This window comes from Streptomyces sp. NPDC006261, from assembly GCF_040613515.1.
Taxonomy (GTDB): domain Bacteria; phylum Actinomycetota; class Actinomycetes; order Streptomycetales; family Streptomycetaceae; genus Streptomyces.
On record NZ_JBEXSI010000014.1, the window covers coordinates 56007 to 112799 of the forward strand.

The following is a 56793-nucleotide window of genomic DNA, read 5'->3' on the forward strand; positions in this document are numbered from 1 at the left end:
GCGTGGTGAGGCGCTCCTGCACCTGGGGCCTGCGGGCGAAGACGTCCACCAACCGGGCCAGCTTCGACAGGCCGGTGATCTTGCCGGTCTCGGCCGGGATGTAGCCGACGTGGGCGACACCGTGGAAGGGCAGGAGGTGGTGTTCGCACAGGGACATGATCTCGATGTCCTTCACCAGGACCATCTCGTCGTGCCCGAGGTCGAACGTCGTGGTCAGGACGTCCTCCGGCTCCTGGCGGAGGCCCGCCAGTATCTCCTTGTACGCCCGCGCCACCCGCCCCGGTGTCTCCTTCAGGCCCTCGCGGTCCGGGTCCTCTCCGACGGCGATGAGCAGTTCACGCACAGCCGCCTCGGCCCGCTTCTCGTCGAAATCGCCGATCGAACCCTGGCCGTCCAGTGTCACCGGGTCGGTCATCTGTGCCTCGTTCCTCTGTGCTGCCCCGTGCGCGGTTCGCACGGAACATCCGCACGCATACGGAAAAGCCGCGCCCCCACAGGCTAAAACCTGGGGGGCGCGGCATCCATTCCGGGCCTGGTCAGACCCCCGTGACGGAGGTCTCACCGGGTGCGGTGCGGGTCTAGCTCTCGGGACGCTCCTCGGGGATCGCCTCCGTGGAGGGGGCGATGTCCTTCGTGAGGTCCGGCGCCGGGGCGATCTCCGGCGGGGTGGCGGAGCCGTTGGCGGTGGAGGCGCCGTTGGTGAGGGCCAACTCCTTGGGAGAGAGCACCGGAGGCCGCGTCGACGGGGTGCGCCGGGCGGAGCCGGTCCACGCCGGGCGGGCGGGACGCTTGACGATCGGGGCGAAGATCTCCGCGATCTCGTCCTTGCCGAGCGTCTCCTTCTCCAGGAGTTCGAGCACGAGGGCGTCGAGGATGTCGCGGTTCTCGACGAGAATCTCCCACGCGTCGTTGTGGGCGCTCTCGATGAGCTTCTTGACCTCTTCGTCGACGAGCGCCGCGACCTCTTCCGAGTAGTCGCGCTGGTGGCCCATCTCGCGGCCCAGGAAGGGCTCGGTGTTGTCGCCGCCGAACTTGATGGCGCCGAGCCGCTCCGTCATGCCGTACTGCGTGACCATCGCGCGGGCCGTCGCCGTGGCCTTCTCGATGTCGTTCGCAGCGCCGGTGGTCGGGTCGTGGAAGACCAGCTCCTCGGCCGCGCGCCCGCCCAGCATGTATGCCAGCTGGTCGAGCATCTCGTTGCGCGTCGTGGAGTACTTGTCCTCCTCCGGGAGCACCATCGTGTAACCGAGGGCGCGACCGCGGGAGAGAATCGTGATCTTGTGGACCGGGTCCGACTGGGGTGAGGCCGCCGCGACCAGGGCGTGTCCGCCCTCGTGGTACGCAGTGATCTTCTTTTCCTTCTCGGACATGATCCGGGTCCGCTTCTGCGGGCCCGCCACGACGCGGTCGATGGCCTCGTCGAGCATCTCGTTGTCGATGAGCTTCCTGTTGCTGCGCGCCGTCAGGAGCGCGGCCTCGTTCAGCACGTTCGACAGGTCCGCACCGGTGAAACCGGGCGTGCGGCGGGCGACGGCGCCGAGATCGACGTCCTTCGCCACCGGCTTGCCCTTCTGGTGGACCTTGAGGATCTCCAGTCGGCCCAGCATGTCGGGGCGGTCGACCGCGATCTGCCGGTCGAAGCGTCCCGGGCGCAGGAGGGCCGGGTCGAGGATGTCCGGGCGGTTGGTGGCGGCGATCAGGATGACCCCGCCCTTCACGTCGAACCCGTCCATCTCGACGAGCAGCTGGTTGAGCGTCTGCTCGCGCTCGTCGTGCCCGCCGCCCATGCCCGCACCGCGGTGCCGGCCGACGGCGTCGATCTCGTCGACGAAGACGATCGCCGGGGCGTTCGCCTTGGCCTGCTCGAAGAGGTCACGCACCCGGGAGGCACCGACACCGACGAACATCTCGACGAAGTCGGACCCGGAGATCGAGTAGAACGGCACGCCCGCTTCGCCGGCGACGGCGCGAGCGAGCAGCGTCTTGCCCGTACCGGGCGGCCCGTAGAGCAGGACACCCTTGGGGATCTTGGCGCCGACGGCCTGGAACTTCGCCGGCTCCTGCAGGAACTCCTTGATCTCGTGGAGCTCCTCGACCGCCTCGTCGGACCCCGCCACATCGGCGAAGGTCGTCTTCGGGGTGTCCTTGGTGATCAGCTTGGCCTTGGACTTGCCGAACTGCATGACCTTGGAGCCGCCGCCCTGCATCTGGTTCATCAGAAACAGGAAGACGACGACGATCAGGACGAAGGGCAGCAGCGAGAGAAGGATCGAGACGAACGGGGACTGCTTCGACGGCGAGACGGTGTAACCCTTCTCGATGTCACCCGCTTCGAACTTCTGCTGGAGCGTGTCGGCGAGCTGGACGCCCTGGTTGCCGATGTAGCTCGCCTGGAACTTGGTGCCGGACTCGCCGGCAAGCTTCTGGCCGTCCTTAAGTTCGATCTTGAGAATCTGTTCGTCACCGGTGGTCAGCTTGGCCTGCTCCACCTGGTCCTTGCTGATCGCCTGGATCACCTTGGCGGTGTCCACCGTCTTGTGGCCGCCCGACGAGCCGACGACCTGCATCAACACGACCACGGCGAGGACGGCCAGCACGATCCACATGACCGGCCCACGGAAGTATCGCTTCACGTCCATCCATACGGAGCGAAGACGCCCCGTCCCTCCTGCCCGTAGGTAAATGCTGCTGTGTTTGAAAGCTCTGTTGGAAAAGAGTGTTCTTCGGACGGTACCCCAGCGGGGGCGCCCGCGACCGCTGGGTGCGGCGGAGAAACCCGCTTTCGAAGCTTCAACGGCCCGAAGGCGGCGAGGGTTCCCCGGGGGTCAGCCGCCGTAGACGTGCGGGGCGAGCGTGCCGACGAAGGGGAGGTTGCGGTACTTCTCCGCGTAGTCCAGCCCGTAGCCGACGACGAACTCGTTGGGGATGTCGAAGCCGATCCACTTCACGTCGATCGCGACCTTCGCGGCGTCCGGCTTGCGCAGCAGGGTGCAGACCTCGAGCGAGGCCGGCTCCCGGGAGCCCAGGTTGGACAGCAGCCAGGACAGCGTCAGGCCGGAGTCGATGATGTCCTCGACGATCAGGACGTGCTTGCCCTTGATGTCGGTGTCCAGGTCCTTGAGGATCCGGACGACACCGGAGGACTGGGTGCCCGCCCCGTACGAGGAGACGGCCATCCAGTCCATCGTGACGGGGGTGGACAGCGCGCGCGCCAGGTCCGCCATGACCATCACCGCGCCCTTGAGGACGCCGACGAGGAGCAGGTCCTTGCCCGCGTAATCCGCGTCGATCTTCGCGGCCAGCTCGACGAGCTTCGCGTCGATCTCTTCCTTGGTGAGGAGCACCGACTGAAGGTCGGTACCCATGTCCTTCTCGTTCACCCACGTCTCTTTCTCTGCCTGCCGGGGCCCGGGGGTGCGTCCCGGGCCCCGGCCCGGCTGTTCGCCTGCGTTTCAGCCGCTTGCGCGTCAGCTCTGCCGAATGACCAGTCTGCCACCCTGCCGCCGGGCCTCGACGCGGCCGGGCAGGTTGATGGCCCGCTGGCCGCGCCAGCCGGTGATCAGGCGGTCGACTTCTTCGAGGTGGCGGGCGAAGAGGGAGCCGGCCGGCGCCCCGGCCTCGATGACGGCCCGGCGCAGCACGCGGCGGCGTACCGCGGGGGGCAGGACGTAGAGCTTGGCGCACTCCAGCCGGCCGGTCTCGTCGCGTACGGCGAGCTCGGCCTCGGCGGCCCAGGTGTCCAGGGCGTCGGCGTCGTCACGGGAGAGCTGGGCCGTCCGGGCGAGGGCTTCGACGACGCCCTTGCCGAGCGCCTTCTCCAGGGCGGGCAGGCCCTCGTGGCGGAGCCGGGAGCGGGTGTAGGCGGGGTCGATGTTGTGCGGGTCGTCCCAGACGGGGATCGACTGGACCAGGCAGGCCTTGCGGGCGGTCTGCCGGTCCAGCTGGAGGAAGGGGCGGCGGTAGCGGCCGGCCGGCCCGGAGGCGGCGGCCATGCCGGAGAGCGAGCGGATGCCGGAGCCGCGGGCGAGGCCGAGGAGGACGGTCTCGGCCTGGTCGTCCCGGGTGTGGCCGAGCAGCACGGCGGCGGCGCCGTGACGTTCGGCGGCGGCGTCCAGCGCTGCGTAGCGGGCGTCGCGGGCGGCGGCCTCGGGGCCGCCCTCGCGTCCGACGTGCACGGCGACGGCCTCGACGGGGTCGAGGTCCATGGCGGCGAGCCGGGTGACGACCTCGGCGGCGCGGAGGCCGGATCCCGGCTGGAGGTTGTGGTCGACGGTGATGCCGCCGGCCCGGACGTCGAGCTTGCGGGCCTCGAAGGCGAGGGCCGAGGCGAGCGCCATGGAGTCGGCGCCGCCGGAGCAGGCGACGAGGACGAGGGGGGCGGCGGGGCGTTCGGGGAGAGCGGGCCGTTCGGGGAGAGCGGGCCTGCCGGCCGCGCCGGCCTCGGCGTAGCGGGAGGCGGCGGGCGCCGCGCGCCCGGCCTCTTCGGCGGGACGGCCGAGACCGCCGGGGCCGTCGTGACGGTGGAATTCGGTGAGGACGTCGTGGAGTACGCGGCGGACCGCCAGGCGTATCGCCGCGACCGCAGGATGGGGACCCATGTCCGGTGCCCTTCGTGGAGATTCGGGAGGAGCGTCGAGCGCCGGAACGCATGAGTCCCGTCACTCAGAGTGCGTCGATGGTGACAGAGGCAAGCTGTTCATCGAGCATTGCACGCCTTCCCATGCCCTCATGGTCCCTCGGATGGGTGATTGAAGGGCAGTTTCCCGGTGCTGAGCCGGGAAAGGGTCACGATTCGGCCGTGCGGTGCACCCGCGCGACCCACTCGGCGGGTTTGGCGATCTCCGCCTTGGTCGGGAGGGTGTTGGGCGAGGTCCAGACGCGGTTGAAGCCGTCCATGCCGACCTCTTCGACGACCGACCGTACGAACTTCTCGCCGTCCTTGTACTGCCGCAGCTTGGCGTCCAGGCCGAGCAGCTTGCGCAGCGCCTGGTCGAGCCGGCCGGCCCCCTGGGCACGGCGGCGCTGGAACTTCTCCCGGATCTCGGCGACGGAGCCGACGACCTCGGGACCGACGCCGTCCATCACGAAGTCCGCGTGGCCCTCGAGGAGGGACATCACCGCGGTGAGACGGCCGAGGACCTCGCGCTGGGCGGGGGTCTGGACGATGTCGACGAGGCTGCGTCCGCTCTCCTCGCCGCGTTCGCCCTCGGGGCGGCCGGCGCCGGAGAGCGACTGGGCGGCCTCGCGGAGCCGCTCCAGGAAGGTCATCGGGTCGACGTCGGTCTCGTCCAGGAACGTCTGGATCTCGCCCTGGAGGTGGTCGCGGAGCCAGGGGACGCCGGTGAACTGGGTGCGGTGGGTCTCCTCGTGGAGGGCGACCCAGAGCCGGAAGTCATGCGGGTCGACGTCGAGTTCCCGCTCGACGTGGACGATGTTGGGCGCGACCAGGAGCAGCCGTCCCCCGCCGTCGGCGGAGCCGGGGAGCTCGCGGGTGGCGGGGGCGAACGTCTCGTACTGGCCGAGGATCCGGGAGGCCATGAACGAGAGCAGCATGCCCAGCTCGACGCCGGTGACCTTGCCGCCGACGGCGCCGAGCACGGCTCCGCCCGGTCCGCCGGGGCGACGGCTCTCCATCTTGGCGAGCAGGGGGCGCAGCAGTTCACGGAAGCCCGCGACGTTGGCCTTGATCCAGCCGGCCCGGTCGACGACCAGGACGGGGGTGTCCTCCGGCTCGGTCCCCTCCGGGATCATCCGGGTGAAGAGCCGGACGTGTTTCTCGGAGGCCTTGGCGTGCCGCCGGAGCTCCGCGACGACGGCGCGGGCCTCCTCGCGGCTGATCTCCGGCCCGGGCCGCACCAGTCGGGTCGCGGTCGCGACCGCGAGGTTCCAGTCGACCATCTCTGCACCACCGATGCTCGTCATGCGTCAACCGTACGTGAGCGACTCGCCCGGTGGTGGGGTGTTGCGCCGCCCTTCGGGTGGGGGTCCTTGAAGCAGCAGGGCTCAGCCGCCCGGTCCGGCGAGGGCGGCGGCCAGGGCGTCGAGGGCGGATTCTGCCGCGGACGGCGATGTGGAGCCGGAGGCGAGGAAGGCGAAGGCGAGGAGGCGGCCCTGCGGGTCGACGACGGTTCCGGCAAGGGAGTTCACGCCGGTGAGGGTCCCGGTCTTGGCGCGGATCAGGCCGGTCGCGCCGGTGTCGTCCCGGTAGCGGGTGCTGAGGGTGCCGTTGAAGCCGGCGACGGGGAGGCCGGTGAGGACGGGGCGCAGTCCGGGCCGCTCCGGGTCGGCTGCGCGGGCGAGGAGTGTGGTGAGGAGGGCGGGGGTGACCCGGCCCTCGCGGTCGAGTCCGCTGCCGTCGGCGAGGCGGGCTCCGGCGGTGGGCACCTCGAGCTTCTCGAGTTCGGCGGTGACGGCTCGGCGGGCGCCCGCGAAGTCGGCGCTCTCGCCCTTGGCGATGGCGGTCTGCCGGGCGAGGGCCTCGGCGATGTCGTTGTCGCTGTTGGTGAGGGTGCGCTCCACGAGGGCGGAGAGCGGGGCGGAGTGGTGGGTGGCGACGGTACGGGCCTTGTCGGACGCCCGGGCCTCGCGGGGTGCGCCGGTGACCTCGACGCCCGCCTTCTCCAGCTCGGCGGTGAAGGCGCGGGCGGCGTCTCCGGCCGGGTCGTCGGTACGGGTGGCGGGGCCGCGGACGGTGGCGTTGAGGCGGCCCTGGTCGACCATCAGGGCGGTGACGGGGGCGATGTTGGGGTTCTTGCCGATGGGGTGGCGTTCGGGTCCGGTGTAGCGGGAGGTGTCGTAGGTGACCCGTACGGAGTCCTCGCCACCCTCGCGGCCGTCATCACTTTCGCGCAGGGCCGTGGCCGCCTCGGTGGCCAGCGAGCGCAGGGCGGCCTTGCTCAGGGTGGCGTCGCCGCCGCCGACGAGGGTGAGGGTGCGGGCGTCCTCGGAGAGCCGGACGGTGGTGGCGATGCGGTGGTCGGGGCCGAGGACGGAGAGCGCCGCGGTGGTGGTGGCGATCTTGACGGTGGAGGCCGGGGTCATCCGGGTGGCGGCGCCGTGCCCGTACAGCTGCTTGCCGGTGGCGGTGTCGATGACGGAGGCGGCCACCTGGGTGCCCAGCGCGGGGGCGCCGATCAGCGGGGCGAGGGCGCTGCGCAGACTCGCGGGGTCCTGAGGGGCGGAACGGGTGACCGCGGTGTCGAGTGCCCCGAGGACGGCGGGGGCGCTGGGAGCCGGTTCGGGGGCTCCGGGGAGCCTGCGGCCGTGATGTGCGACACCTGTACGGTCCGCGGCGGCTGCGAGCTGCCGCTCGGCCTTACGCTGACCGTTGTCCCAGGGACCGGCGGCGAGGACGGCGCCGGTGGCCACGACCAGGCCGAGCACGGCGGAGCCTGCGACGACCTGCCAGGTGTTGGACCCGTTGCGCTTGCTCTTCAGGTTCTTGATCCGGCCCCAGGGGCCCGACGGGCGGTTCGACGGTTCTTCCACCGGCTCGGCCACCGTTGACCAGCCCCTTTCGCGAGCACTCTTCTGCGTGGGGGACACTTAACCACCAGTCGTATGTGTTGATCATGGAGGAGCCACCCGTGGAGTTCGACGTCACCATCGAGATCCCGAAGGGTTCGCGGAACAAGTACGAGGTGGACCACGAGACCGGTCGGATCCGCCTGGACCGTCGACTCTTCACCTCGACCAGCTACCCGGCCGACTACGGCTTCGTCGAGAACACCCTCGGCGAGGACGGCGACCCGCTGGACGCGCTGGTCATCCTGGACGAGCCGACCTTCCCCGGCTGCCTCATCAAGTGCCGCGCCATCGGCATGTTCCGGATGACGGACGAGGCCGGCGGCGACGACAAGCTGCTGTGTGTCCCGGCGTCGGACCCGCGGGTGGAGCACCTGCGTGACATCCACCACGTGTCGGAGTTCGACCGCCTGGAGATCCAGCACTTCTTCGAGGTCTACAAGGACCTGGAGCCGGGCAAGTCCGTCGAGGGCGCCGACTGGGTCGGCCGTACCGAGGCGGAGGCCGAGATCGAGGCCTCGTACAAGCGTCTTGAGGCGCAGGGCGGCAAGCACTGACGTACCCCCTCCGGTTCCGTTTGTGAGCCGGACAGCGGTACGCGGACGGGCGGCACACCTTCACGGGTGTGCCGCCCGTCCGGCTGTGCGGACGGTTCGTCATGCGGGGCCCATGGCGGTGGCCATACTGGGCACACGTGCGCCCGGAAGGTGTAGCCGAGGAGGAACGAGGTCGAGTGGTGGCGGAATCGGGCGGTCCTGAGGACCAGAAGCCCCAGTCCGACGAGGCACGGAGCGCTTTCGCCCCGCCTGCCGGGACGAGTCAGCCCGCGTCGCCACCCGAGGAGGACCATCCGACGTCGGAATTCGCGATCCCGACCGGAGTGCAACCCGAGACGACCGGTTCGCCGGGGTCCGGCGGTGGCTCCACGGGCGGCCCGAACTCGGACACGCTGAGTTCCGCTTTCACCCCGCCGAGGACGTACAACGCGCAGCAGGCGCCCCCCGCGTTCACCCCGGCGCAGGGCATTCCGATGGTCAGGCTGACCAAGGAGGCGCCCTGGCAGGACCGGATGCGCACGATGCTGCGGATGCCGGTGACCGAGCGCCCGGCCCCGGAGACGATCCAGCGCACCGATGACGAGACCGGTCCCGCCGTACCGCGCGTGCTCGACCTGACCCTGCGTATCGGCGAGCTGCTGCTGGCGGGCGGTGAGGGCGCCGAGGACGTCGAGGCGGCGATGTTCGCGGTGACCCGGTCCTACGGCCTCGACCGCAGCGAGCCGACGGTCACGTTCACCCTGCTGTCCATCTCGCACCAGCCCTCGCTGGTCGACGACCCGGTGACGGCGAGCCGTACCGTACGCCGCCGGGGCACCGACTACACCCGGCTGGCGGCGGTGTTCCGGCTGGTCGACGACATCACCAGCGAGGACGCCGACGTCTCCCTGGAGGAGGCCTACCGGCGGCTCGCGGAGATCCGCAGGAACCGGCACCCGTACCCGGGCTGGGTGCTGACGGCGGCCGCGGGGCTGCTGGCCGGTTCGGCCTCCGTGCTGGTCGGCGGCGGGGTGCTGGTCTTCATCGTGGCGGCGGCGGGCGCGATGCTCGGCGACCGCCTTGCCTGGCTGTGCGCCGGGCGCGGGCTGCCGGAGTTCTACCAGTTCACGGTGGCGGCGATGCCGCCCGCCGCGATGGGGGTGGCGCTGACGCTGACCCACTCGACGGACATCCGCCCGTCCGCGGTGATCACCGGTGGGCTGTTCGCACTGCTGCCGGGGCGGGCGCTGGTGGCGGGGGTGCAGGACGGGCTCACCGGCTACTACATCACCGCCTCCGCCCGGCTGCTGGAGGTCATGTACTTCTTCATCGGGATCGTCGCGGGCGTGCTGATCGTCCTCTACCTGGGCGTCCAGCTGGGGGCGGCGCTCAACCCCGAGGCGCAGTTCGTGCCCAACGACCGTCCGGTGCTCCAGATCCTGGCGTCCATGGCACTGAGCCTGGCCTTCGCGGTGCTGCTCCAGCAGGAGCGCTCCACCGTGCTGGCGGTCACCCTCAACGGCGGTGTGGCCTGGATCATCTTCGGCGCGATGGCCCGGACCGGGGGGATCTCACCGGTCGCGGCGACGGCGGTGGCGGCCGGTCTGGTGGGCCTGTTCGGTCAGCTGTTCTCGCGCTACCGGTTCACCTCCTCGCTGCCGTACATCACGGCCGCGATCGGGCCGCTGCTGCCCGGTTCGGCGACGTACTTCGGTCTGCTGGGCGTGGCGCAGAACGATGTGACCCGGGGACTGACGTCGCTGTCGACGGCGGTCGCGACGGCGCTGGCCATCGCGATCGGGGTGAATCTAGGGAGCGAGATCTCGCGGCTGTTCATGGGGGTGCCGGGCGCGGTCGGCGGGGCGAGCCGACGGGCGGCGAAGCGGACGCGGGGGTTCTGAGGTGCCGGGCCCACCCTTTCCGCCTGTGGGCCCCTCCCTTGTACGGACGCTGGGACGTGACGCCTAGGATGGTCGCCTGCTCCCCTCAACGGCCGAGAGCCGAACCACGGCCGAGAGCCGACAGCCGAAACAGGAGATCATGGCGAAGCCAGCCGGTCACCACGTCTTCAACGCCTTCCGGGGCGCTCTCATCGGTACCGCGGAGGCCGTTCCCGGCGTCAGCGGCGGCACTGTCGCACTGATCACCGGCGTGTACGAGAAGCTGATCGACGGCGCCGGTCACATCACCAGCGCGCTGCGGATGGGCGCGTCCGACCTGCCGCGCGGCCGCGGGACCGCGCGTGCCAGGGCCGAGCTGAGGAACGTCGACTGGACGGTCCTGCTGCCGCTCCTGGCGGGCATGGCGGTGGCCCTGGTACTGGCGGCCAAGCTGATCGCGCCGTTGGTCGAGGAGCACCCCCAGTCCGCCTACGCCTTGTTCTTCGGTCTGGTTCTGGCCTCTCTGTGGGTGCCGTACTCAGGCTCGGGAAAGCGCTGGACCGTCGCGAACTACGCGCTCTGCGTGGTCGTCGCGGTGGGCGCCTTCACCCTGACGGGGCTGCCGCCCGGTGATATGCCGACCCACCCCGTGGTGGTCGCACTGGCCGGCTCGGTCGCGATCTGCGCGCTGGTGCTTCCCGGTGTCTCCGGCTCGTTCCTGCTGCTGACCATGGGCCTGTACGAGCCGACGATCGCAGCCGTCAACGAGCGTGACTTCGGCTATCTCGCGGCCTTCGCGCTGGGTTGCGCGGTGGGGCTCGCGCTCTTCGTCAAGCTGCTGAAGTGGCTGCTGGAGAACTACCACCACATGACGCTGGTCGTGATGACCGGTCTGATGGCTGGTTCACTGCGCGCGCTGTGGCCCTGGCAGGACGATGACCGCGGGCTGCTCGCCCCCAGCGGCTCGGTAGGCCTGACCTGCGCACTGTTCGCGCTCGGCGCCGCCGTGGTGATCGCTGTCCTGGTGGTGGAGCACCGGGCGCAGGGCAAGAAGGCGGAGCCGTCGGCCACCGCACCGAAGCGCGGTCGGCACGCACGCGCCACCTCAGGCTCCGGGCGGAGCTGAGCCCGGCCCGACGAGCCCCCGGGGGGCAGGGCATCCACCGGCGGGCCGCCGGGGCCGCGTAGCCGGCCCCGAGCCACCGACGCCCGGTGGACGCCCTCCCTCCGGTTCCAGTCGCGCACAGCGGGAATGCGCATCCCGCGGAACGGGGCGAGGCTGAGCACAGGAGGTGCCACAACATGGGCATTGAGGATTTCGGCGGCGGACAGACGGCCCAGGCGGACGTGCTGGTCGTCACCACCAATGACGTACCGGGCCACCGGGTGACGCAGGTGATCGGCGAGGTCTTCGGGCTGACCGTACGGTCCCGCCACCTCGGCAGCCAGATCGGCGCCGGGCTGAAGTCGATGATCGGCGGCGAGCTGAAAGGGCTGACCAAGACCCTGGTCGAGACCCGTAACCAGGCGATGGAGCGGCTCGTGGAGCAGGCCCGGGCGCGAGGCGCCAACGCGGTCCTGATGATGCGGTTCGACGTGTCGGAGGCGGCGGATGTGGGGACGGAGGTCTGCGCGTACGGGACGGCGGCGGTGATCAGCAAGGAGTGACCGCGAAGAGGCACGGTTCCGCCGGGGCGCAAGAGGCACGGGTTCCGCTGGGGCGCGGTTCCGCCGGAGCCGAAGAGGCACGGGTTCCACCGAAGACCGAATAGCGGCGTTTTGTCTGTTTCGCCGCCCTAGAGTGTGCCGGTGGCCCCCGAATCCCCCGCGCCGCCCCATCCCCGCCCCCCGGCCACCCCCGCCCGGCGGCTCCTGCCGCTCGTCCTGCCCGCGCTCGTCGTCGGTGTGGTCTGCGCGCTGATCCTGCTAGGGGTCAGCCTCCTGGCGGAGCGACTCCAGGACGTGCTGTGGGAGACCCTGCCCGACGCGCTCGGCGTGGGGCGGTTCTCCTCGCTCTGGATGATCGTCATGCTCACCGCGACCGGCCTCGCGGTGGGCCTCGCCCTGCGGGCCGTGCCCGGTCACGGCGGGCCCGACCCGGCCACCACCGGCCTGGTCGACGCACCGATGCGGCCGGGCATCGTCCCCGGACTCCTCCTGGTGACCGCGCTGGCGCTGGCGGGCGGGGTGAGCCTCGGGCCGGAGAACCCGATCACCGCCGCCAACATCGCGCTCGCCTACTGGCTGGGCCGCCGCGCCGCGCCCGGCTCACCGGCCGAGCTCTGGGTGGCGCTCGCCGCCGCCGGGACGATCGGCGCCCTCTTCGGGACCCCGATCGCCGCCGCGCTGGTCCTCTCCGAGACGCTGGCCTCGCAGCCGGGCTCCGGGGCGTTCCGGGACCGGCTGTTCGCCCCGCTCGCGGCCGGTACGGCGGGGGCGCTGACCATGTCGCTGATCGCGCAGCCCAGCTTCGACCTCTCTCTCCCCCCGTACTCCGGACCGCACTGGGGCGACCTGCTCTCCGCCCTCCTGATCGCCTCGGCGGGCGCGCTCATAGGTCTGCTGGCGGTGTACGCGTTCCCGGTGGCGCACCGGGCGTTCGGCGCGCTGCGGTACCCGCTCCTCGCCCTGACGCTCGGCGGGCTGGTGCTGGGTCTGCTCGGGGCGCTGGGCGGGCATCTGACCCTCTTCAAGGGGCTGGACGAGGTGAAGGAGATCGCCGGGGACCCGGACGACTGGTCGGCCGGGGAGTTCGCGGTGATGGCGGTGGTGAAGATGGCCGCCCTGGTGATCGCGGCGACGTGCGGCTTCCGGGGCGGGCGGATCTTCCCGGCGGTCTTCGCTGGGGTGGCGCTCGGCCTCTGCGCCCACGCCCTGGTCGACGCGGTGCCGCCGGCGCTCGCGGTCTCCTGCGCGGTGCTGGGCGTGCTGCTCGCCGTCACCCGGCAGGGGTGGGTGAGCCTGTTCACGGCGGCGGTGCTGGTCAGCGACGCGTCCGTACTGCCGCTGCTGTGTGCCGCCACCCTGCCCGCCTGGCTGCTGGTGACCGGGCGGGCCCAGATGCAGTTGGACGGCGAGGGCAAGGCGCTGCGGTGAGGCGGGGCCGCAGGCGCACGGGGCAGGGCCCCCAGGGCCGCAGGCGTACGGGGCTGGAGGCAGCAGTCGTACGAGGCGGGACTGCGGGCGTCCGGGCGGGGGTGTCCGGCGCGCCGGGGGCGGAGGATGTCCGTATCGTCGACTTCGCGCCGCTATCAACCGATTCCTTCTGATGCTGTCCCGACGGAGGTCCCCGCATGTCCACGCCCGTCGACGTCGCCGTCATCTACTACTCGTCCACCGGCACGATCACCACCCTCGCCCGGGCCATCGCCGAGGACGCGGAGCGGGCCGGGGCGCAGGTGCGGCTGCGCCGGGCGGCCGAACTCGCCCCGCAGGCGGCCATCGACTCCTCCCCGGCGTGGGCAGCCAACATCGAGGCGACCGCCTCCATCCCGGAGGTCTCGCCGGACGACATGGTGTGGGCGGACGCGGTGATCTTCGGTTCGCCGACCCGGTACGGGAACATCACCGCGCAGCTCAAGCAGTTCATCGACACCCTGGGCGGGCTCTGGCAGTCCGGGCAGCTGGCCGACAAGGTCTACAGCGGCTTCACCGCCAGCTCCACCGCACACGGCGGCCAGGAGTCCACTCTGCTCGCGCTCTACAACACGATCCACCACTTCGGCGGCATCCTCGTCGCCCCCGGGTACACCGACCCGTCGAAATTCGTCGACGGCAACCCGTACGGCACCTCGCACGTGTCCGGGCAGGGCGACCTCCCGGTCGGCGAGGTGACGCTCACCGCCGCCCGGGTGCAGGCCGAGCGCGTCGTGAAGTTCACCCGGGCTCTGAAGGCCGGGCTCGCCGCCGAGAGCTGAGAGACCCGAGAGCCCCGGAAAGTCAGAGCCCAGGAAGAGGACTCCGCCATGCCGCTCCACCGAGGCGCCCACCCGCAGCGGGACGAACACTCCGAGGAGCGGCGCAGGCTCGCCCTCAACCCCTTCTTCGGCGAGGCCGATCCGACGGCGGCGATGAACACCGCGCCGCCCCGGCACAAGCTCCCCGACGGGCCGCTGCCGCCGCTGACGGCGTACCGGCTGGTCCATGACGAGCTGATGCTCGACGGCAACTCCCGGCTCAACCTGGCCACCTTCGTCACCACCTGGATGGAGCCGCAGGCCGGGGTGCTGATGGGTGAGTGCCGGGACAAGAACATGATCGACAAGGACGAGTACCCGCGCACCGCCGAGCTGGAGCGGCGCTGTGTGGCGATGCTCGCCGACCTGTGGAACGCGCCCGATCCGGCGGCCGCCGTGGGGTGTTCGACCACCGGGTCGAGCGAGGCGTGCATGCTGGCCGGGCTGGCCCTGAAGCGCCGCTGGGCCAAGCGGAACGCGGACCGCTATCCGGCGACCGCCCGGCCCAATCTGGTGATGGGCGTCAACGTGCAGGTCTGCTGGGAGAAGTTCTGCAACTTCTGGGAGGTGGAGGCCCGGCAGGTCCCGATGGACGGCGAGCGCTTCCATCTCGACCCGCAGGCCGCCGCCGAGCTCTGCGACGAGAACACGATCGGGGTCGTCGGCATCCTCGGCTCCACGTTCGACGGCTCCTACGAGCCGATCGCCGAGCTGTGCGCGGCCCTGGACGCCCTCCAGGAGCGCACCGGCCTCGACATCCCCGTCCATGTCGACGGCGCGTCCGGCGCGATGGTGGCGCCCTTCCTCGATCCGGAGCTGCAGTGGGACTTCCGGCTGCCGAGGGTGGCCTCGATCAACACCTCGGGCCACAAGTACGGGCTGGTCTACCCGGGGGTCGGCTGGGCGCTGTGGCGGACGGCGGACGAGCTGCCGGAGGAGCTGGTCTTCCGGGTCAACTACCTGGGCGGCGACATGCCGACCTTCGCGCTGAACTTCTCCCGGCCCGGGGCGCAGGTGGTCGCGCAGTACTACACGTTCCTGCGCCTCGGGCACGACGGCTACCGGGCGGTCCAGCAGGCCTCCCGGGACGTGGCCTGCGGGCTGGCCCGGGCGGTGGAGGAGCTCGGGGACTTCCGGCTGCTCACCCGGGGCGACGAACTGCCGGTCTTCACCTTCACGACGAACCCGGACGTCCACGCGTACGACGTGTTCGACGTCTCCCGTCGGCTGCGGGAGCACGGGTGGCTGGTCCCGGCCTACACCTTCCCCGCCAACCGGCAGGACCTGTCGGTGCTGCGAGTGGTGTGCCGCAACGGCTTCTCCTCCGACCTCGCCGCGCTGCTGATCGAGGACCTGAAGCTGCTGCTCCCCGAACTTCGGGCACAGAGACACCCGTTGAGCCACGACCGGCAGGCCGCCACGGCCTTCCACCACTAGGGCCTTTCCTACCGGCTCAGGCGCGCGAACCTGCCCACCGCCAGCGGGAAGAACACCGCGATGATCGCCACCGGCCAGAGGACCGCCAGGAGTTGAGCGTGCTCGGCGGCCCAGGATCCGGTCGCGCCGCCCGGGTTGCCGAACAGCTCCCGTACCGCGGTGGCGGTGGCGGACATCGGGTTCCACTCGACCACCGCGCCCAGCCACCCCGGCATCGACGCCGGGGAAGCGAACACGTTGGACAGGAAGCCGACCGGCCAGACCAGGATCTGGACCGCCTGCACCAGCTCCGGCCGCCCCGCCACCATGGCCAGGTGGATGCCGACCCAGAGCATCGCGAACCGGAGCAGGAGCAGCAGGCCCACCGCGCCGAGCGCCGCGGCCGGACCGTCGTGCCAGCGCCAGCCGACCGCGTAGCCGGCCCCGGCCATCACCGCGAGGGCCACCGTCGACTGGAGCATGTCCGCGGCGCTGCGGCCGACCAGGACCGCGCCCGGGGCCATCGGCAGGCACCGGAACCGGTCGATGACGCCCTTGCCGAGGTCCTGGGTGACCGCGAGCATCGTGCTCTCCAGGCCGAAGGCCATGGTCAGCGCGAGCATCCCGGGGACCAGGTACTCGGCGGGGTCGCCCGCCACGCCCCGGCCGCCGCCGACCAGGTACGTGAACATCAGGAGCAGCATCACCGGGAAGGCCAGGCCCACGAGCGCCTCGACGGGCTGCCGGGCCCAGTGGGCCAGTTCGCGGCGGGTCATCGTCCAGGAGTCGGTCAGGGCCCAGCTGAGCCGGGAGGGGCCGGCGCCGTGCTCCGCGAGTGTGGTCGTGTCCGTGATCATGCCGCCGTCTCCGCCTCGCGTACTGCCTGCCGCCCGGTCAGGGACAGGAACACCTCGTCCAGCGTCGGGCGGCGCACCGCGATGTCCTCCGCCTCGATGCCCGCCTCCTGCAGCGCCCGTACCGCCCCCGTCAGGGCCGCCATCCGGTCGGGGGCGGGGGCGCTGACCAGCCGGCGGTCCTGGTCGACCGTCGGGGTGAGCACCGGGTCCGCCCGGTCCGCCGGGTCCGCCCGGTCCGCCCGGCCCGCCCGGCCCGCCGGGCCCAGCAGCGCGGCCGCCTCCGCCAGCCGGGCCGCGTCGCGCAGGACGACGTCGATCCGGTCGCCGCCGACGAGCGCCTTGAGCTGGTCGGACGAGCCCTCGGCGGCGACCCTGCCCTCGTCGATCAGGGAGATCCGGTCGGCCAGCTGGTCCGCCTCCTCCAGATACTGCGTGGTCAGCAGGACGGTGGTGCCGCCGCCGACCAGGGACCGGACCGCGTCCCAGACCTCGGCCCGGCCGCGCGGGTCCAGGCCGGTCGTGGGCTCGTCCAGGAAGAGCACGGCCGGTTCGGTGATCAGCGAGGCGGCCAGGTCGAGCCGCCTGCGCATCCCGCCGCTGTACTGCTTGACCGCCTTGCGCCCGGTGTCCGCGAGCCCGAACCGCTCCAGGAGTTCGCCGGCCCGGCTGCCCGCCCGGCGTGCGCCCAGGTGGTACAGCCGCCCGAACATCTCCAGGTTCTGCCGGCCGCCGAGCTGCTCGTCCACCGCCGCGTGCTGCCCGAGCAGCCCGATCCTGCGCCGTACGCCGGACGCCTGGTCGCGGACGTCGAGCCCGGCCACGGTGACCCGGCCCGCGTCGGGGCGCAGCAGGGTCGACATGATCCGTACGGCGGTGGTCTTACCCGCCCCGTTGGGGCCGAGCACCGCGTGGACGGTACCGGCTCCGACCGTGAGGTCCAGCCCGTCGAGGGCGCGTTTCTCCCCGTACCTCTTGTGCACGCCGTCCAGGACGATCGCGTCGGTCACGTACCCCGCCACCCTTCCGCGGCTTCACACCGCGACCTATAGTCAAACTTGACTAGTAGCTCGAAGGTAACCCGGACCGACTCATTCGTCAAACTTGATTAGTCGTTGTCGCCCGGGTCGGGGACACCCGTCGCGTACGGGTTCTCCTCGCCGTCGGCGAGCACGCCGACGAACGGGTCACCCTCTCCCGCGAAGGTGTACGCGCCGCTCTCGATCCGCGCGATCAGGCCTCGGGTCCACTCCGCACCCGTGTCGGCCGAATGCACCCACAGGTTCATGATCTCGCCGATGTGACCGAGGGATGCGGGGCCGTCCCCGGGCGTGTAGTACTCGGTGACCGAGTCCCGCCACTCCTTCATGCCCTCCACCCGCTCCTTGAGCAGCGCCACCGCCTCCCCGCGGGGCAGGTCGACGATGAACCCGATCGCCGCCGAGAGGACGTCGAGGCTCTGGTCGTAGGAGCGGATGGCGTCGCGCAGCAGGGTGCGGTACTCGGCGAGCCCTTCCTCCGTGACCTCGTACTCGGTACGCGGCGGGCCGCCGGCCGTGGAGGGGGCCGTCTCATGGGCGAGGAGCAGCCCCTGCTTCGCCATCTGCTTCAGGGCGTGGTAGATCGACCCGGGCTTGGCGTTGGACCACTCGTGCGCGCCCCAGTACTCCAGGTCGTTGCGGACCTGATAGCCGTGCGCCCGGCCGTGCATGCGCACAGCGCCGAGGACCAGCAGCCGGATCGCGGACATGACACCCATCCATCCCTGCCCGGGGCCCTGTGCTCCCGGATTTCCTATTCAACTTTGACTAGGGTAGCCCGTACGGCTACGGCCGGCACCGCCGAACCTGCGGCGGCACTTCCAGGCGGCGCAGAGCGCCTCGCGAGCGCGCACCGTACGACGTTCCGCGGCCCCGGCAACCGAGCTGCCGCTGAGCTCTTGTGACGGCCGATCAGAACGGAAAGACCGAGCGTCCGTGCTGGATCGACATCCACTTCTGCGTCGTGAAGGCTTCCACGACCGCCTCGCCGTTCAGCCGCCCCACGCCGGACGTCTTCTCGCCGCCGAACGCCACCAGCGGGTCGTCCTGGACGGTGGAGTCGTTGACGTGGAACATACCGCTGACGACCCGCTGGGCGAACCGCACCCCGCGCTCCGCGTCGCCCGTGTGCACGGCGCCGCTGAGTCCGTAGGGGCTGTCGTTGACGATCGTCACGGCGTCGTCCTCGCCGTCGAACGTCATCAGCAGGGCCACCGGGCCGAGGATCTCCCGCGCGAGCAGCGGGGAGTCGTCGGGGAGGCCGGTCAGGACGGTCGGCTCCACGACGTTGCCTCGGGTCCGGCCCCGTACGAGCGCTGTCGCGCCGTCCGCGACCGCGCGGTCGACCAGGGCGGTCAGGGCGTCGGCCTGGAAGGCGTTGACGACCGGGCCGATCCGGGTCTCCGGGTCCCTCGGGTCGCCGGACTTCAGGGCGGCCACCTCGGCGGTGAAGCGCTCGGTGAACTCGGCGGCCACCGAACGGTCCACCAGGATGCGGTTGGCCGCCATGCTGACCTGGCCCTGATAGAGGAAGCGGCTGAAGACCGCCGCCCGGACCGCGTAGTCGATGTCGGCGTCCTCCAGCACCACCAGGGCGCTGTTGCCGCTGAGTTCGAGGATCGTCCGCTTGAAGAACCCGGCCGCCGTCGCGGCTATGTGGCGGCCGACCCGGTCGGAGCCGCTGAACGAGATCACCTTGGGCACGGGGTGCTCGATGAACGCGTCACCGATTTCGGCGCTGTCGGTGATCAGGACGTTGAGCAGCCCGGCCGGCAGTCCGGCGTCCTCGAATATCCTCGCGATCAGTCCGCCGCCCACGACAGGGGCGCTCTGGTGGGGCTTCACGACGACCGCGTTACCGAGTGCGAGCGCGGGCGCGACCGACTTCATCCCCACCAGGAAGGGGAAGTTGAAGGCGCTGATCACACCTACGACGCCGACGGGGAGCCGGTACAGGCGGTTCTCCCGGCCGTCGGAGACCGCGGGCAGCAGGCGGCCCGTGGGCCGCAGCGACTGGCGGACCGCCTCGCGCAGGACCTCCGTCGCGCCACGCACCTCGTACTCGGCGCGCAGCCGGGTGCCGCCCAGCTCGTCGGTGATCGCGTCGGCGATCTCCGCGGCGCGCTCCCCGGTGATGCGCAGGGCGCGCTCCAGAACGGCCCGCCGCTCGTACGGGTTGGTGGCGGCCCACTCCTGCTGCGCCCGCTCGGCCGCCCGGTAGGCCTGGTCGACCTCCAGTGCGGTCGCCACGGTGATGGCGGCGAGTTTCTCACCGTTGTAGGGATTGAAATCGATGATGTCCCAGGAGCCGCTCCCCGTGCGCCACTCGCCGTCGATGTACTGGTGGGCCAGTTCATGGAAGAAGGACATGCAATCCCTTACTGCAGGCGTTCGCAGACTCCTGATGTGACGTCATGATAACGACACATCACATGAGTTGGAGGAGTCCTCGCAGGAGATCCCGGCTCTCCTCAGGACCGGGACTGTCCTTGCACAGGCACCCCATGGCCTTTTCGTACTGCGCGACCTCCTCGGCCTTGTCCAGATAGAGCGCACTTGTCAGCTGCTCCAAATAGACAATGTCCGACAGATCGGATTCCGGGAATCGGAGCATCGTGAACGAGCCGCTCTCGCCCGCATGCCCTCCGTAACTGAAGGGCATCACCTGGAGCGTGATGTTCGGCTGCTCCGACATGTCGATCAGGTGCCGCAATTGGGCGCGCATCACCTCGCGTTCGCCGTACGGACGGCGCAGCGCGGCTTCGTCCAGGACGGCGTGGAAGGCCGGGGCCCGTTCGGAGACGAGTACCTTCTGGCGCTCCAGGCGCAGGGCGACCCGGCGTTCGATGTCGGTGGCCGACGCGCCGCGCATTCCGCGGGCGACGACGGCATGGGCATAGGCCTCGGTCTGCAACAGGCCGTGCACGAACTGGACTTCATAGATACGGATGAGGGATGCCGCTCCCTCCAGTCCCACATACGTCTGGAACCAGCCGGGCAGCGCATTGCCGTAACTGTGCCACCAGCCCGCCACATTGGCCTCGCGCGCCAGCCCGAGGAGCGCGTCGCGCTCCGCGGCATCCGCGACACCGTAGAGCGTGAGCAGATCCTCGACATCCCTGGCCTTGAAGCTCACCCGTCCCAACTCCATGCGGCTGATCTTCGATTCGGAGGCCCGGATGGAGTAGCCGGCCGCCTCACGGGTGATACCGCGCGACTCCCGCAGCCTTCTGAGCTGAGAGCCCAGCAGGATGCGCCGCACCACCGATCCACTCGACTCGCCTGCCGACACTGGTCCAGCCCTCCCCATCGCCTACCCGGCACTCGGGGCGCCCCCACAACCCTCGACCCCGGAGCCAGGATTCTGCCACCAAAACGCTTCAGCCCGTACTCATTCGATTACGGAAATGGGAAGACGTCCCGAAAGCTCCAAAACTGCCCGACGGAAGAAATACCCCGGAATCACCACGGTACCGGGCAGGTCCGGCGCGTGCACGTGCATCTGCCCTTGCATCTGCTCTGCGCATTGGGAAGCATGACCCCTGCGCACCTGCGTGCTCGTGTTGTGCCGCTGTACCCCCCGCAGTACCGCTTACAGGCAGTGCCGCTACAGCCGCGAATCCCGGGAGTGCCTCGTATGGGGACGAATGGATCGACGATGCTCGAGCCGTTACGGCAGGGGCTTCCCCCGACCGACCCCTCAGGGGTTGCCGGCTCGGCCTCCTGCGCCCTGCCCGCCCGCTACGAAGCGGTCGGCGGAGCACGGCAGTTCACCAGGTCCACCCTGGAACGGTGGGAGCTGGGCGACCGTTTCGACGATGTCGCCCTGGTGGTGTCCGAGCTCGTCACCAACGCCCTGCGCCACGCCCTGCCGAGCGACCCGCCCCGGGAGTTCCAGGACCCGCCGGTGCGGCTGCATCTGATGCGGTGGAGCTCACGGCTGGTCTGCGCGGTGCGCGATCCCAGCCGGGAGAGCCCGGTGGCGGGCGAGGCGGCGGACTCCGCCGAGTCGGGCCGCGGTCTGTTCCTGGTGGAGTGCGTCAGTGACAGCTGGGGCTGGCACCCCTCCCCCGCGCCGGCCGGTGAGCCGCCGTCAGCTCGGGTGTACGGCAAGGTGGTCTGGGCGCTGTTCCGGCTCTCGGACTGCGCGAAGAACGGACAGTGAGGGGCCGCCACGTCGGCCCCCTGCCAGGAATCACCCGGCCACCTGGCCGCCGGAGTCAGCCTCCGGCCGCCAGGTGGCCTTCGGTCGTCGGGGGACCTCCGGCCGCCCGGTGACCTCCGGCCGCCAGGTGGTCGAACTCGCCGTCCTTGACGCCGAGCAGCAGTGCCTCGATCTCGGCCGGCGTATAGACGAGCGCGGGTCCGTCGGGATGGCGCGAGTTCCGCATCGCCACATCCCCGCCGGGCAGTTTCGCGAACTCCACGCAGGATCCCTGGGAGTTGCTGTGTCTGCTCTTCTGCCAGACGACTCCGCGAAGCTCTGTGGCCGCCATGCCGTTGTACACGTGGTGCACAGGACGCTCCCCGAGTTGCAAAGTGCAAGTGTCAACTAGATCGGATCATAGCTCTGTTCATATGCTGATGCATGAGCAGATGCACGTGCACGCCGGGTGTTGCTTTGATTACAGGCATTCCTTCCTGGAGCAACCCCTGGAGGAGAGACGAACGGCACGCCTATTTCGCTCCCTCTTAACGGAGTTGACGGTACGGACCTTGGTAACGTGACGCGGTCTTTCGACCGAAGAACAGCAAGGGGGAACTCCACGTGACCAGGTTCGTACGCACCGGAGGTGTCGTGGTCGCCGCTCTGGCCGCCTCACTGGCGCTGACCGCATGCGGCAGTGACGACGACGCGGGCAAGGGTTCCGGCCCCGACGCCGGGTCGGGCGCGACGCCCGGCGACGGCCAGGGGCCGGGGGGCGCCGGTGCGGACGCCGCGTCGCTGGAGGGCACCTGGGTGGGGCTGACGGACGGCAGGAGCGTCACCGTCTCCGTCACCGCGGGCAAGGTCGCCCTCGTCGCCGACCGGGCCGTCTGCCAGGGCGATGTGAAGGACATGGGCGAGGTGATGCTCGCGCTGAAGTGCACCGACGGGTCCACCGGCCGCACGATGGGCGCGATCGAGTCCAACGACGGGCGGAAGCTGGTCGTCTCCTGGGACGGCGGGATCAAGGACACCCTCTCCAAGGCCGAGCCGGGCACGGTGCCGGATCTGCCGTCGCTTCCTTCCGACCTGCCGTCCCTGCCCGAGCTGCCGGAGCTTCCCGAGGTGCCGCCGGCTTCCTGAGGCCCGGGCGTCTCAGCCCTTCTCTCAGCTCTCCGCGAGCGTGCTGCTCACCCGGGTGGAGCCGCCACGCTCGTCCAGGGCGCGGGTGAACTCCTCCAGCGCCTCCAGGAGCAGCGCAGCGCCCCGGCGCACCACCGGGTCGCCGACCGGCGTCGTACCGTCCTCGGCCGGCGTCGGCATGTCCCAGTGGGCCACCGCGTCCACCACCGGCTGCCAGTCGGGCAGCCGCCGCTCCCGTACCGCCTTGGCGCCCTTCTCCGTGGCCCGGCGCAACGCCTCGGCCAGCTGGGCGGCGCCCGGCACCGGGTCCGCCGACCGGGCCGGAAGGTGGGCCTCCAGCACCATCGCGGACCGGCCGAGCTGGGCCAGGGCGTGCTGGGCGTCGGTGGCGGCGGCGCGGGAGATGCCCCGGTGGCGTACGGGTTCGTGCTGGGCGGTCGCCAGCGCCTCCTGCCAGGCGACCCTGGCCTCCCGGGTCGCGATCAGGGCGTCCCGCACCTCCTCCAGGTCACGGTGGGCCGGGTCCGCGTACCGGTCGACCACCGTCGCCGCGTACCGCCCGTCCGCCACCAGCCACTCGGCCAGCCGGTTGCGCAGCCGCGGGGTCTCCCAGGCCGGGTAGAGCGCGTACGAGATCATCGCGAGGAGCCCGCCGACCAGCGTGAGCACGATGCGTTCGGTGACGGTCTGGGACCAGTCGTCGCCCGCCATGCCGAGCAGGAAGACCACGTAGGCGGAGACGCAGACCTGGCCGACGGCGTACCCGGTCCGCATCAGCAGGTACATCAGCCCGGCGCAGACCACCGCCAGGAGCGCGGAGAGCCGGGCGTCGGGGTGGGCGGTCTGGACGATGGCGGTGGCGAGCCCGATGCCGACCAGGGTGCCGCAGAAGCGGGCGACGGAGCGGCCGTACGTCTGCGAGAACTCCGGGCGCATCACCATGACGGCGGTCATCGGCGCCCAGTAGCCGTGCCCGAGCGGCAGGGCGGCGCCCACGAAGTACCCCACCACGGCGACCACCGCGACCCGGATCGCGTGGCGCAGGATCGGGGAGCCCGGGTGCAGCTCCCGGCGCATCGCCTTCAGCACGACCGGCACCAGTCGCAGCAGGGTCGGGCGGTGCCGGGTGTCCGGGGCGAGGTTCTCGGGCAGCCCGCTGTCGGTGCCGGTGCCCTCCGCGATCTCCAGGACGTCGTCCAGCAGGGCGGCGAGCCGGTCGGCGGCGCGAAGGGCGGGGCCGACGAGGATCACGTCGTTGTCGGGGGTCTTGAGGACGCCCAGGTCGGTGGCGGAGAGGTGGACGGGCTCCCCGTACCGCACGGCCCGCGCGGCGGCGTCGAGCACGGACCCGGCGGCGCCGAGCAGTTCGTTCACCCAGGCCCGCTCCAGGCCGTCGGCGGGCACGCCCATCGCCGGATCCGCCAGCGAGGCGAGGACGGGGCGCAGCCGCTCCGCGATGCCCCGGGCGCCGTGGAGCTCGGCGGGGCGGCGGCGGGCCTGGCGCGGGGTGACGGCGGCGGCGCTGCGGGCGGTCATCAGGGGCAGCGGGTCGAAGGGGGCGACCGGGTCGTGGCGCAGCCTGCGGGCGTAGTCGGCCTCGGCCGCCAGCGCGTCGGCGAGCGCGTCCCGCTGGGCACCCCATCTCCGGACCGGGAACAGGACGATCAGGGCCGCCTGGACCACCCCGCCGACCAGGATCATCCCGGCGTGGGCGGCGGCGTCCGCGACGGAGCTGGGCAGGGTGATCGTCACGAGCATGATCGCCACGTTGGACGAGGCGATGATGCCGCCCGTCGGGCCCGCCGCCCAGGCCAGACCGGCGAGGAACGTCCAGCCGCCGAGCAGGCAGAGGAACAGCACGGGGTGCGAGGCGGTGACATAGCCGAGGAACGTCGACAGGGCGAGGCTGGCGCCGGAGACGAGGGCGAGCACGGGGCGCGGACGCCAGCTGCGCTGGAAGGTGGCGATGGCGGCCTGGAAAGCGCCGAACGCCGAGCTCGCCGCGATCTCGGGTCCGAAGAGGACGAGGCTCGTACCGACGACGAGGGCGAGCCCGGCCGCGCCGCGGAAGGCGATGAGCGGTTCGAGTCTCTTCCGCTCGATCTCCAGCCCCGAGCGGGCGGTCTCCTTCAGCGCCCGGAGCCAGCTCATGGGCCGAGCCTAGCCCCCCACAGGGACAAGCCGGGCTTACGCCATGATTTCGCCGTCACGTGAACCGTCGCGGGAGTCTTTTCGGGAGCTTCCCATGCGGGCCCGGTCGGCGGCCTCGGTGCCGTGGTTCCAGCCGTCCAGGTCGGTGGCGCCGCGGACCCGGGTGGTGGTGGTCCGGGGGAACATCCGCTCGGCGGCCTCGGTGACGGCGACGTCCCGGGCGGCGAGGACGGGGAGCAGGCCGCGCGGGCCGGCGCCCGTGCCGGCGTCGGTCCCGGTGTCGGCCGCGGTCGCCGTGGCCCGTTCGGCGGTTTCGGTCAGCCGGGAGCCCAGCCGCTGCGCGTACGCCATCAGGAACGACTGCCGGAAGGTTTTGGTCCGCTTACGGCCCGAGGCCCGCTGCCCGGCCTCCGCCCGCGTCATCGCGGCCGTGCCCTGGACGAGCAGCGAGGTGAAGAGCAGCTCGACGGCGTCCAGGTCCGGCTCGAAGCCGACGACCGTGCTGAAGCCGAGGTCGCCGTTCCACACGGCCTGGCAGCGGTTGGCGGAGGCGACGGCGTCGAGCAGGATCGCCTTCGCGCTCTCGTACGGCGGCTCCACCCCGATCCGGCAGGCTCCGGGGGTCTCGGTGCTCTGCGTCCGGGCGGCGATCAGGGCCTCGTCGACACTGTGCCGGGCCATCAGCTCCTGTGCCTTGCTGGTCAGCGCCTCGGCCTCCTCCGGGAAGCCGGTCGCCTCCGCCTTCGCCAGCAGCGCCCGGATCCGGGTGAGCATGCGGGGCTCGTCGGGGGCGGGCGGCCGGTGGAGGTGGTCGGCGGCGGTGCCGGGCGCCGGGCCGACCGGCTCGATCGCCGGGAGCCGCAGCAGCAGCCGGTACAGCTCAAGAAGGTCGGAGGCGTAACCGAAGCGGTCCGGCTTGTTGCGCGGGGCGGCGCCGGGCCCGGGCAGTTCGGCGAGCTGGGCGCGCCAGCGGGGCGGCAGCTCCGTGTACCGGGCGGTCTCGGCGGCGATCAGCGCGGCCGCCAGCACCGCCCGCCGCTCGTCGAGCTCCAGCCGGACGAACCGGACGAGGTCGGCGGGGTGCCAGCCCCTCCCCCAGGCCCGGGTCACGAACTCCTCGCCGCGCCGGTGCAGCGCGTCGTCCGCGTCGGGGGCGGCGGCGAGCAGGGAGGCCCCGGTGTCCAGGGCCGCGTCGCCCTCCGCGTACAGCGCCGCCGCGCATGCCTGGTCGATCACCGGTTCCATCCGACCAGGGTAGGCGGGCCACCGCGGTGCCTGCCCGGGCGCGGGCGGCGGGCCCCGGTTCCGGGGTGGTGTCAGTGGGGGGTGTCAGACTCGCACCATGACCGGACGGTGGGCGGTGGCGGCGGCCGACGGGGGCGGGGCGCTGCTCACGCCGCTCACGGGGGACGGCACACCCGCCGGACCGGTCCTGGCCGAGCCCGATCTCGTCGAGGCCGTCCGCTCCCGGCCCGAGGTGGCCCGCTGGGTGTGGCGGTCCACCGCCGAGCTCTACCCCCGGCTGCTCGCCGCCGGGGTCCGCGTCGAGCGGTGCTACGACATCGAGTGCGCCGAGCTCCTGCTGCTCGGGCACGCGGGGCGGCTCGGTGAGCCCCGGTCCGCGGCCGCCGCGCTGGCCCGGCTGGAGAACGCGCCCGTGCCCCCGGACCCGCCCGCCCGCTCCGCCGAGCCGGGCGCCCAGTCCTCCCTGTTCGAGCCGCCCTCCGGCCCCGGGGTCCCCTTCGAGGGGCTGCTGCGCGTCTACGCGGACCAGATACGCCGCCACGACTCGGCCGAGCACCCGGACCGGATGCGGCTGCTGACCGCCTCGGAGTCGGCGGGCATGCTCGTCGCGGCCGAGATGCACCGGTCGGGGCTGCCCTGGCGGGCCGATGTGCACCGGGAGGTGCTGCACGGGCTGCTGGGCGGGCGGTACGCGGGCGGGGGCGAGCCCCGCAGGCTCGCCGAGCTGGCGGACGAGGTGTCGGCGGCCTTCGGCAGGAGGGTCCGCCCCGACCTGCCCGCCGACGTGGTGAAGGCGTTCGCGCAGGCCGGGATCGCCCTGAAGTCGACCCGGCGGTGGGAGCTCGCGGAGCTGGACCACCCGGCGGTCGAGCCACTGATCGCGTACAAGAAGCTGTACCGGATCTGGACCGCGCACGGCTGGAGCTGGCTCCAGGACTGGGTGCGCGAGGGCCGTTTCCGCCCGGAGTACCAGCCGGGCGGCACGGTCAGCGGCCGCTGGACGACCAACGGCGGCGGGGCCCTCCAGATCCCCAAGGTCATCCGGCAGGCCGTCGTCGCCGACGAGGGCTGGCGCCTGGTCGTCGCGGACGCCGACCAGATGGAGCCGCGGGTGCTGGCCGCGATCTCCCGCGACCGGGGCCTGATGGAGGTGGCCGGTCATGACGGCGACCTCTACAAGGCCCTCTCCGACCGGGCGTTCCACGGCGACCGCGAGCACGCCAAGCTGGCGCTGCTCGGCGCGGTCTACGGCCAGACGTCCGGCGACGGGCTGAAGAACCTGGCCGCCCTGCGCCGCCGATTCCCGCGCGCCGTCGCCTATGTCGACGACGCGGCGCGGGCGGGCGAGGAGGGGCGCACGGTGCGGACCTGGCTGGGCCGCACCAGCCCGCCGGTCGCACTGGCGGGCCAGGACGAGGAGGCGGGCATCCCCCAGGAGGGCGGCGAGGCCGTCTCCGACGGCGGCCTGGCCCGGGCCCGGGGCCGCTTCACCCGGAACTTCGTGGTCCAGGGCAGTGCCGCCGACTGGGCGCTGCTCCTCCTGGCCGGGCTGCGCCGCACCCTCCACGAACAGGGGCTCCGCGCCGAGCTGGTCTTCTTCCAGCACGACGAGGTGATCGTGCACTGCCCGGCCGGGGAGACCGACGCCGTGACCGAGGCCATCCGGGCGGCCGGTGAGCTGGCCGGTCGGATCGCCTTCGGGGAGACCCCGGTGCGGTTCCCGTTCACCACAGCGGTCGTGGAGCGGTACTCCGAGGCGAAGTGAACAGTGGAGACCAAGCGGAAGCGCCCCGTTCACGCGCCGGACGGCGTGAACGGGGCGCGGGGCGGTGGTGCGCCCGCGCTGCTGCTGCGTCTACCCGCGTTCCCACAGCGCGGGGACGTTCGGCGGCTCCCAGCCCGTCATGGACCGGTGTGCCTGCCGGCAGCGGTAGGCGACCCCGCCGTAGGTGACGCGGTCTCCCGCGCGGTAGTTGGTACCGGGTGTCCAGGTGCCACCCGGCGGATCGGTGGGCGGATCGCTCGGACCGGGCGTCTGGGCGACGTCCAGCACGAAGTCGAAGGTGCCCTGGCGCCCGTTGCCGACGCTGCGGACGTTCATCAGCAGCTCCGGGTCGAACAGGGCGTCGGTGTTGTTGCGCGGCTCCCCCGGGAAGTAGAGCTGCGTGGTGAGGATGCGGCCGCCGGGCGCCTGCGCCTTCACATGGATGTGGCGGGTACGCCCCGGGTAGAGGCCCGGCACGATCGTGGTGAGGCTGAACGCCCCGTCGGCGCCGCTGAACTGATGCCCCCGGAAGGCGTACTGGGCCATGTCGTACGACCCGTTGGTGTCGGCCTGCCAGAAGTCGAGCAGCGCCCCGGGTATGGGCCGGCAGGCCCGGCCGAAGACATAGCCGCTCACGGTGAGCGGTACGCCCGGGGTGCTCGGCGTCACCAGGCTGGTGCGTCGCGGGGAGTTGGGCTTGAAGTACGGGCCCTCCATCTGCGGCGGTGTCGTGTCGTCGCCGTCGTCGCACTGCGGGGTGGGGGCCAGGAGAGCGCCCTCGCCCGACGACGCGGCGTCCCGGGCGAGTGCGACGCCTCCTCCGGCGAGCAGAGGAGCCGCGCTCACGACGATCGCGGCCTTCAGGAGACCTTTGCGGCTGATGCGCCGCGGATCGGCGGACGCCCCGTCAGGCAGATCCGCTTCATGGGGGGTTGTGTTGTCCATTTGTGGGGTCATGACAGATTCCTCGGAGTCCTCGGTGCGGGGAGGCGGAGAGGTTCAGGAGGTTCTTCGGGCCGTTCGGTGACGCCGGTGGCCGGTGGGACGTGGCCCGCGGGACAGAGCCCGCGGGCCACGGACGGTCGGGGCGGCGGTCAGACGCGCTGCCAGAGGGCCGGGACGGCCGCCGGGGTCCAGCCGGCCTGGGCCGTGTGTCCCTGGAGGCAGCGGTAGGTCGCTCCGCCGTACGTCACGGTGGCGCCGACGGCGTAGGTCGTGCCCGCTGCCCAGGTGCCGCCCGGCTGGTCGGTGGGCGGCGGGGTGGTGGGCGGGGTGGTCGGGTTGCCGCCGCCGCTGGTGACGAGGGTCAGCCCGTACGCCTGCAGGGCGGGGAGGAGCGGCTGGAAGTACGTCGTACCGCCGGTACGGCAGTTGCCGGAGCCGCCGGAGGTGACGCCCTGCGCCTGGCTGCCGGAGATGTACGAGCCGCCGGAGTCGCCCGGTTCGGCGCAGACGCTGGTGCGGGTCACGCCGGAGATGGTGCCCTCCGGGTAGGTGACGCTGGTGTTGAGCTGCTGGACCGTGCCGCAGTGCCAGCCGGTGGTGGAACCGGAGCGGCAGACCGAGGCGCCGACGACGGACGGGGTGGAGCCGCTGACGGTCACGTCGCCGCGGCCGTAGCCGTTGACCAGGGGCTTCGGTACCCAGTTGGCGTTGGTGGCCACCCAGGCGTAGTCACGGCCGGGGAAGGTCGAGCCCTGGAAGGTGCCCTGGGCCTGCTGGTTGACGCCGTTGGTGGTGGTGCCGGCCCGGCCGCAGTGGCCGGCGGTGACGAAGCCGTTCTGGGTGCCGCCGCGCGTCACGGAGAAGCCGACGGAACAGCGGCCGCCACCACCCATGTAGTAGGCGTCCCCGCCACGGATGTCCGCGAGGGCGCGGGGCTGCTCGGTGGAGCGGGCGACGGTGACCAGCTTGTCGCCGGCCCCGGCGGCCTTGACGAACGCCTCGGCTGCCGAGGTGCTCGCGGCGTTCACGACGACCCGGTTGGCCTCGACGTCGACGTACCAGACGGGCACGTTCTTCGGGGCCTTGCTCAGCGCCGCTTTGTCGAGGGCGTCCTTGACCGCTTCGAGGCGGTCCAGGCTGTGGCCGACGATCTCGGCCCTGGCGCCCGCCTTCGTGATGAGGGCGGCCTCGGAGGCGTCGGTCGTGGAGACGGTGAGGTCCGCCTTGTTCCCGCTGACCCGGGCCCCGGCGAAGCTGGTGCCGAGGGACTTCTCCAGGCCCGCGGCGACGGCGGCGGCGCGGTACTCGGCCGCTATCCGGGACTTGGCCGCGTCCGCGTCGAGCCCGAGGTCGCGTTCCATGGCGGCCAGCAGGCCGGGCGAGAGACTGTCGGCGGAGACGGCGGGGGTGGTGGCCGTCGGCGGGCCGGCGGATGCCACTCCGGTCAGTCCCGCGAGGGCGAGCGCACCCACGGCCACCGTGGCGGTTGCGGTGGCGAGCACACGTCTGCGGAGCTTGGTGTTCTCCACGTAACTCTCCTTGTTCCAGGGGGGTGTCCCGGCCCGGCGGGGGGTTGGTCCGGACCAGGGAATTGCCGACACCGTAGCCGCGCGCGGACCGGGCACAGGAGATCCCGTTCACCCCCTCCTCCCGCGTTATGGGGGGCCTGGGGGAACGGGCGCACCACGTCATGGAGCCTGAGCGAGCCCTCCCCGCGCGGAGGCGCTCGAAGCCGCCGGGCCTCTCCCCTTCGCCGGTACGCCCGGGTAGGTTCGGCCCCATGCACACAGGGCAACTCCTGGGCTCGGGACGCACCGCCGACGTGTACGAACTCGACGGCTCCTGGGTCCTTCGCCGCTACCGCGACCGCTCCGACACCACGGAGGAGCTGGCCCTGATGTCGTACGTCCGCGCCTTCGGGTACCCGGTGCCGCGCATCGGCCCGCCCGCCGACGGGGCCCGCCCCACGGATCTGGTGCTCCAGCGTCTGACCGGCCCGACCATGTCCGAGGCCCTGCTGGCGGGGGCCCTGAGCACCGCCGAGGGGGGCGCGCTGCTGGCCCGGCTGCTGCGCGAACTGCATGCGATCCCGCCCCGCGTCTCGGCCGATCCGCACGACTGCGTCCTCCACCTCGACCTGCACCCGGAGAACGTGATGCTGACGGACGGGGGCCCGGTGGTGATCGACTGGTCCACCGCAGGCGAGGGCCCGCCCGGCCTGGACCGGGCGATGTCGGCGCTGACCCTGGCCCGGGCGGCGCTCGACCCGGGGTTCCCGGCGCCGGAGGCCGCGGCCCGTGCGCTGCTGGCGGCGCTCCTCGCGGAGCTGGCCGACGACGGCGGCACCGACGCCGCCGACCTGGCCCGCGCCCGGGCCCGCCAGGGGGAGAGCCCGTTCCTGACGGCGCCTGAACGCTGCCGCCTGGACGCGGCGGTGGCGATGGTGCTGGGCTGCGCGCCCTCTCCGCAGGGATAACTACTCGCGCATCCCCGCCAGTTCGACCGGCCGGGTGCGCAGGGCGAGCGCGGCGGGCACGACGGCGGACACGGCCGCCACGACGGCCGCGACCGCGACGACGGCTCCGGTCGTCCCCCACGGCACGACGGCCCCCGACCGGACACCCAGCAACTGCAGCGCGCCCCACACGCCCGCCAGGTTCACGGCGGCGACCCCCGCTCCGGTCACCGCCCCGACGGTCACCACGACCACGGCCTCCACCCCGACGAGCCGCAGCACCTGCGGCCCGGTGGCCCCGGCGAGGCGGAGCACGGCGAGGTCGCGGACCCGGTCGGAGGTGGCCGTCACCAGCGTGCTGGCCAGGGCGATCCCCGTGCAGAGGAGGGCCATGGAGAGGATCAGCCACAGCCCGGCACGGGTGCCGCCGCTCGGCCCGGGGGCGGCAGCGGCGACGTGACTACGTGCTCAGCGGCCGGCCATGGCGCGCCGCGCTCTATCTGCTGACCAGCGTGCCGCTGGGCGCCGCCACCCTGCTCACGCTGGTGCTGCTGGCCGTCGCGGACAGCGCGCTCGCGGTGGTCCTGGTCGGCCTGCCGCTGCTGCTCGTCCTGGTCCTGTCCGGCATACCGCTGGCCTCGCTGGAGCGGCGCAGGCTGCGGCTGGTCGACGGCGCGCCGCTCGCGAACCCGCACCGCGAACCGCCCGGCACGGGGCCCGCCGCATGGCTGCGCACCCGCATCCAGGAGCATTGCCCCTGGCGGGAGTTGGGGTACGCGCTCCTTTTCGCTACGGCCCTGTGCCCGCTGGAGGCCCTGACCGTCGGGGCGATGCTCCTGGTCTGCGGCGGCCTGATGGCCACCCCGGCCGTGATGGCGGCGGGCGGTGACGGGGAGGCGAAGGTCCTCCAGCTCCGGATCTCCGACTCCTACCCGGAGGCGTTCGCCGTGCTGGCGGCCGGCGTGGTGCTGCTGCCGGTGCTGGCGTACCCGCTGGGCGCGCTGGCCGCCGGGCGCGCCGTGCTGACCCGGCGGCTCCTCTCCGCACCTGAGTCCGGGGCCGATTCCCGCCTCCAGGAGCTGGACCGGTCCCGGATGCGGCTGGTCGACGCCTTCGAGGCGGAGCGGCGGAGGATCGAGCGGGACCTGCACGTCGGGGCGCAGCAGTGGCTGGTAGCGCTCTCCATGACGCTGGGCCTGGCCCGGCTGGAAGGTCCCGCCGACCCGCTGGCCCGGCTGACGGCCCGCGAGCAGGAGGTGCTGGCCCTGATGGCGGAGGGCCGGTCCAACGCGGCCGTCGCCGCAGCCCTCTCGGTGGGTGAGGGCACGGTCAGCAAGCACTTCGGCTCGATCCTCACCAAGCTCGGCCTCTCCGTCTCCGACGACACGAACCGCCGGGTGCTGGCGGTCCTGACGTACCTGCGCGGCTGACACCGCCCCTTTCCCCGCCCGCTCCACCTGTGCGTGCGCCGGCGCGCGCTTGACAGGCATTCCCTCAGGACACCATGATTCCATTAATTGACTAATGGAATCGAGGCGAGGCGCGTGGCAGACACGAGTACCCCGAGCGGGGCTTCGGGCAGCTGGGCCCTGGAAGCCCGCGGCCTGAGCAAGCGCTATCTCCGCGGCTGGGCGCTGCGCGACTGCTCCTTCCGCATCCCTGCCGGACGTATCTGCGGACTGGTCGGACCGAACGGCGCCGGAAAGAGCACCCTGCTGGGCCTGGCGACACGTCAGGTGCAGCCGACCACGGGCGAGTTGCGGATCTTCGGCATCCCCGTGGACGACCCCGCGGTGATGCCGAGGTTCGCCTTCCTCGGCCAGGACAAGCCGCTGTTCAAGCGGTTCACCGTGGCCGACACCCTGCGGATGGGCGCCGAGCTCAACCCCGGCTGGGACGCGGCGGCGGCGGAGCGGATCGTGCGCTCCGGCAACGTGCCGACGCACGCGCGGATCGGCACGCTCTCCGGCGGCCAGCGCACCCGCGTCGCGTTCGCGCTCGCCTTCGGCAAGCGCCCCGACCTGCTGCTCCTCGACGAGCCGATGTCGGATCTCGACCCGCTGGCCCGCGACGAGATGAGCACGCTGCTGATGGCGGAGGCCGTCGAGCGCGGGACCACGGTGGTGATGTCCTCCCACATGCTGACCGAGCTGGAGGACATGTGCGACTACCTCCTGGTCGTCGCGGAGGGCCGGATCCGGATGGCCGGGGACGCCGACGCGCTCGTACCGGCCCACACCCTGGTGACGGGCGTGACCCGGGACGGCTCCCTGCCGTCCGGACTCGACCGGCACACCGTGGTCGAAAGCCGCGTGCAGGGACGGCAGTTCCAGGCGATGATCCGGCCGAAGGGCCCGCTGCCCACCGACTGGGAGAGTGCCGAGCCCTCGCTGGAAGAGGTCCTGCTCGCCCATCTCCGCTCACCGGACGCACCCTCGCTCTACACCCAGGGCGCCCGCGTCGACGCCGAAGGGACCCAGGCCGCATGAGCACCCCCACCCTGACCGAGACCCCCACCGGGCTCCGGCCCCGGCGCCGTCTGCTGCGCGGGCTGCCCTGGCTCGTGGTGCGCCAGCACCGGACCGCGCTGGCCGCTGTCCTCGGGCTCGCCGTGCTCGGCACTCTCTGGATCGTGTACCAGCGGCACGAGATGGTCCAGCTCCTCGACGCGCGCGGCTGGCCGGAGGAGGAGGTCCGGTACGCGGTCGACGACAGCCGGGGCTACGGCTACATCTCCTCCCTCCTTTCGGGCCTCCCGCTGATCCTCGCCGTCTTCGTCGGCGCCCCGCTCATCGCGGGCGACCGGGAGAACGGCACCGCCCAGCTGGTCACCACCCAGTCCGTGACCCGCCGCCAGTGGCTCGTCGCCAAGCTGGGCCTCGCCTACACCCTCGCCCTGGTCTGCGGTCTGCTGCTCTCGGCCGCGTTCACCTGGTGGTGGGAGCCGCACCGCTCCTTCTTCCTCAGCGATTGGGTCGATGGCCGGATCTTCGACAACACGGGGCCGGTCCTGCCCGCGCTGCTCCTCTTCGCGACCGCCGCCGGCATCACCCTCGGCGTCCTGGTGCGCCGTGTGCTGCCCGCCATGGTGGTCACGTTCGTCTTCACCATCGTCTCCGCCTACGTCTGGGACGAGGTACGGATCCGTCTCGGCTCCATCAAGATGTACACGTACCCGATGGGCACCGACCTCCCGGCCCGCTTCGACGAGGCGTACGAGGTCGACCGCTGGGTCGGCAACGCGCGGGGGGAGCTCTTCGGCTGGGGCACCTGCGCCGAGGCCACCGAGAAGGCGCAGAACGCGTGCATCAAGGAGCACGGGATCATCAACGACGTCATCGAGTACCTCGACTACGACCAGATGGCAGCGATGCAGTGGACCGCGGCAGGCATCCTGCTCGCCGGGACGGCGCTCCTCACGGGGTTCGTCCTGTGGCGGGTCTCGCGCCGCCCGCTGTAGGGGCCGTGCGCGTCCCCTACGTAAAGTGTCGGCAATCGAGCGGAAGGTGAAGTCCGTGGTCGTGTTCCGCATCGACCGGCGCAGCGGGGTGGCGACGTACCTCCAGATCGTCCGCCAGGTCGAACAGGCGCTGCGCATGGGAGCCCTGGAGGAGGGCGACCGGCTGCCCACCGCCGCCCAGGTCGCCGCCACGACCAAGGTCAACCCGAACACCACGCTCAAGGCCTACCGCGAGCTGGAGCGGGCGGGCCTGGCCGAGGTGCGCCAGGGCGCGGGCACGTTCATCACCCGCTCCCTCGCCCAGCCCCAGTCCGGCCCCGGCTCGCCGCTCCGCGCGGCCCTGGCCGAGTGGATGGACCAGGCCCGGGCGGACGGGCTCACGGGCCAGGACGTCACGGCCCTGTTCCGCTCGGCGTTCGAGACCGCGTACCCGGGCGAGGCGCCGGGCTGACGGACGCCGCCGTGGCCGCGCGGCCGGGCAATGTCCGTACGCGCCTGCCGACGCCACACCGCCGGCCTCATGGCCTCGCTGGGCGACCGGAGCCGGTAACCCGGCGGGGTACCTCCCGTCCCTGCGGACGGAGGACCGACGAGGAGATCCACGGGCCGCAGCGCCTGACCGGGGGCGCCGAGAACGGCCCCGGTCAGGCCCGGTTGTAGCGGTAGCCGCTGCCGTGGGCGGGGCCGACGTCGTGCAGGATCCCCGACCCGTCGACGGCGAAGAACGAGGGGTCGGTGTCGCGGCACATTCCGGTGGAACGCGCCTTGTCCACCGTGGCGGTACCGACGTTGATCCGCTGCCCCCCGTTCGTCACGGACGAGAGCGTCGCCGCGTACTCGCAGTGCCCCGAACCCTGTACGTCCGCGACGAGCGTCACCGCGAGCTGTCCCGGCGACACGCGCCGGATGACCACCGTGTGGGGCTGGAGGGCGTCGTACTGCGACGCGATGGACCAGGTCCCGACGAAGTGCTGCGGCACCCGGTTGTCCGGGGCCGGGGGGTCGGGGTCCGGGGCGGGCGGCTTCGGCGCTGTTCCGGAGCCGGAGCCCGAGCCGGAGCCCGAACTGGAGCCGCCGTTGTCGGACGAGCCGGAGCCGGGCTGGGAGGAACCCGAGCCGCCCGAGCCCCCTGATCCGGAACCGCTGCCCTCCGGAACGACCGCGCCGCCGGAGCCGGAGGTCTCCCCTGCGTCTGTGTCGCCGCCCTTGCCCTGCTCCTGGCTCCTTCCGTCCTCCTTCTCCTTGCCGTCCTTGCCCTTGTCCTTCGCCTTCTCCTCGCTCCCGTCCTCGCCGGTGGGGTCTGCGGAGGGCGCGGCGGAGGGGCCGTCTCCGGTACCGGAGGGCGCGGCCGCGCCGGTGTCGGGGGTGTCCGCCCCGGCGCCGGGACCGTGCTGGAGGAAGGCGACGGTGGAGCCGGTGGCCAGCACGGCGAGGACCGCGGCCGCCACGACCCAGGTACGGCGACGACGGCGCGGGGCCTTCCCGCCGGCGTCCGCCGAGACGGCGAGGGCGGGCGGGGGCGGGGGCGGGGCGTCCGGAGTGGGTGCCGGGTCCTGGGCGGGTCCAGGTGCCGGAGTGGGTGCGGATTCAGGTGCGGGAGCGCGTGCCGCCTCCTGTGCCTGTGCCTGTGCCGGTTTCGGATCCGGTGCCGGTGCCGGTTCAGCCTCCGTTACGGGTCCGCGTACGGGTTCCGGCTCAGCCCCCGGGACGGGCTTGGCCTCAGGGCCGCCATCGCCCCCGCCCTCCGCCTTCGGCACATCCGCGTCCAGCAGCACCGCCGCCTGCCGCGCGAGGCGGGCCAGAAGCTGCGGCGGCAGCCACGCCCCGCCGCGCAGGGCGGCGCCCGGACTCTCCGACGTAGCGACGCCCGCCAACAGCGCCTCCACGCCGGGCCGTTCGGCGGGCTTCTTGGTCAGGCAGCGCCCGATCAGCTCGCGCAACGGGGCGTCCGCCACCTGGGTGAGGTCCGGTGCGGACTCGACGATGCGGTACATCACGGCGTGCTGGTTGCTCGCCCCGCTGCCGAACGGCAGCTTTCCCGTGGCCGCGTACATCAGTACGCAGCCGAGTGCGAAGACGTCCGCCCCCGTACCGGTCTCCTCGCCGAGGACCTGCTCGGGCGCCATGAAGCCGGGCGAGCCGATGACCATGCCCGTGCTCGTCAGCAGCGACTCGACCGAGACCTGGAGCGCGCGGGCGATACCGAAGTCGATGACGCGGGGGCCGTCGACCGTGAGCAGGACGTTGGACGGCTTCAGGTCGCGGTGCACGATTCCGGCGGCGTGGATGCCGCGCAGTGCCCGCAACAGCCCCTCGGCCAGGGCGTGTACCGACTCGGCGGGCAGCGGACCGTGTTCCCGTACGGCCTGTTCCAGGGAGGGGCCGGGCACATAGCCGGTGGCCACCCACGGGTGGGCGGCATCGGCGTCGGCGTCCAGTACGGGGGCGGTGTAGCGGCCTCCGACACGGCGGGCGGACTCGATCTCGCGGCGGAACCGGGCCCGGAACTCCCCGTTGGAGATGTGCTCCTCGTGGACCACCTTCACGGCGACCGTACGGCCCCCCGCCGAACGGGCCAGATAGACCCGGCCCATGCCGCCCGCCCCCAGCCGGCCGAGCAGCGGATAGGGCCCGATCCGTTCCGGATCACCGGCCACAAGGGGGCGTATGCCCTCCATGGCCGTGTACCACTCGCCGTCGTGCTGTTCCCTGCCGCCGCTCATGCTGACCCGATCCCCCGGTGGCCCGTTACCCTGCGGTCGCCCGCGCTCGGCCCAGGATAGAAGCCCTGCCTGCCCGGGAGCACGGCCGGGCCCGGGGACAGCGAGGCTCAACCGGCCGTTGGCAGCGCGTCGTTCCAGGCGCAGCCGACCGGGACCGGCTCACCGCCGCGCGGGGCGCACCAGTTCACCCGCCCCCACTCACCTGTCTGTTGGCCGATGTTCACCGGAACGTCCCAGGGGCGGCCGGAGAGACCCCGTCCGACGGCCTTCACACACGCCTCCTGAACCGTGAAGATCCAGGCGAACTCGCGTCTGCGCCGGGCCTCGGGCATGACGGCGAGCGCCTCGGCGTCCGCGGGCGGACAGCACAGGCGCAGCAGCCGGTCGCCGACGGCAGCGGGGGCCTGCACATCGACGCCGACGTCACGGCCCCGGCCGACGGCCGCGGCGACCCAGCCGGAGGAGTGCGAGAGGCTCACGCCCAGATCCGGCCGGCCGGGCAGGTACGGCCGGCCGCTCGGGTACGCGGCGACCGGTCCGCCCCTCAGGTCCTCGCCGATCTCCCGCAGCAGGGCGCGCAGCAGGGTCCGCGCAGCGGCGTACTCCTCTCCACGCCACAGCGGCAGGCGGGCCGCAGCCGCCCGGTCCCGCACGGCGACGGGCAGCGCGTCCAGCACCTCCGCGTTCCGGCCGACCACGTAGTGCACGCCCTCGGCGGCCGTACGCAGCCGGGCCGGGCCGGTTCCGACGGTGTTCAGAGCCGGTCCGGCACCCGGCGCAGATTGCGGATCGGGCGGGCTATCAGGAGCGCGGACGCGGTGAGGAAGGAGACGACGACGCCCACCATGAGCACCGTCTTCGTGGAGAACAGGCCGACCGCCGGGCCGGCCAGCGCGCTGCCGATGGGGTACATGCCGACGGAGCCCGCGACCTCGTACGCGTGGATGCGGTTGAGCATCTCGCCCGGCACCTGGGTCTGCACGCTCGTGGACCACATGACGCCCCAGATGCCGATCCCGGTCCCGACCGCGACCTGGGCGAGCATGAGCAGCCAGACCGGCCAGCCGAGCACGATGCCTAGCGGGTAGAGGGGATACGCCATCATCGCCACGGCCCCGGCGGCGAGCGGCCGTTCGGGTTTGTAGCGGATCGCCAGCAGGCCTCCGATGATGGTCCCGGCGCCCAGCGCGGCGTTGACCAGGCCGAAGGCGCGGGCGCCGTGTTCGGGCACGATCACCCCGGCGGCCAGGGAGAGTTGGGGACCCCAGGCGAGCACCGCGTAGAACATCCAGATGACGATGACGCCCCAGAGCCAGCTGCGGGACCAGAACTCCCGCCAGCCGACCGCCAGGTTGTGCCACATGGACTCGCCGGCCGGCGGGGCGGGAACCACGCCGAGCTTGAGCACGAACAGGCAGATGGCGCTGGTCCCGTAGGCGACGGCGGAGATCACCATCACCCAGCCGGTGGACCCGAACCCGACCAGGGTTCCGGCCAGTGCCGGGCCGCCGAGGCCGGTGATCGCCTCCGAGGTGCGCAGGATGCCGTTGGCGCCCTGCACGTCGCGGGAGACCAGCGGGACGGTGGAGGCGGCGCCGGGCTGGAAGAGCGCGTTGGCGGTACCGGCGACCGCCAGCAGCGAGTACAGCTGCCAGAGGTGGTCGATGCCGTGGATGAACAGCAGGGCGAGCAGGACGTGGGCGACCAGGTTGGCCAGGTCCGCGAGGATCATCATCCGGCGGGCGGTGAACCGGTCGGCCAGCACCCCGCCGAACAGCACCAGGCCGGCGAACGGGGCGACCAGGAAGGCCATCGAGTAGCCCGCGGTCTCCAGGCCGTACCCGTCGATGAGCAGACCGGCGGCGACGGCGACCGGCAGCATGGCCCAGCTGAGCAGTCCCGCACTGCGGCCGACGAAGTAGAACCTGAAGTTACGGGACCATATCGCCGGCTCCCCCGCCGACGGGCCCACGCCGGAACCGCCGGGGCCGTCCTTCGGCGGCGGTGGCGGGGGCGGTGGCGATTCCGCCGCGGCGTGCTCTGCCAAGCGCTCTTCCATAGCCGTTCAGATCCTTCGGTCGTTGGTCGGGGTCTCTGGTCGGAAAGTCGTTAACGCGCCGCTGGTGGGTCCGGTCTCGCCCGGCGCCGCCAGGTCCCCCACCGGGACCAGTTCCAGGCCGCGTTCGAGCAGGCCCTCGATGATCGACGGGAGGGCCTGTACCGTCTGGGCCCGGTCGCCGGCGCCCTCGTGCATCAGCACCACCGAGCCCGGCCCCGCGCCCTCCAGGACGGTCGCGGCGATCTGCCCGGGCCCCGGCCTCGACCAGTCGCGGGCATCGACGTCCCACATGGCCAGGGTGGTCGGGTAACCGTCCAGGGCGGCCAGCACCTCGGGGGTCAGGGCCCCGTACGGCGGCCGGAACCAGCGCGGGGCCTCGCCGGCGCCGGTCACCCGGGCCAGCTCCTCCGCCGTACGGTCCAGCTGCTCGCGCAGCTCCGCCGGCGTCAGGTCCGGCAGGAAGGGGTGCGACCAGGAGTGGTTGCCCAGCTCGTGCCCGGCCGCGGCGATCCGGCGTACCTCGTCGGGCAGCGCCGCGACATGGTGGCCGACACAGAAGAAGGTCGCGCGGGCCCCGTACCGCCCGAGGATCTCCACCACCTGGCGGGTGAACACCGGGTCGGGCCCGTCGTCGAAGGTGAGCGCCACCCGCGGGTCGTCCCTGCGTCCGTGGTCGAAGCAGCGCCCGGCCGCCGTCAGCGCCGCCCGGGCCGGCTCCCCGCGCTCGACGCCCTCGAAGTACTCCTCGGCGCGGCCGGTCAGCGTGCCGCCCTCGGCGGTCACCCGGGCCAGCGCCCCGGGCGCGGTCCGGGCCTGCTCCGCGAGCTGTACGGCGGTGACGGAGCCGAACCCGGGGCGCGGCGGCAGCAGCCAGGGGTCCGCCCGGTACACCTCCAGACCGGCCGCCGTCATCGGGCCGTCGAGCAGCCCGTTGGTGCTGTCCAGCACCACGGCGGGGGTCTCACCGTCGCCCGACCCCCGCAGCCAGGAGATCAGTTCGGCGACCCGGCCGCCGCTCCAGCTGCTCGGCTCGGCCACGCGGCGCCCCGCGTCGTCCAGCACCTCGACCCGGTAGCCCGCCTCCGCCCAGGCGATTCCCGCGTACTGCTTGCTCATCGGTCCTCCAGTGCGATCGCCTTGGCGACGATGTGCCGCTCGACCCCACGGAGGAACTGCTCCATGCCCGTACGGCTGATGACGGCGGGGTCGGCGGTCATCGCGAGGTCCAGGGCGCCCGGGGCGGTCAGCGCGTCCACCGCGATCGAGACGTTCCTGCGGGGCGGGAAGTCGGTGGGCCAGCTCAGCTCGGTCCGGCCGGTCAGCCCGCTCAGCGGGACCTCGGGCCGCTCCACCGTGTCGAACGGGGTGACGGCCGGGTCACGGGTGTCGTTCCACCAGTACGAGTGGTCGGCCGCCGCCTCCTTCTCGATCAGCCCCGCCACCTCGCGGTCCAGCGCCCACTTGTCGTACGCGGCGTGGCGGAAGGCGCTGAACGCGACGGACCGCGTCCGCCGCACCACGTCCTCGAAGTCCCGGTCCGCGTCGGTGAGCCGGAACAGGGCCTCCTGCGCCACCGTGGAGACCACCGCGGCGGCGGCCGGCTGGAACCGGTTGCCCACCACCACCTGGAAGAGCACGTCGCTGCTCCCGGACGACAGGGCCAGCTGGTGGGAGACCGCGCCCAGCAGCACGGCCGCGTCGCTCACCCCCAGCTCCTCGGCCACCCGCCCGACGGCCACCGCCAGCGCGGGCGAGCGCAGCAGGGCGTTGGGGAAGCGGCGGGTGGGGTCGTCCGCGAGCTCCGGGGCGGCGGGGTGCCGGAAGATCTGCCGGGGGCCGGCCGTCAGCTGCTCGACCCAGTAGCGGCGGGCCGCCTCGTCCCGGCGGCGGCCGAGCGGGGACGCCTGGACCTCCGCGGCCTCCAGGGGCTGGACGGCGGGGCGGGAATCGCGGAGCGACACGGCGGTCGCCCCCGCCTGGACCGACTCGAGGTCGCGGAGCAGCCGGCCGAGGCCCCAGTAGTCCATCCCGGTGTGCGCGCCGACCAGCACCAGCCGGTGGACCAGGCCCCCGCTCTCCACCAGGCCGACCCGCAGGGGCCATTCCCGCGTGTGGTCGAAGGAACGCCCGCCCAACTCCTGGAGCAGGGCGGCGCTCACCTCCCGGACCTGCTCGGGCGCGCTCGTACGGATCTCCACCGGGAGCTCGCCGCTGCCGTCCACGACCTGCTCCAGGCCGTCCTCACCCTGCGGAAGGAACCGGGTGTGCAGGCTGTCGTGGAGAAGGAGCAGCTCCGTCAGGTCCGCGAGTACGCGAGGGACCGGGCGGGGCGGGGAAAGGGGGAGTGCGACCGGCAGGTTGTACCGGGGGGCGTCGTCACCGAGCCGGGAGACGACCCCCCAGATCGCCCGCTGCCCCCAGGTCGCCGGGCCGCTCCCGGCTCTCGCGGAGTCCAGCCTGATGGTCCGGTCCTCGGCCGTCGTCATCGTGTTTCCGCCTTCCCTTCGCTTGCCTCGTCCGTGTCTGCGGGTGCTTTCCGTGGTGCCCGGGCCGGACGCTCGTCCGCGTCCGGCCCGGCAGGTGCACTAGGGGGTGGCGGCGAAGAGCGCCACGTGGCTGCGGCCGGAGCGCGGGTCCGTGTCGCACAGCACGATCCGCCGGTACACGCGCTGCCACTCCTGCCAGTGGTCGGCCAGCTCCAGCCAGAGGCTGGTGCAGTAGCCGCCCGGAGCCACCCGGTGCACCGCGCCGTGGACCGGGACGTCCTCGGTGACCCAGGGGCCGAGGACCAGCAGCGTCCCGTCCTCCCCGAGCTCCCGGCCCAGGGCGCCCGCGGCCGAACCGGCCGAGCGTGCCCGGACGAACTCCAGCCCCTCCCCGGTGGAGGCCCCGAGGACCAGCGCGGCGGCCGAGTCGGTCAGCGGGGTCTCCTGGACCAGCGGGAGCGCGGTGGGCAGGGTGGTCTGCTCCAGCACCGCGATCACCACCTCCGCGGCCCGCCCCGAACGGTGGTACGCGGAGGCGATCCGCAGCGCGGTGAAGGGCGCGGCCAGACCCTGCTGGCCGATCGCGAAGCTGACCGCCCGGCCGCCGAGCCGCTCGGTCAGGTGCGGTGCGACGGCGGTGAACGGCACCACGTCCGGCAGGGCGTGGGCGACGATCGCCAGCTCCGGCCGGCTCCGGCCGACGGATTCGTCGGCGACGAGCAGGTCCACGAGGTCGCGGTGGTGGACGTGCGGGCCCCGGCTCAGCAGCTCCTCGTCCGGCTTCTCACCGAAGGGGGTGAGCAGATCGCGGAAGTAGTCGAGCGCGGCCGGGACGCCTTCCGGCGTCCGGCCCTGCGGCGACCGCACCGAGGCGGCGGCCCGTACGACGAGCGCGCTCATGACGCCGCCCCCTTTGCGACGACGGCGCAGATCATGGCGTCTCCTCTGCGGGCGCGGATGATGGCGTCTTCTCTGCGGGCGCGGTTCATGCCGCCCCCTCTTCCGCTTCCGCGCGGATCGCGGCCTCGACGTAATCGGCGAAGGACCCGAGCGTCCGCAGGTCGTCGATGTCGAGTCCCTCCGGGTCGACCGAGATCCCGGTCGCCTCCTCGACGCTCATCAGCATCCCCAGCACGGCGAGCGAGGTGAGCTGCAGCTCGTCGAAGAGCGCGGTCTCCTCCGTGAGCCCGCTGACCGGCCGCTCCAGCACCTCGCTGAGCGCCTTCTCGATGGTCAGCACCAGTTGCTGACGGCGCATCAGGTCCCGCCTCCCGCACGGTGGGTGATCACCATCGCGCCGAAGGTGGCGCCCAGGCCGACGGAGACCAGCAGATAGTGGGCGCCGTCGACCAGGCGGCCCGCGTCCCGCAGGGTGGTGTAGTTGACGAAGACGTCGGAGGCGTAGGTGTGGCTGAAGCGCGGGACGTTGTCCAGGAACACCTTCTCCGGCCCCACCTCCAGTTCCTTGATGGTCTGCCGCCAGGCCAGCTTGTTGACGTTGTGCGGGATCACCAGGTCGACCTCGTCAAGGCCCAACCCGGCGTCCCGCAGAGCCTCGTGGATGACGTCGGCGATCCTTCTGCCGTACTGCTCCCCGAACTCGGTGTTCTGCTCGGGGGTCAGCTCCAGCCACTGGGCGTACTCGCCGAGCGTCCGGATGGCGAAGGACCGGACCACGTCGCCCTCGCCCTCCAGGGTGATCAGGCAGGAAGCCGCGGCGTCGGCCATGATCGAGGTGTTGGGGATGTGCTGGACCAGCGGCGAGTACGCCTGCTCGCCGGTGACCATCAGGGCGTACGCGCCCTCCTCGCCCTCCGCGCGCAGCAGCTCGCCGAGCACCTCGATGGCGCCCAGACTGCTGACGCACGCCTGGTGGCTGAAGCCGAAGGCCTCGGCGTCGGGGAGACCGAGGTCCTCGCCGACCACCTGGGCGATGTCCACGTCGGGCGGGGCCACCGCCTGGGTGGTGTGCGCGTACGCCAGGTAGTCGACCCGGCCGCCCTCGGGCAGGGCGGCCAGAGCGCTGCGGGCGGCGGGCCGCAGCAGGTCGAGCAGCGGGAGCTCGGGATCGAAGCGGAGGGTGTCCAGGCCGTAGAACTTGCGGAACACCCCGAGCTGCGCCCGGTGCAGGCCCAGCCGCTCGCCCAGCTCCTCGATCCGTACGCTGCGTTCGGGCAGGTACGACTCGATCCGCTCCAGGGTGATCCGGCGCTCTGCGGCTGGACGGCGGTCCGTGTCCGGGTGGCTCTCCGTGGTCGCGTGACCCATCAGGCCGTCACGACCTCGGCGCGGACCAGCCACAGGCGGTTGGCGCCGCGACGCCCCCGCGGCTGGACCTCGTACGGCCAGCGGCCCTCGCCCGCGCCGGGCTGCCCGGGCTCGCGCAGGTCGGTGGTCTTCCAGCCGTGCTCGGTCAGGAACTCCTCGGGCTCGTCGGTGCCGAAGACCCACGGCGTGCCGTCGGCCGCGAGGGCGTCCAGGAAGCGCTTCGAGAACGGGCTGCGCAGCATGGCGCGCCCGAGGATGTCGAAGGCCAGGTGGCTGCCGGGGGCGGAGGCGGAGGCGAGCAGCCGCAGCAGTTCGCCGGCCTGCTCCTCGGTGAGGAAGAAGGTGAGCCCCTCGGCGACCCACAGGGTCGGCCGGCTGCGGTCGAACCCGGCGGCCTCCAGGGCGGGCAGCCACTGAGTGGTGAGGTCTGCGGAGACCTCGCGCCGGTCGGTGCGCGGCTCGGCCCCCAGGGCGTCGAGCCGGCGGCGCTTCTCGGCGATCAGCGGTGCGTGGTCGACCTCGTAGAGCTCGGTGCCGTCCGGCCAGTCGAGGCGGAACGCGCGGGTGTCCATACCCGCGGCGATCAGCACCACCTGCTGGACTCCGCTGCCGGCGACGACCTCCTTGATGGCGTCGTCCAGGAACCGGGTCCGGATGGAGATGAAGGGGAGCACGCCCCCGCCGACGTACCGCTCGATCAGTTCGAAGCCGCGGGGCGCGGCCAGATCGCGGGCGAGCGGGTCGACGAAGAGCGGGTCCTCCCGCTCGGACTCCTGTGCGCGGGCTGCGGCCATCCACTGTGCGGTGTACGAGACTGCATCCATGATGAAGACCCCTCCTCGGGATCGGGCGAATCCTCGGGATCGGGCGAATCCTCGCGATCAGGCGAAGAACGCCTTCTCGATGGTCGCGAGGGTCTGGAAGTCCTCGATGTCGATGGCGTCGAAGTCGATCTCGACGCCCGCCGCGTCCTCGATGGTGTAGACGAGCTCGACGAAGGCGAGCGAGTCGACCAGCCGGCTCTCGATGAGGTCGACGTCGGCGGCGAGTTCGGTGCGCTCGGGGTGACGGCCGAGGATCCAGTCCCGGACCTTGTCGATACCTGCGGAACTCATGGCATTCCCTTCGAAGTCACTGATCCAGCGAGATGGGGCGGTTGCGAGGTGGTGGCCGCGGCGACGGCGATGGCGAAGCCGCCGTCGTGGCTGATGCTGACGTCGATCGGGCCGAGTCCGGCGTGCTGCGCCAACTCGGCCGCCGCGCCCGACAGCCGGACCCCAGGGCGGCCGCCGGGGCCGCGCAGGACCTCGATGCCCTGCCAGGGAACCGGCCGTCCGACCGCGCCGAGGAGCTTGAAGACGGCCTCCTTGGCGGCCAGCCGTCCGGCGATCCCGGCCCGGTCCGGTTCCCCGTCCGGGGTCCGGGAGGCGGCCAGCTCGTCGGTGGAGAGGAACCGTCCCAGCACCGGCCCGGCACCGGGTTCCAGCAGCTCGCCGACCCGGGCGAGCGGTACGAGGTCGACGCCGATCAGGGGCCGGCTCACGACGGTTCGGCGGAGGCGGGTACGGCGGAGGCCGGTGCGGCGGCCGCGCGTACGGCGGCCAGCGCGGCGTCGAGGTCCGCCTCGAAGTGCTCGGTCAGGACGGCGAGCCAGCGCTCCAGGCCGAAGGCCACACAAGAGGTGTAGGCGTGCTCGCCGGACTCCAGCCGGATCGAGCACCGCTCGCCGAAGAAGTTGCGGTGGGTGTTGACCGAGGCGATCGCCAGGTCGCCGTACTGGAACTCGTACTTGACCGGGCTGAGCTTCTGCATCAGGGCCCGCCCGCTGTCGTTCTGGAAGAACGGGTCGCCCGCCGCCTCCCTGCCCAGCTCGATGCCGAGCGCGGCGGCGAAGGACTGGATGCGTCCGGTGAAGCGGGCCAGCACCTCCTGGGTGTGGTCGAAGCTGCCGAGCGCGACGATCTCGCGCATCTGGAAGCTGGCGAGGCGGCGCAGCCCGCTGTAGTGGTCCTCGTTGCGGAAGCAGCGGTTGACCAGGGTGACCAGCAGGTCGTCGGCGACCTGACCACCCTCGTGGAAGAGGTACGCGCCGTAGCAGGTGGCGTGCGGCAGCCCGTACCGCGCCTCCGTGACGGCTCCGGATCCGAACCTGCCGGCCACGGGCTTGAACTGCTCGTCCGCCAGATCCAGCGAACCGGCCACCCAGGCGAGGTGGGGGAAGTTGGTGTAGACGTCGAACTTCTCCAGGTCGGTCACCGGGAAGAGCGGCGGCGCGCTGATCTCCCCGGCGCCGTCCTCCAGGCCCCAGCCGGTGAAGACCCGGTCGAGCTCCTTGACGAGCGCGGTGGCCCGCGGGCCCAGGATGGCCAGGGCGGGCTCGCCGTCGCTGCCGGTCAGTCGGGTCGCCGTCATCGGATGAGTCCCGTCTTCTCCAGGTACTTGGCGGTCTTGCGGAAGGTGCGCAGCTCGGCCTCGGCCCGGGCCGGCGATTCCAGCAGGGCGCGGCGCAGCTCGTGCGGGCGCTCCAGGCCCGCGTCGCGGTAGACCTGGGGGTGGTAGAGGGATTCGAAGCTGTGCCGCATGTAGCGGCGCAGGTACGTGGAGACCTCGTCCAGCTCCTGCTCGGTGGCGGTCCGCTTCAGGTCCTGGTGGAGCAGGTTGACCAGTTCGCGGCCGAAGGCGATGTGCCGGGACTCGTCCTGGTGGTGGATCCGGTTGATGCCGCGGATCGTCTCGTGGAGCCGCTCGTCCTCGGCCATCGCCGAGTTGAAGTGGTCGACCAGCTCCTCGAAGATCAGGATGCGGGCGAAGACCAGCAGGCTCTGGACCTTGTCCGACGGCGCGGCCGTCTCCGCACCGCCGGCGGGTTGCCGGTAGATCTTCTTGCCGTAGCGGAGGCAGAATTCGGCAAAGAACCACATGTGCTCGTTCTCCTCACCGATGAAATGGTGGAAGAACTCCGACGGTGTTTCGAAACCGGCGGTGTGGATCCGGTTGACCACCTCGACGAGCAGTTCCCGGATACCGTGGACGTTGAGGCTGTAGAAATTTATGCTCTCGTGCTTGGAAAGCGCATGGAGCTGCTCGGAGGTAAGCTTCTCGGCCCATTCCGTCCCGTAGGTGGTGGTGAGCTCGGGGCTCATCCACCACATGTCCTCGGGGAGCCTTTCCGGCCACTCGAAGAGCCGGTAGGGGTTGTAGTAGTCGTCGATCGACTTGGTGGCGAGCCGGTCCAGGATTCCCCGAAACCGGTCGTTCCGGTCGATCACTTCGCTGACCATCGAGTGATTCCTCCGTTCGCTTCGAGGGCTCTTTGCTGAATCCAGATTAGGAATCCGGGCAGGGGTTCCTCAATGCCCGGAACCGGCTGCCGATTTCGGCCAGTGGGCCGTTCGGTCCTGGTCAGGGATTTCCTCGCGGAGGTGCTCGATGGCCGGATCCGGCTGCCGTTTCCGGTCAGCCCGTCGAGCCCTCGGGGCGGGCGTCGAGTCGCGCGCGCAGGGCTGCGTTCTCCTCCTCCAGCCGGGCGCGGCGCTCATGGACCGGGGCCAGGGCCTCGGAGACGTCGCGCCGGCTGAAGCGCGGGGTGATGTGGTTCGGGCAGTTCCAGGCGTAGGCCTCGACCCGGATGGTGACGATCTGTTCGACCTTGCCCTCGGTGCGGGGCGACTCCATGCGCTCGGCGAGCCCGAGGTTCTCGTCGACCGGCAGGGCGGTGGCGTGGCCGAACAGCTTGAGGCGGGTCTGGCGGGCGTGGTCGATGAAGAAGAGCGCGACCCGGTCGTCACCGCGCACGTTGCCGGTGGTGACGTACTGCCGGTTGCCCCGGACGTCCAGGAAGCCGAGCGTGTACTCGTCGAGGACGTGGACGAACCCCTGCGGGCCGCCCTTGAACTGGATGTACGGCCAGCCGGTCTCGCCCACACTGGCGAACAGGAAGCCGTCGAGGCTCCGGATGAAGTCGGCCGAGCGCGCGTCGAGCGGATCAGGCTCCTCGACCTGCTCCCTCAGCCGGCGGCCGGCCGCTGAGGCGCTGCCCATCTCCTCCTGGACCTGACGTACCGCGGTGGTCTGCGCGAGTTGGTTGAAGCGGCTCATACGGCACTCCTCAGGGCCAGGTCGACCAGGCCGGTACGGGCGGCCAGCACGCCGGCCTGGAAGCGGCTGCTGGCGGACAGGTCCTGCATGATCGTGGCGACATGGCGGCGGAGGGTCCGCTCGGACATGCCCACCCGGCGCGCGATGACCTCGTCCTTGGCGCCGGAGGCCAGCAGGGAGAGCAGGGTCGCCTTCAGCTCCTCCATGGTCCCGGCGTAGCCGGCCGCACCGGAGTCGAAGTCGACGGCGGACTCCCAGACGCGGGCGTGCAGCCCGGCCAGGAAGGCCGCGACCGTACTCTCGTAGACGACGGCGATCTCGCCGTCCTCACCGGACGGGATGAAGGCGGTCTTCCGGTCGAACACCAGGAAGCGGTCGCTCACCTCCTTGGTGGTGCGCACCTGGCCCCCCGCGGGCAGGAGTTCACCGAGGTGCGCACGGGTCCCCGAGTCGCCGCGCGCGGTATGGGGGTAGAGGATCCGCCCCCGCGCACCGCGCCGCAGCGCTTCCAGCACCAGCGGGCGGGCCAGCCGCAGCTCGCGGGTCTCGCGGGCCACGCAGGGCTGCATGACCAGGACCTCGGTGGTGCAGCTCTGCGCGGCCTCCAGCAGCCGCAGCTCGATCTCCTCCGGGTCGCCGGTGATCACCACCGGTTCGGCGCGGGTCCGGGACTGTCTCTCGAACGCCGCCGCGAAGGAGCTGAACCGCCCCTTGAATCCGGCGAGCCGGTGCCGGCTGTCGAGGATCTCCCGCTCCAGGGGGATCAGCAGCTCCATCTGGGCCGCCTCCGGGCTGACCGCCACCAGCCGGTCCGCTCTGCTCTCCGCCGGCTTGACCAACCGCAGTTCGCGCAGTACGCCGACCGCCTGCTCGGCATACCGCGGCGGGGCACCCAGCTCCTCGGCGATCCACAAGGGGTCGAACTCGCTTCTGCCGATGGCACGTTCGTAGAACGCTACGGCGAACTCGGCCATCTCGGCCGCCCGTCGGTCTCCCTGCTGTGGGGCCTGTGCCACGGTGTGCATCGATACCTCGTTCTCAGCGCGCGGATGATGGTGGCCTGGCCGGAGGAGAAGGTCCCGGAACGCGCCTCGTACGGGCGGTGGCGAGGCCACTGTGAGCTGTGGCAACGCGTCACCTCATGAGTCGGCACGAAAACTGGCCTTGTGGTGCGGTGCGGCGCGGTTCGGTGCCGCCACAGTACGGTCCCCGACTGGTCGGTCTCCTACAGCCGGACCAGAGGGCGGGGACCGGCCATGCGGTCCGGCTCCGCCCGAACACGTCGACCCTGAGCTGGAGTTATCCCGGTCACCGCCGATCGGTTCACGGCAACCGGCAGAACCGGCTTCAACTGCCGGAGTAGTTGTCCTGCCGCCGGACCGGCGGCAGGACCGGATCGCTCTTCGGCCGGACCGGAACCCCGGGCTCGTCGCCCGGGAGCGGGCGCGGCCGGGGCGCGGCCCTCAGCAGGTCAGCTCCAGGCCGACGACGCCCCCGGAAGGCCCGCCGCGCCGCCGTGCCGGGCGAGTTCACGGGCCTGGGCGGGGTGGTCGCAGGGCTGCCGCCCGCCGCCGCTCGCCCGGTGCGCCGCACTGATGCGGCGCAGCGCCAGCGCCTGACCGTCGGCCCAGTCCGCCTGCCGCGCGAGCTCCAGCGCGCTGCCGAGCAGCTCCAGGGCCTGGGTCCGGTCCGCCAGCAGCCAGTGGCATTCGGCGCGCCGCAGCTGGGCGGCGGCCTGGGCCCGCGGCTCACCGTCCGCGACGGCGGCGAACAGGCCGGCGGTCGCGACCTCGAGGCACTCGCCCGTGTACATCCCCACCGAGAGGAAGCCGTGCAGGCTCTCCGCCAGCCGCCAGGCGAGGGTGGTGAAGCCGGCTCCGGCAGCCTGCGGGACGGCGCCCGACAGGTTCTCCCGCTCGCTGTCGAGCCACTCCGAGGCCTCACCGTGGTCCGAGAAGGCCAGCGCGGCCGAGGGCGCCGCCCCGGCGGACGGGCCCGGTACGGGCTCCGCCGGGTAGAGCAACCGGGCCGCCGCGTCGGCGTGGTAGAGGTACCACTCGAAGAGCCGCTGCCGTGCGGCGTGCGCCTCCTGGGTGCAGGCCAGCTCACGGGCGTACGAGCGCACGAGGTCGTGCAGCCCGAAGCGGCCGGCGGCCCTCTCCCGTACCAGATGGGCGTCCGTCAGGGTCACCAGAAGCTCGGCCGCCGCGGCCGAGGTGGTGTCCGCCAGGGCCGCCGCGCCGTTCACCGAGACGTCCGGTCCCGGCATGAGACCCAGCAGCCGGAACATCCGCCGGGCCCCGGCCGGGAGCGCGAGGTAGGAGAGGTCGAAGGCGGCCCGCACGGTCGAGCGCCGGTCTCCCTCGACGCGCAGCCGGCTGAGCATGTCGTCCCCCGCCAGCTCGGCGCAGTAGCCGGCGATGCCCGTGTCGCGGGCCACCAGGTTGGCTCCGGCGATCCGGATGGCCAGCGGCAGGCCGCCGCAGACCCGCACGAGCCGGCGGGCCGCCTCCTCCTCGGCCGTGGCCCGGCACTCGCCGACGATGCTGCCCAGCAGCAGTCGGGCCTCGTCCGGGTCGAGGACGTCCAGGGCGAGCTGGCGGGCACCGTCCCTCGCGACGAGCCCCGCGAGCCGGCTGCGGCTGGTGATCACCACCGCACAGCCCCGGGCGCCCGGAATGAGCGGCCTGACCTGCTCGGCGTCGCGCGCGTTGTCCAGCACGATCAGCATCTGCCGGTCGGCGAGCAGCGTGCGGTACAGCGCCGCGGCCTCGTCCTCGTCGACCGGCAGCCGGCCGGGCGGCGCGCCCAGGGCCCGGAGGAACTGCGCCAGGACGTCGCCCGGCCGCAGCGCCGGCAGCGGTGAGTGGCCCCGCAGGTCGACGAAGAGCTGCCCGTCCGCGAAGTGTTCGCGCCGTGCGTGCGCCCAGTGCTTGGCGAGCGCGGTCTTGCCGACGCCGGGCGCGCCGACCACCGCCATCACATGGGAGCGCCGGGCCGGGTCGGGCGAGACGAGGGCGTCCAGGTCCCGCATCTGCCCCAGCCGTCCGACGTACGAGCCGGCCATGGCGGGCAGCTGGGCCGGGAGCGGCCCGGCGAGGGTGGCGCGGCCGGCCGGCGCGGGGTCGTCCGGGTGCTGTGCGCGGGGCAGTTGCTGGCGCAGCACCCTCAGGTGGGCGTCGCGGACCTCGGCGCTGGGCGCGATGCCCAGCTCCTTGTCGAGCCGGTCGCGCAGGCGGCTGAAGACGTTGAGCGCGGCGGCCTGCTCCCCGCAGCTGCCGAGGGTGAGGATCAGCCGGGCGTGCAGGCCCTCGTGGAGCGGCTCGGTGTTCACCATGGACCAGAGTGCCGGGACGGCCTCCTCGGGCCGGCGCAGCAGCAGCGCGGTGTCGGCGTACAGGAGTACCGCCTTGACCCGCCGCTCGTTGACCACCACCGCGGCCGGGTGCTGGCGCAGCACCGGATCCGCGTCCGCGAGCACCGGGCCCCGCCACCACTGCAGCGCCTGCGTCAGCGACGCGTAGGCCGCCCCCGGGTCGGGCGCGCGGTGCAGGCGCTCCGCCTGGGCCAGCAGCTCGTCGAAGTGGCCGAGGTCGGTCTGGCTCCGGGACGCCTGGAGCAGGTAGCCGGTGGGCGTGCGGACGACGGTGGGCGCGGGGGCTGTCCGCGGGCCGCCGGGGTCCAGCAGGCGGCGGACCTGGCTGACGTAGGTGTGGATCAGGCTCTGGTGGGAGCTGGGCGGCCCGGACGGCCAGAGGGTGTCGGTGATCTCCCGCTGGGTGGAGGGCTCGGGGTGCTTGAGCGCCAGCAGGCCGAGCAGTCGGCGCAGCATCGGGCTGGTGACCGGGACGGGTGCCCGGCCGCGCTGGAGGGCGAGCGGGCCGAGGATCAGCAGGCGCGGGCGGGCCGCGCCGCGCGGTGGTCCGGTGCGGGTGGCGGCCAGCAGGTCGGCCAGCTCGTTGCCGGTCAACTCCAGGCCATCCGCCAGGCGTTGGAGGGTGCGCGCCTGGGGCCGCTGAACCCGGCCGCGCTCGATGTCACGGAGCGCCCGGGTGCTGATCCCGGCCCGTAAGGCGGCCGCCTCCTGGCTCAGCCCGGCCCGTCTGCGGAGCGCCTGGAGCCGGGGGCCGAACGTGCCCGGCTCGCCTGCCGGACCTCCCCGGGACAGCGCCGCGGCCGACGTCCTCTCTGACATGGCATCCCCCTCGTCCGATGACCGCCCCCTGTCGATCACGGCCTGCGGCGGCTTTGCGGGCCGTGCGCGGCCGACTTTCCGGAGGCTTCGTCGCGGATCAGTTTGGACTAGACCAATGGGTCAGGCAAGGGGACCACCACCTTGCGGACACGGGGACCCCGCGGGCGATCCGGGACCGGGGGACGAGCGGGGGGCGGCACAGCACGGCGCCGAGCCAGCCGAGCCCGCCGAGCCCGCCGAGCGGCTGAGCAGGACGCGGCACCGAAGCAGCCGAGCGGTTGCCCGGCCGAGCGACATGGCGGCAGGGCGGCCGAGCGGCAAGGCGGCCGAGCGGCAAGGCGGCAGGCGCGGCCCCGACACGGCCCCGCGCCCGCCGCCCCCTCACCCCTCGTCGCGCAGCTGGGCCGCCAGCGAGGCCAGCGGCTCGCACTCCTCCAGGTGACCGAGCGCCGTCAGCCGGGCGACCGCCGCGTCGAGCCGGACGAGCGCGGGCGCGGCGCGCTCCAGGTAGATCCCCTCCACGGCACCCGAGAGACGGACGCACTCCGCCCACTCGCCGGCACCGCCCTCCTTCGCCCCCGGCTCACCGAGCAGGACCAGCGCCTTCTCCAGGAAGGTGAGGGCGTCCTCGTACTCCCCGACGTAGGCATTGACCCGCCCGTACTCGTAGGCCAGGGCCGTCTCCAGGGAGCGCCCCACGGGCTGGAACCCGGCGGCGCGGGCCGCATCCGCGACCCGTCCGGCCTCGTCCAGGTGGGCGAGGGCACCGGCCAGGCCGTCGGGCCCCTGCTGCTGGGCCCGGAGGCGGGCGAGTTCCCGCAGGCAGTTGCTGATCAACTCGTAGCGCGGGGAGAGGGCATGGGCGGCGAGCGCCCGGTCCGCGACCTCACCGGCCCGGTCGAACTCGCCCGCCTCGCCGAGGATCATCGCCGTCTCCGCGGCGATCATGGCGTGGCTCCCCGGATCGTCGTCCCAGCCGGCCGACTCGGCCGCGAGGGCGACGAAGTCCGCGGTGGCGGCCTTGAGATCGTCGCCCGCGTGCAGAGCCCGCGCACGGATCAGCCGCAGCTGGGCGACCAGCCGGTCGTCCAGCTCCCCCGCCGCAACAGCCGGTTCGGCCAGCAGCGAGTCGAGCAGCGCGATGCAGTCCTCGACGCGGCCCAGATCGAGGCAGAGCTGGGCGGCGTTGCTGTACGTGCAGAACGCGTCCATCCGCTTGCCGTCCCGCAGATCCACCTCCGCCGACCGGGTCAGGTGGGCCAGCGCCTCGTCGGGGCGGCCGAGATGCATGCACGCCTGGGCCAGATCACCGTGCAGACGGGCGGTGTCGACCGCGTCGGCCGGCCACGCGGCGGCCAGCCGCAGCCCCTCCGCCAGGTCGGCATGAGCGACGGCCGCGTCCCGCAGGCCGAGCTGGAGCCGGCCGCGCAGGCCGAGCGCGCGCGGCAGGTGCCAGGCGGGACCGTGCGACGCCAGCCGGTCCCGGAGGGCGTCGATCTCGACGACCGCCGCCGGCAGATCGCCGGAGAGCGCGTACGTACCGGCCCGCAGCAGCATCGCGCCGGAGACCTGTGTGGCGAGGCCGTGCCGGATGGCGAACTCCTGGAGCAGATCCACCTCGGCGAAGACCGGCGCGGCCTCCGTCCGGTCCCCCGACGTCTGCAGGCGCACGCCGAGCGCGGACGCCCGCAGCCTCAGCAGACGCCCCTCGATGTACGGGGCGAGGCCGGGCGCCCCCTCCTGCAGCCGGACCACGGCGGCATGGGCGTCGGCCAGGGCGGCGGCCTTCACCTCGGCCTCGGCCCCGTCGTCCGCCCCCTCCCCCGGGATCTCGGCGGCGGCGAGCAGGGCGCAGGCCCGGGCCAGCACCACGTCACCCGGCGCTCCGGCGTCCTCGTACAGCCCGGCGGCCTCCTCGTGGAGATCGACGGCGGAGGCGTGATCGCCGCGCTCGGCCGCCCGGTACGCCTCGTCGGACAGCAAGTCCGCGCACAGCCGGCCGTACGGGCCGACGGCCGGGTCCTCGGGGTGGCTGTAGTCGCGGGCTGCGACGAGCGTACGCAGGCGCGCCCAGCAGGCCCGAGCGTCCGGGTGCCCCTCCTCGTCCAAGGCCCTGGCGCGGCTCATGAGTTCGGGCAGCGACTCGGGGACGGCTGCGGCGATCACAGGCGAGGCGAACGCGGCAACCGAGGCGACCGCGGCACGGCCTGGGGCCAGGTCGTCCAGGCCCCGGGTGCGCAGGGACAGTTCCAGCGCGTCCAGGAGTGGCGCGCGGTCGAGACGGTCCTTGCGGCGGCCGGAGTGGGCCGTGGTTCCGTTACGGGTGTCGAAGCGGGCGGCGAGGCCGTCGCCCCGGCCCCGTACCTCGGCACACAGCCCGGCCACGGTCCAGGCCCGGCCCGCGTACCCGGCCACCGGCAGCCCACCGTGGCCGAGGTTCTCCACCCGGCGCAGCAGCACCTCCACAGCTGTGAGGAAGTCGAGCTGGTCCAGCGGCGAATCCACCTCGTCGAACAGGTTCCGGTTCTCCGCGAGCAGTTCGAGCCCACGCGCCTCGTTGCCGGTCAGCGCACAGAACTCCAGGTGCCGGCCGACCTCTCCGGCCATCGATGGGTTGCGGCGGCAGCCACGGTACCCGGCGAGGTGCAGCTCGCGGGCCCGGTCGGCGTGGCCGGTGCGCAGCAGGGGCAGCAGCGCGTACGAGACCGAGCGGGCCGGCTCCTCCTGGCAGGACTCCTTCCCGGCCAGGACCGGCGCCCAGACCTCCAGCGCGCGCTCGTCGTCGCCCCCGGCGAGGCGGTACAGGGCGCGCTCGCAGATCTCACAGGCCTCGCAGTCGCTGTGCGGGGTCCGGCGGCGGCCCGCCCAGAGCTCGTAGGCGAGGGTGGTGTCCTCACCCACGTGGACGGCGAGCTGGTACGCCTGCCCGTAGTACGGCTGGAGGCCCAGGCCCGCCTTCTCGTACCGGTCACGCATCTCGGTCAGCCACTGGCGCAGGCTGGCCAGCGGTATCTCGGGCAGCGCGCGCAGGGCGTTGGCCACCCACTTGAACCGCCAGAACAGCTGGTGGCGCAGGCGCTCGTCGAAGACCTCGGGCTGCTCGTCGAAGAGGGTGAGCAGGCGGGCGAAGACGACGGGCGACTTCCGGGGGTCGGAGCCGTAGGTGTACGCCTCCTGGAGTTCGAGGAGGGCGTGGATGAGCGGGACGGGCTCGGCGAACCGCTCGGCGGTGTCGACGAGTTCCTCGGCGGTGACGGTCCGGGTGCGGCCGTAGGGGAGTTGGTGGTTCTCCCGGAGCGCCTGGAGCAGCTCGTCGGTGCTCTGAGGGTGAGGTGCGGTAGGCATCGTCAGCTGTCCTTAGCTGTCCTTGCGGAGGGCATGGGCGAGAAGGTCGAGGAAGGAGCGGTTGATCAGGCTCGACTCGGCGGGCCGGAGCGGGCGCCGGGAGAGCAGCGCGGCCTGCCCGTAGAGCGCCTCGGCGCTGGTACGGGCCAGCTCGGGCTCGTCGATGGCCACGGCGGTGCGCACCAGCGGGTTGAGCTGGTTGAGGATCAGCTGGGCGCGCGGGGCCTCCTGGCGCAGCGCGCCGAGGATGTCGCCCCACAGGCCTCCCTCCTGCTCCCGGGCCAGCTGGGAGCGGGTGCGCTCGTGCCGGGCCTCGCGGCTGTCGACGAGCAGGGCGGGAGCGGAGGCGGGGTGGAAGGTGCGCAGCGCGACATCGCAGTCGAAGACGGCGAGGGCGTCGCGGGCCAGGGCGAGGTAGGCCGACGCGGCCAGCTCGGTCTCCCGGTCGACGGGGTCGAGGTGGGCGGTGAGGGTCGCCGGATCGAGGTCGGCGACGCTCGCCTCGGGCCTGATCTCGGGCAGCCGGTGGACCAGTTCTCGGTCGTAGGTGTAGCCGCCGTTGACGACGCCGAGCCCGGCGGCCGAGGCGATCGCCGCGACCTGCCGGAACTCCTCCACGCTCGACGTCACGAGCACCGTGCGGTGGGTGCGGGCGAACTCGTCGAGGGTGGTGTGGCCGTCGGTGGTCTCGAACGGCAGCCAGGGCAGCAGCAGCCGCAGGATCTCGTCGTCGTGCACGGCGAGGGACTTCACGGCCAGGTGGTGCGCCTGCAGGAACCGTCCGAGCAGCTCCGGATCACTGGCGGCGGCCCGGGCGATCCACTCCCGCAGCCGCTCGGCCAGGGCGTCGCGTACGGCGGCGAGCGTGTCGTCCTCGTACAGGGATTCGCGGGACGCGGTCGGGCGCAGGCTCTCGGCGTCGATGACGCAGCGGACGAAGAACGCCCACTCCGGGAGGATCTCGTCGGCCTGCTCGGAGAGCAGCATCCCCTTGACGTGCACCCGATGGCCGTGGCGCCGCCCGGCCGGCACCGCCTCGGGCAGCACGCACGCGATGCCCTTGAGCCCGACGGCCGGCAGGTCCAGCTCGATGGTGTCGAGC

At 72.5% G+C, this 56793-nt stretch carries 49 protein-coding genes and 1 pseudogene (2 of these 50 running past the window's edge); 15 read left to right on the plus strand and 35 right to left on the minus strand.

Features of this window, described 5'->3' with window-relative positions; translation table 11 throughout:
- From folE to dacB, 6 genes are all read right to left on the minus strand, one after another.
- Nucleotides 1-415, minus strand: the 5' portion of a protein-coding gene (folE, locus tag ABZ154_RS11620; protein ID WP_356831364.1) for a GTP cyclohydrolase I FolE. It extends 191 nt beyond the left edge of the window; the window shows 415 of its 606 coding nt (coding positions 1-415); its start codon is at nucleotides 413-415; its stop codon lies beyond the left edge, outside the window.
- A gap of 163 nt (nucleotides 416-578) precedes the next feature.
- Complete coding sequence (ftsH, locus tag ABZ154_RS11625; RefSeq protein WP_356831366.1) at nucleotides 579-2639, minus strand: ATP-dependent zinc metalloprotease FtsH; 2061 nt, start codon at nucleotides 2637-2639, stop codon at nucleotides 579-581.
- A 186-nt stretch (nucleotides 2640-2825) separates the two neighbouring features.
- A complete protein-coding gene (hpt, locus tag ABZ154_RS11630) occupies nucleotides 2826-3365 on the minus strand; it encodes a hypoxanthine phosphoribosyltransferase (protein WP_356831526.1) in 540 nt (179 codons plus the stop codon).
- A gap of 102 nt (nucleotides 3366-3467) precedes the next feature.
- Nucleotides 3468-4598 (minus strand): tRNA lysidine(34) synthetase TilS, encoded by a 1131-nt coding sequence (gene tilS / locus ABZ154_RS11635; protein ID WP_356831368.1) that lies wholly within the window; start codon nucleotides 4596-4598, stop codon nucleotides 3468-3470.
- A gap of 187 nt (nucleotides 4599-4785) precedes the next feature.
- Complete coding sequence (locus ABZ154_RS11640) at nucleotides 4786-5922, minus strand: zinc-dependent metalloprotease (protein ID WP_356831370.1); 1137 nt, start codon at nucleotides 5920-5922, stop codon at nucleotides 4786-4788.
- Between the two features lie 81 nt (nucleotides 5923-6003).
- Nucleotides 6004-7500: a D-alanyl-D-alanine carboxypeptidase/D-alanyl-D-alanine-endopeptidase gene (dacB, locus tag ABZ154_RS11645; protein ID WP_356831372.1), complete on the minus strand. Its 1497-nt coding sequence runs from the start codon at nucleotides 7498-7500 to the stop codon at nucleotides 6004-6006.
- Between the two features lie 86 nt (nucleotides 7501-7586).
- Between dacB and ABZ154_RS11650 the strand changes: the two genes are divergently transcribed.
- From ABZ154_RS11650 to ABZ154_RS11680, 7 genes are all read left to right on the plus strand, one after another.
- Nucleotides 7587-8081 (plus strand): inorganic diphosphatase, encoded by a 495-nt coding sequence (locus ABZ154_RS11650; RefSeq protein WP_018514302.1) that lies wholly within the window; start codon nucleotides 7587-7589, stop codon nucleotides 8079-8081.
- Between the two features lie 176 nt (nucleotides 8082-8257).
- Nucleotides 8258-9961 (plus strand): threonine/serine exporter family protein, encoded by a 1704-nt coding sequence (locus tag ABZ154_RS11655; RefSeq protein ID WP_356831374.1) that lies wholly within the window; start codon nucleotides 8258-8260, stop codon nucleotides 9959-9961.
- Nucleotides 9962-10100: 139 nt separating this feature from the next.
- On the plus strand, nucleotides 10101-11066 hold the full coding sequence (locus ABZ154_RS11660) for a DUF368 domain-containing protein (protein WP_356831376.1): 966 nt from the start codon (nucleotides 10101-10103) through the stop codon (nucleotides 11064-11066).
- A gap of 176 nt (nucleotides 11067-11242) precedes the next feature.
- On the plus strand, nucleotides 11243-11608 hold the full coding sequence (locus ABZ154_RS11665) for a YbjQ family protein (protein ID WP_356831378.1): 366 nt from the start codon (nucleotides 11243-11245) through the stop codon (nucleotides 11606-11608).
- A 141-nt stretch (nucleotides 11609-11749) separates the two neighbouring features.
- A complete protein-coding gene (locus tag ABZ154_RS11670; protein ID WP_356831380.1) occupies nucleotides 11750-13036 on the plus strand; it encodes an ion channel protein in 1287 nt (428 codons plus the stop codon).
- Nucleotides 13037-13233: 197 nt separating this feature from the next.
- The gene (gene wrbA / locus ABZ154_RS11675; protein WP_356831382.1) at nucleotides 13234-13857 is read left to right on the plus strand and encodes an NAD(P)H:quinone oxidoreductase; all 624 of its coding nucleotides are present in this window, start codon (nucleotides 13234-13236) and stop codon (nucleotides 13855-13857) included.
- Nucleotides 13858-13905: 48 nt separating this feature from the next.
- A complete protein-coding gene (locus ABZ154_RS11680; protein ID WP_356831384.1) occupies nucleotides 13906-15333 on the plus strand; it encodes a glutamate decarboxylase in 1428 nt (475 codons plus the stop codon).
- Nucleotides 15334-15341: 8 nt separating this feature from the next.
- Here ABZ154_RS11680 and ABZ154_RS11685 read toward each other — a convergent pair whose 3' ends face one another.
- The 5 genes from ABZ154_RS11685 to ABZ154_RS11705 all read right to left on the minus strand — a co-directional run bounded on the left by ABZ154_RS11685 (nucleotide 15342) and on the right by ABZ154_RS11705 (nucleotide 20516).
- The gene (locus tag ABZ154_RS11685) at nucleotides 15342-16169 is read right to left on the minus strand and encodes an ABC transporter permease (RefSeq protein WP_356831386.1); all 828 of its coding nucleotides are present in this window, start codon (nucleotides 16167-16169) and stop codon (nucleotides 15342-15344) included.
- Nucleotides 16166-17176, minus strand: a complete 1011-nt coding sequence (locus ABZ154_RS11690) for an ATP-binding cassette domain-containing protein (protein WP_356831388.1) — start codon at nucleotides 17174-17176, stop codon at nucleotides 16166-16168. The genes ABZ154_RS11685 and ABZ154_RS11690 overlap by 4 nt, the downstream gene beginning before the upstream one ends.
- A gap of 98 nt (nucleotides 17177-17274) precedes the next feature.
- A complete protein-coding gene (locus tag ABZ154_RS11695) occupies nucleotides 17275-17916 on the minus strand; it encodes a PadR family transcriptional regulator (protein WP_356831390.1) in 642 nt (213 codons plus the stop codon).
- Between the two features lie 202 nt (nucleotides 17917-18118).
- Nucleotides 18119-19576 (minus strand): aldehyde dehydrogenase family protein, encoded by a 1458-nt coding sequence (locus ABZ154_RS11700; protein WP_356831392.1) that lies wholly within the window; start codon nucleotides 19574-19576, stop codon nucleotides 18119-18121.
- Between the two features lie 58 nt (nucleotides 19577-19634).
- Nucleotides 19635-20516 carry a helix-turn-helix transcriptional regulator gene (locus ABZ154_RS11705; protein WP_356831394.1) on the minus strand — a complete coding sequence of 294 codons (882 nt, stop codon included), beginning with the start codon at nucleotides 20514-20516 and terminating at the stop codon, nucleotides 19635-19637.
- Nucleotides 20517-20864: 348 nt separating this feature from the next.
- Here ABZ154_RS11705 and ABZ154_RS11710 point away from each other — a divergent pair, with 348 nt between their 5' ends.
- On the plus strand, nucleotides 20865-21371 hold the full coding sequence (locus ABZ154_RS11710) for an ATP-binding protein (RefSeq protein ID WP_356831396.1): 507 nt from the start codon (nucleotides 20865-20867) through the stop codon (nucleotides 21369-21371).
- A gap of 55 nt (nucleotides 21372-21426) precedes the next feature.
- Here the strand turns inward: ABZ154_RS11710 and ABZ154_RS11715 are convergent, their stop codons facing one another.
- Complete coding sequence (locus ABZ154_RS11715) at nucleotides 21427-21723, minus strand: DUF397 domain-containing protein (protein WP_356831398.1); 297 nt, start codon at nucleotides 21721-21723, stop codon at nucleotides 21427-21429.
- A 251-nt stretch (nucleotides 21724-21974) separates the two neighbouring features.
- Between ABZ154_RS11715 and ABZ154_RS11720 the strand changes: the two genes are divergently transcribed.
- The gene (locus ABZ154_RS11720) at nucleotides 21975-22496 is read left to right on the plus strand and encodes a hypothetical protein (RefSeq protein ID WP_356831400.1); all 522 of its coding nucleotides are present in this window, start codon (nucleotides 21975-21977) and stop codon (nucleotides 22494-22496) included.
- Nucleotides 22497-22520: 24 nt separating this feature from the next.
- On the opposite strand, the gene ABZ154_RS11725 is transcribed toward ABZ154_RS11720, so the two are convergent.
- Nucleotides 22521-24647 (minus strand): FUSC family protein, encoded by a 2127-nt coding sequence (locus tag ABZ154_RS11725; RefSeq protein WP_356831402.1) that lies wholly within the window; start codon nucleotides 24645-24647, stop codon nucleotides 22521-22523.
- Nucleotides 24648-24683: 36 nt separating this feature from the next.
- A complete protein-coding gene (locus ABZ154_RS11730; RefSeq protein ID WP_356831404.1) occupies nucleotides 24684-25892 on the minus strand; it encodes a DUF2786 domain-containing protein in 1209 nt (402 codons plus the stop codon).
- A 97-nt stretch (nucleotides 25893-25989) separates the two neighbouring features.
- Between ABZ154_RS11730 and ABZ154_RS11735 the strand changes: the two genes are divergently transcribed.
- Nucleotides 25990-27657 carry a bifunctional 3'-5' exonuclease/DNA polymerase gene (locus ABZ154_RS11735; RefSeq protein WP_356831406.1) on the plus strand — a complete coding sequence of 556 codons (1668 nt, stop codon included), beginning with the start codon at nucleotides 25990-25992 and terminating at the stop codon, nucleotides 27655-27657.
- A 90-nt stretch (nucleotides 27658-27747) separates the two neighbouring features.
- On the opposite strand, the gene ABZ154_RS11740 is transcribed toward ABZ154_RS11735, so the two are convergent.
- Together ABZ154_RS11740 and ABZ154_RS11745 are read right to left on the minus strand one after the other, a co-directional pair.
- Nucleotides 27748-28602: a carbohydrate-binding protein gene (locus ABZ154_RS11740; protein ID WP_356831408.1), complete on the minus strand. Its 855-nt coding sequence runs from the start codon at nucleotides 28600-28602 to the stop codon at nucleotides 27748-27750.
- A gap of 149 nt (nucleotides 28603-28751) precedes the next feature.
- Entirely contained in the window at nucleotides 28752-30131 is a 1380-nt protein-coding gene (locus ABZ154_RS11745) for a carbohydrate-binding protein (RefSeq protein WP_356831410.1), read from the minus strand.
- Nucleotides 30132-30382: 251 nt separating this feature from the next.
- Between ABZ154_RS11745 and ABZ154_RS11750 the strand changes: the two genes are divergently transcribed.
- Complete coding sequence (locus tag ABZ154_RS11750; RefSeq protein WP_356831412.1) at nucleotides 30383-31078, plus strand: phosphotransferase; 696 nt, start codon at nucleotides 30383-30385, stop codon at nucleotides 31076-31078.
- Here the strand turns inward: ABZ154_RS11750 and ABZ154_RS11755 are convergent.
- Nucleotides 31079-31510, minus strand: a pseudogene (locus ABZ154_RS11755) (FtsX-like permease family protein); the annotation flags it as partial.
- A gap of 11 nt (nucleotides 31511-31521) precedes the next feature.
- Between ABZ154_RS11755 and ABZ154_RS11760 the strand changes: the two are divergent.
- The 4 genes from ABZ154_RS11760 (at nucleotide 31522) to ABZ154_RS11775 (ending at nucleotide 34968) form a co-directional block, all read left to right on the plus strand.
- Entirely contained in the window at nucleotides 31522-32487 is a 966-nt protein-coding gene (locus tag ABZ154_RS11760) for a sensor domain-containing protein (RefSeq protein WP_356831414.1), read from the plus strand.
- A gap of 114 nt (nucleotides 32488-32601) precedes the next feature.
- Nucleotides 32602-33546, plus strand: coding sequence for an ABC transporter ATP-binding protein (locus ABZ154_RS11765; RefSeq protein ID WP_356831416.1), 945 nt, complete (start codon nucleotides 32602-32604; stop codon nucleotides 33544-33546).
- Complete coding sequence (locus ABZ154_RS11770; RefSeq protein WP_356831418.1) at nucleotides 33543-34517, plus strand: ABC transporter permease subunit; 975 nt, start codon at nucleotides 33543-33545, stop codon at nucleotides 34515-34517. Before ABZ154_RS11765 ends, ABZ154_RS11770 begins: the two co-directional genes overlap by 4 nt.
- 46 nt (nucleotides 34518-34563) lie before the next feature.
- Nucleotides 34564-34968, plus strand: a complete 405-nt coding sequence (locus ABZ154_RS11775; protein WP_356831528.1) for a GntR family transcriptional regulator — start codon at nucleotides 34564-34566, stop codon at nucleotides 34966-34968.
- 193 nt (nucleotides 34969-35161) lie between these two features.
- Here the strand turns inward: ABZ154_RS11775 and ABZ154_RS11780 are convergent, their stop codons facing one another.
- The 18 genes from ABZ154_RS11780 to ABZ154_RS11865 all read right to left on the minus strand — a co-directional run.
- Nucleotides 35162-37240: a serine/threonine-protein kinase gene (locus ABZ154_RS11780; protein ID WP_356831420.1), complete on the minus strand. Its 2079-nt coding sequence runs from the start codon at nucleotides 37238-37240 to the stop codon at nucleotides 35162-35164.
- A 107-nt stretch (nucleotides 37241-37347) separates the two neighbouring features.
- Nucleotides 37348-37947, minus strand: a complete 600-nt coding sequence (locus tag ABZ154_RS11785) for a 4'-phosphopantetheinyl transferase superfamily protein (protein ID WP_356831422.1) — start codon at nucleotides 37945-37947, stop codon at nucleotides 37348-37350.
- Between the two features lie 47 nt (nucleotides 37948-37994).
- Nucleotides 37995-39287: an MFS transporter gene (locus ABZ154_RS11790; protein WP_356831424.1), complete on the minus strand. Its 1293-nt coding sequence runs from the start codon at nucleotides 39285-39287 to the stop codon at nucleotides 37995-37997.
- An 18-nt stretch (nucleotides 39288-39305) separates the two neighbouring features.
- On the minus strand, nucleotides 39306-40415 hold the full coding sequence (locus tag ABZ154_RS11795; RefSeq protein WP_356831426.1) for a polysaccharide deacetylase family protein: 1110 nt from the start codon (nucleotides 40413-40415) through the stop codon (nucleotides 39306-39308).
- Nucleotides 40412-41785 carry a condensation domain-containing protein gene (locus ABZ154_RS11800; protein ID WP_356831428.1) on the minus strand — a complete coding sequence of 458 codons (1374 nt, stop codon included), beginning with the start codon at nucleotides 41783-41785 and terminating at the stop codon, nucleotides 40412-40414. The genes ABZ154_RS11795 and ABZ154_RS11800 overlap by 4 nt, the downstream gene beginning before the upstream one ends.
- A 99-nt stretch (nucleotides 41786-41884) precedes the next feature.
- Nucleotides 41885-42685, minus strand: a complete 801-nt coding sequence (locus ABZ154_RS11805) for a hypothetical protein (protein WP_356831430.1) — start codon at nucleotides 42683-42685, stop codon at nucleotides 41885-41887.
- An 85-nt stretch (nucleotides 42686-42770) separates the two neighbouring features.
- Nucleotides 42771-43043 (minus strand): acyl carrier protein, encoded by a 273-nt coding sequence (locus ABZ154_RS11810; protein WP_356831432.1) that lies wholly within the window; start codon nucleotides 43041-43043, stop codon nucleotides 42771-42773.
- The gene (locus tag ABZ154_RS11815; protein WP_356831434.1) at nucleotides 43043-44053 is read right to left on the minus strand and encodes a 3-oxoacyl-[acyl-carrier-protein] synthase III C-terminal domain-containing protein; all 1011 of its coding nucleotides are present in this window, start codon (nucleotides 44051-44053) and stop codon (nucleotides 43043-43045) included. Before ABZ154_RS11815 ends, ABZ154_RS11810 begins: the two co-directional genes overlap by 1 nt.
- Complete coding sequence (locus tag ABZ154_RS11820) at nucleotides 44053-44877, minus strand: SAM-dependent methyltransferase (protein WP_356831436.1); 825 nt, start codon at nucleotides 44875-44877, stop codon at nucleotides 44053-44055. The genes ABZ154_RS11815 and ABZ154_RS11820 overlap by 1 nt, the downstream gene beginning before the upstream one ends.
- A 57-nt stretch (nucleotides 44878-44934) precedes the next feature.
- Nucleotides 44935-45168 (minus strand): phosphopantetheine-binding protein, encoded by a 234-nt coding sequence (locus ABZ154_RS11825; RefSeq protein WP_015609405.1) that lies wholly within the window; start codon nucleotides 45166-45168, stop codon nucleotides 44935-44937.
- Nucleotides 45165-45596 carry a holo-ACP synthase gene (locus ABZ154_RS11830; RefSeq protein ID WP_356831438.1) on the minus strand — a complete coding sequence of 144 codons (432 nt, stop codon included), beginning with the start codon at nucleotides 45594-45596 and terminating at the stop codon, nucleotides 45165-45167. Before ABZ154_RS11830 ends, ABZ154_RS11825 begins: the two co-directional genes overlap by 4 nt.
- Nucleotides 45593-46465, minus strand: a complete 873-nt coding sequence (locus tag ABZ154_RS11835) for a hypothetical protein (protein WP_356831440.1) — start codon at nucleotides 46463-46465, stop codon at nucleotides 45593-45595. The genes ABZ154_RS11830 and ABZ154_RS11835 overlap by 4 nt, the downstream gene beginning before the upstream one ends.
- Entirely contained in the window at nucleotides 46462-47334 is an 873-nt protein-coding gene (locus ABZ154_RS11840) for a diiron oxygenase (RefSeq protein WP_356831442.1), read from the minus strand. The genes ABZ154_RS11835 and ABZ154_RS11840 overlap by 4 nt, the downstream gene beginning before the upstream one ends.
- Before the next feature lie 175 nt (nucleotides 47335-47509).
- Complete coding sequence (locus ABZ154_RS11845; RefSeq protein WP_356831444.1) at nucleotides 47510-48151, minus strand: pyridoxamine 5'-phosphate oxidase family protein; 642 nt, start codon at nucleotides 48149-48151, stop codon at nucleotides 47510-47512.
- Nucleotides 48148-49176, minus strand: coding sequence for a LuxR C-terminal-related transcriptional regulator (locus ABZ154_RS11850; RefSeq protein WP_356831446.1), 1029 nt, complete (start codon nucleotides 49174-49176; stop codon nucleotides 48148-48150). Before ABZ154_RS11850 ends, ABZ154_RS11845 begins: the two co-directional genes overlap by 4 nt.
- A 446-nt stretch (nucleotides 49177-49622) precedes the next feature.
- The gene (locus ABZ154_RS11855; protein WP_356831447.1) at nucleotides 49623-52346 is read right to left on the minus strand and encodes a BTAD domain-containing putative transcriptional regulator; all 2724 of its coding nucleotides are present in this window, start codon (nucleotides 52344-52346) and stop codon (nucleotides 49623-49625) included.
- Between the two features lie 381 nt (nucleotides 52347-52727).
- Nucleotides 52728-55691: a hypothetical protein gene (locus tag ABZ154_RS11860; protein WP_356831449.1), complete on the minus strand. Its 2964-nt coding sequence runs from the start codon at nucleotides 55689-55691 to the stop codon at nucleotides 52728-52730.
- Between the two features lie 12 nt (nucleotides 55692-55703).
- On the minus strand, nucleotides 55704-56793 hold the 3' portion of the coding sequence (locus tag ABZ154_RS11865; RefSeq protein ID WP_356831451.1) for an HSP90 family protein. 758 nt of this gene lie beyond the right edge of the window; 1090 of the gene's 1848 nt are visible here — the last part of the coding sequence; its start codon lies beyond the right edge, outside the window; its stop codon occupies nucleotides 55704-55706.

Bases quoted from the DNA above. Each gene is read 5' to 3' on its own strand.
- ftsH (WP_356831366.1), bottom strand. From the start codon at position 2,639: ATGGACGTGAAGCGATACTTCCGTGGGCCGGTCATGTGGATCGTGCTG.
- hpt (WP_356831526.1), bottom strand. From the start codon at position 3,365: ATGGGTACCGACCTTCAGTCGGTGCTCCTCACCAAGGAAGAGATCGAC.
- tilS (WP_356831368.1), bottom strand. From the start codon at position 4,598: ATGGGTCCCCATCCTGCGGTCGCGGCGATACGCCTGGCGGTCCGCCGC.
- ABZ154_RS11640 (WP_356831370.1), bottom strand. From the start codon at position 5,922: ATGACGAGCATCGGTGGTGCAGAGATGGTCGACTGGAACCTCGCGGTC.
- ABZ154_RS11660 (WP_356831376.1), top strand. From the start codon at position 10,101: ATGGCGAAGCCAGCCGGTCACCACGTCTTCAACGCCTTCCGGGGCGCT.
- ABZ154_RS11665 (WP_356831378.1), top strand. From the start codon at position 11,243: ATGGGCATTGAGGATTTCGGCGGCGGACAGACGGCCCAGGCGGACGTG.
- wrbA (WP_356831382.1), top strand. From the start codon at position 13,234: ATGTCCACGCCCGTCGACGTCGCCGTCATCTACTACTCGTCCACCGGC.
- ABZ154_RS11680 (WP_356831384.1), top strand. From the start codon at position 13,906: ATGCCGCTCCACCGAGGCGCCCACCCGCAGCGGGACGAACACTCCGAG.
- ABZ154_RS11685 (WP_356831386.1), bottom strand. From the start codon at position 16,169: ATGATCACGGACACGACCACACTCGCGGAGCACGGCGCCGGCCCCTCC.
- ABZ154_RS11695 (WP_356831390.1), bottom strand. From the start codon at position 17,916: ATGTCCGCGATCCGGCTGCTGGTCCTCGGCGCTGTGCGCATGCACGGC.
- ABZ154_RS11700 (WP_356831392.1), bottom strand. From the start codon at position 19,576: ATGTCCTTCTTCCATGAACTGGCCCACCAGTACATCGACGGCGAGTGG.
- ABZ154_RS11705 (WP_356831394.1), bottom strand. From the start codon at position 20,516: ATGGGGAGGGCTGGACCAGTGTCGGCAGGCGAGTCGAGTGGATCGGTG.
- ABZ154_RS11710 (WP_356831396.1), top strand. From the start codon at position 20,865: ATGCTCGAGCCGTTACGGCAGGGGCTTCCCCCGACCGACCCCTCAGGG.
- ABZ154_RS11725 (WP_356831402.1), bottom strand. From the start codon at position 24,647: ATGAGCTGGCTCCGGGCGCTGAAGGAGACCGCCCGCTCGGGGCTGGAG.
- ABZ154_RS11730 (WP_356831404.1), bottom strand. From the start codon at position 25,892: ATGGAACCGGTGATCGACCAGGCATGCGCGGCGGCGCTGTACGCGGAG.
- ABZ154_RS11735 (WP_356831406.1), top strand. From the start codon at position 25,990: ATGACCGGACGGTGGGCGGTGGCGGCGGCCGACGGGGGCGGGGCGCTG.
- ABZ154_RS11740 (WP_356831408.1), bottom strand. From the start codon at position 28,602: ATGGACAACACAACCCCCCATGAAGCGGATCTGCCTGACGGGGCGTCC.
- ABZ154_RS11750 (WP_356831412.1), top strand. From the start codon at position 30,383: ATGCACACAGGGCAACTCCTGGGCTCGGGACGCACCGCCGACGTGTAC.
- ABZ154_RS11770 (WP_356831418.1), top strand. From the start codon at position 33,543: ATGAGCACCCCCACCCTGACCGAGACCCCCACCGGGCTCCGGCCCCGG.
- ABZ154_RS11780 (WP_356831420.1), bottom strand. From the start codon at position 37,240: ATGAGCGGCGGCAGGGAACAGCACGACGGCGAGTGGTACACGGCCATG.
- ABZ154_RS11795 (WP_356831426.1), bottom strand. From the start codon at position 40,415: ATGAGCAAGCAGTACGCGGGAATCGCCTGGGCGGAGGCGGGCTACCGG.
- ABZ154_RS11800 (WP_356831428.1), bottom strand. From the start codon at position 41,785: ATGACGACGGCCGAGGACCGGACCATCAGGCTGGACTCCGCGAGAGCC.
- ABZ154_RS11805 (WP_356831430.1), bottom strand. From the start codon at position 42,685: ATGAGCGCGCTCGTCGTACGGGCCGCCGCCTCGGTGCGGTCGCCGCAG.
- ABZ154_RS11810 (WP_356831432.1), bottom strand. From the start codon at position 43,043: ATGCGCCGTCAGCAACTGGTGCTGACCATCGAGAAGGCGCTCAGCGAG.
- ABZ154_RS11815 (WP_356831434.1), bottom strand. From the start codon at position 44,053: ATGGGTCACGCGACCACGGAGAGCCACCCGGACACGGACCGCCGTCCA.
- ABZ154_RS11820 (WP_356831436.1), bottom strand. From the start codon at position 44,877: ATGGATGCAGTCTCGTACACCGCACAGTGGATGGCCGCAGCCCGCGCA.
- ABZ154_RS11825 (WP_015609405.1), bottom strand. From the start codon at position 45,168: ATGAGTTCCGCAGGTATCGACAAGGTCCGGGACTGGATCCTCGGCCGT.
- ABZ154_RS11835 (WP_356831440.1), bottom strand. From the start codon at position 46,465: ATGACGGCGACCCGACTGACCGGCAGCGACGGCGAGCCCGCCCTGGCC.
- ABZ154_RS11840 (WP_356831442.1), bottom strand. From the start codon at position 47,334: ATGGTCAGCGAAGTGATCGACCGGAACGACCGGTTTCGGGGAATCCTG.
- ABZ154_RS11845 (WP_356831444.1), bottom strand. From the start codon at position 48,151: ATGAGCCGCTTCAACCAACTCGCGCAGACCACCGCGGTACGTCAGGTC.
- ABZ154_RS11850 (WP_356831446.1), bottom strand. From the start codon at position 49,176: ATGCACACCGTGGCACAGGCCCCACAGCAGGGAGACCGACGGGCGGCC.
- ABZ154_RS11855 (WP_356831447.1), bottom strand. From the start codon at position 52,346: ATGTCAGAGAGGACGTCGGCCGCGGCGCTGTCCCGGGGAGGTCCGGCA.
- ABZ154_RS11860 (WP_356831449.1), bottom strand. From the start codon at position 55,691: ATGCCTACCGCACCTCACCCTCAGAGCACCGACGAGCTGCTCCAGGCG.